Consider the following 56993-nt stretch of genomic DNA (forward strand, 5'->3'; position numbering starts at 1 on the left):
GGGCGGCGCCGTCGTCGAGGTCGCGGCTGCCCGCGGCGAGGCGGGCGGCTCCGCTCGCGGCGTCGCCCGTGACGGCGGCGAGCCGGGCCGCTCCCGCGTTGAGCTCGTCCGCGCCGGCGGCGAGCTCGGTCGCCCCGTCGAGCGCGGTGGCCCCGCCCGTCGCGAGCTGTGCCCCGCCGACCGACCCCATAAGCCCCCCGGCGACCAGGTCGCCCGCCCCCCCCTCCAGGTCGCCGGCGCCGTCGGCGAGGCGCTGCGCCCCGGCCTGCGCCTCGGCGGTGCCGTCGGCGAGGGTCGCGGCGCCGTCGGAGAGCTGCGTCGCGCCGTCGTCGAGGCGGGTCGCGCCGTCGGCGACCTTGCCGTTGTACACGAGCAGGAACGCGACGAGGCCGGCGACCGCGAGGGCGAGCACGGCGAGCGCGACGGACGTGAGGACCGTGTGCGTGCGGGAGGGTCGGGGTGAGGCGTGCTGCGTCATCTGTCGTCCTTCCTCACGCCCCGCGTCGTCGCGGGACGTTCGGCACGAGGGGAGATCGGGAGAAGAGGCGTTCACCTGCCCGGCGCTGCGCCGGGCCGCGCCCGCCATCGTTGGTGGGACGTGGAGTAGCAGGTAAATCTCCGTCGACGCTAGCAACCGTCGCGGCGTCCAGGACACCGAGTACTAGGTAATTCCGTCGTCACAATTCGGTCACGGGGCCGAAGTATCAAGTACTCCGCGCGCCGAGCCGTCGCCCGGGGCAATCGGCAGGCCGTGACGGTGCCACGAGCTCCGAGAGTTCACCCGCCCGTCACGCGACGGCCGGGAGGACGTCGACCCGCCGCCACCGCGCCGCACGACCCTCTGCTCGACCCTGTCGAAGGAGAGCCATGTCATCGATCCCCGAGCGGACCCGGGGGAGCGCGCCGGAGCGCCCCGCCCGCCGCACGCGTCCCGTCGCGCTCGTCGCCGGCGCGACGCTCGCCCTGGGCCTGCCCGTCGCCGCGGCCGTCCCGCCGCCCGCAGGAGCCGCGCCCACGGCGCCCGCGGCGCCCGCGCCGGTCGTCCTGACCGCCCCGGCACCGGACGAGACGTTCCACCGTCTCGCGACGTACCCCGTGTTCCACAACCGCCCCGACGGCGAGGACCCCGCCGCCGAGACGGTCGCCGAGATCTCCGCGGTGAGCGAGGACGGGCGGACCGTCGTCCACACCGACGCCCTCGCGCGCCGCATCGGCTTCCTCGACATCACCGACCCGAGCGCGCCGCGCGGCCTCGGCACGCTGAGCCTCGCCGAGCTCGGGTCCGGCCACGACGAGCCGACGTCGGTCGCGGTCGTCGGCAGCCACGTGCTCGTCGTCGTGGACACGTCGGTGAGCCTCACCGCGCCGAGCGGCCGCCTCGACGTCGTCGACCTCGCGACGCGCGAGCGCGTGCGGTCGCTCGACCTCGGCGGCCAGCCCGACTCGATCGCCGTCACGCCCGACGGCGCGCACGCCGTCGTCGCGATCGAGAACCAGCGCGACGAGGACGCGACGCCCACGGGTGGCGACGAGGGCGACCTCCCCCAGCTCCCGGGCGGGTTCCTGCAGGTCCTCGACCTGCCGGGCGACGACCCGACCGCCTGGTCGACCCGCGCCGTCCCGTTCCTCGACGACGCCGGCTCGCCGCTCCCGGTCGTCGAGGCCGCCGGTCTCGACACCCCGCAGGACCCGGAGCCCGAGTACGTCGCGATCAACCCCGCGGGCACGAAGGTCGCGGTGACGCTCCAGGAGAACAACGGCGTCGCCGTCGTCGACATCGCGTCGGGCGAGGTCGAGACCGTCTTCTCCGCGGGCTCGGTCGCCGTCTCCGGGATCGACGTGGCGAAGGACGGCGTGATCGACCAGTCCGGCTCCATCCCCGCGACGCCGCGCGAGCCGGACGCGATCGCCTGGCTCGACGACGCGCACGTCGCGACCGCGAACGAGGGCGACTGGAAGGGCGGCACGCGCGGCTGGTCGGTGTTCGACGCCGCGTCGGGCGAGGTCGTGTGGGACGCGGGTGCCGAGCTCGAGCGCCTCGCCGTGCGCGTGGGCCTGCACACCGAGGACCGCGCGGGCAAGAAGGGTGTCGAGCCCGAGGGCCTGGCCGTCGCGACGCTCGGCGGGACGCGCTACGCGTTCGTCGGCTCGGAGCGCTCGAACTTCGTCGCGGTGTACGACGTGACCGACGTGACCGCCCCGCGGTTCGTCCAGGTGCTCGCGACGACCAACGGCCCGGAGGGTCTGCTCGTCGTGCCGGAGCGCGACCTGCTCGTCGTCTCCAGCGAGGAGGACGACGCCGCGGCGGGCGTGCGCTCCGCCGTCACCGTGTTCGGGCGCGGCGAGCGGTGGGCCGACGGCGCGGGGTCGCCCCGGTTCCCGAGCGTCGTCTCCGCGGACGCGACCGAGGGCCCCCAGGCCGGCGCCCCGATCGGGTGGGGCGCGCTCGGCGCGCTGAGCGCCGACCCGGCGGATCCCCAGCGCCTGTGGACGGCGACCGACGCGGCGTACGCCACGTCGCAGCTCCTGTCGCTCGACGTGAGCGGCTACGGCGCGGGTTCCCCGGCCGTCATCGACAGGTCCGTCACCCTCACGCGCGACGGCGCCCCCGTGGGCCTCGACGTCGAGGGCGTCGCCGCGCGACCGGAGGGCGGCTTCTGGCTCGGCGTCGAGGGCGCGAAGGGCGCGGACAACGCGGTCGTGCGCGTCGACGCCGCGGGCGCCGTCGTCGAGTCCGTCGCCCTGCCCGAGGACGTCGCCGCGGGCCTCGGCAAGCACGGCATCGAGGGCGTCGCGGTCGTACCGGCCGTCTCGACGGCGCGCGATGCCGCGGGCGAGCAGGTGTGGGTCGCGCTCCAGCGCGGCCTGACCACGGACGATGGCGGCACGGCGGGCACCGCGCGGCTCGGCCGCTACGACGTCGCCACGCGCACGTGGGACTGGTTCGCCTACCCGCTCGAGCGCACCACGACCGACGGTGACTGGATGGGCCTCAGCGAGGTGACCGTCGTCGACCACGACACGCTCGCCGTCGTCGAGCGCGACAAGCTCAACGGCCCCGCCGCCGCGGTGAAGCGCGTCTACGCCGTCGACGTGCCCGACGTCGCCGTCGGGGCCGCGTCCGTGACCCCGGTCGCGGTCACCAAGACGCTCGCGCACGACGTCCTGCCCGACCTGCGGGCGACGCATGGCTGGACGCAGGAGAAGCTCGAGGGCCTGACTGTGGGCGGCGACGGCACCGTGTGGGCGATCACCGACAACGACGGCCTCGACGACGCCACGGGCGAGACCGTGCTCCTGAGCCTCGGGGCGGCGTCCGACGTGTTCGACGGCCACCTCGACGGCGACAGCCCGGGCGGCCCCGGCGAGCCCGGCGAGACGCCCGGCGCGGGCGAGCAGCCGCCCTCGACCCCGCGGCACACGGTCGGCGCCGACGACCTCACCGACGCGAACCACGGCGGCGTCACGCTCACCCCGGCACGCGTCCGCGCGGGCGAGCGGGTCACCGCGACGGCCGAGGGCTTCGCCCCCGGCGAGTGGGTGACGGCGACGCTGTTCTCGACCCCGGCCGACCTCGGCACGCACCGCGCCGACGCGTCCGGCGTGCTCACCGCGACCGTGACCGTCCCCGCCGACGTCGCGGTGGGCGAGCACCGGTTCGCGCTCGTCGGCCAGGTGGACGGCCGCGTGCTGTGGACCGAGCTCGAGGTCCTCGCCCCGGACGGCGCGGTGCCCGGGCCCGACGGCGCGGCGCCCGGTCGACCGGGCGGACTCGCCACGACCGGCACGCACGTCGGCGCGTTCGTCGGCCTCGCGGTCGTGCTCGTCGCCGGCGGCGTGACGATCGTCGTCGCGCGGCGGCGGATGCGCGCGTCGAGGTAGGTCCGCGGTCCTCGGCCTCGCGGGGCGCGCGGGCGGTCGCCCGGGCGGGTCAGTCGCGGTCGTTCGGCATGAGGGCCCACAGGACGAGGTAGGCGATGACCTGGGGGCCGGGGAGCAGGATCGAGACCGCGGCGACGACGCGCACGACGGTCGGGTCCCAGCCGAAGCGGCGGGCGATCCCGGCGCACACGCCGGCGATCATCCGGCCGTGACGGGGCCGGGACAGGGTCGGCCGGAAGGAGGCTGCGGAGGCGTCTGAGGTGCTCATACCTCGACGGTAGGAGCGGGTACGTCGCAGCGGTATCGGGTGGTCCCCCGAACCGACCCTGATCCTGCGGCCCACCACCCTGAGCCGCCGGGTCCCCGCCTCAGCGGGCGAGCGCGGCCTCGAACGCGGCGAGCGCGCGCGGGGACGCGAGGGCGAACGTCACGGAGGTCGGACCGGTCGCCGTCGAGGTGCGGACCGCCTCGACGGCGACGCGCGCGACGTCGTCCACGTCCCAGCCGTAGACGCCCGCGCTGATCGCCGGGAAGGCGACGGTCAGGGCGCCGAGGCCGGCGGCGACGTCGAGCGAGCGCGTGAAGCAGGACGCGAGGAGCGCGGGGTCGGTCTGGCCGCGGTGGCGGTTCGGGCCGACGGTGTGGACCACCCAGCGGGCCGGGAGGTCGTACGCGCCGGTCGCGACGGCGTCGCCCACGGGCAGGCCGTCGGGGAGGGTCGTGCGCCGGAGCTCGCGGCACTCCTCCAGCAGCCGCGGCCCGGCCGCGGCGTGGATCGCCCCGTCCACGCCCCCGCCCCCGAGGAGGGCGGAGTTCGCGGCGTTGACGATCGCGTCGACGCGGAGCGTCGTGATGTCGGCGAGGCGTGCGTCGAGGTCCATGCCCCCATCGTCACGCGAGCACGGGGTTGCTCGCCGCCGAGAACGGGCTTGCTGACGTTCTGACGCCGAGAACGACAGCAACCTCGTTCTCGGCGGAGGAGGGGTCAGTCGCGCGAGACGACGATGCTCGCGCTGTGGCCGCCGAACCCGAACGCGTTGACCAGCGCGTGCCGAGCCGCGGTCGGCTGCGCGGCGCCCCGGACGACGTCGAGGTCGACGGCCGGGTCGAGGGAGTCGAGGTTGAGCGTCGGCGGGACGCGGCCGTCGCGCACGGCGAGCAGCGCGACGAGCACGCCGAGCGACCCGGACGCGCCGAGCAGGTGGCCCGTCGCGCCCTTGGTGCTCGTCACGGGGGGCGGGATGGCGAGCGCGGCGCGCAGCGCGTCCGCCTCGTTGACGTCGCCGACGGGCGTCGACGTCGCGTGCGCGTGGACGAGCCCCACGTCGGCGGGGGACAGTCCCGCCGAGCGCAGCGCGAGCCCGATCGTGCGGGCCTGGTTCTCCGGGTCGCCGCCGACGATGTCGAACGCGTCCGACGTCAGCGCGGCCCCGGAGACGACGCCGTGCACGACCGCGCCGCGCGCCCGGGCGTGCTCCTCGCTCTCGAGCACGAGGAGCGCCGAGCCCTCGCCCATGACGAACCCGTCGCGGTGCACGTCGAACGGGCGCGACGCACGCTCGGGCTGGTCGTTGCGCGTCGACATCGCGCGTGCCGCGGCGAACGCGGCGAGGGAGAACGCGCGGACGCCCGCCTCGACGCCGCCGCACACCACCACGTCCGCCGTGCCGGCCAGGATCATCTCGCGACCCATCGCGATCGCCTCCGAGCCCGCGGCGCACGCGCTGATCGGGGCGCGCGCGCCCGCCTTCGCGCCGAGGTCGATCGACAGCCACGCGGCCGGCCCGTTGGCCATGAGCATCGTGACCGTGTGCGGGGAGACGCGCCGCGGCCCCTGCTCGTCGAGCACGCGCGACTGGTCGAGCGTCGTCGCGATGCCGCCGTTCGCCGAGCCCACCACGACGGCGAGACGCGTCGGGTCGACGTCGGGCGAGCCCGCCGAGGCCCACGCCTCGCGGCCCGCGACGAGCGCGAGCTGCTCCGCACGGTCCGTGCGGCGCACCTCGCGCACGGCGAGCCCCTCGGAGAAGGCGTCGTCGACGCGCGCCGCGATGCGGACGGGCAGGTCGGCCGCCCAGTCGTCCTTGATCGTCCGTACCCCGGACTCGCCGCGCAGCAGCGCGTCCCACGTGTCCGGGGCGGTGAGTCCGACAGGGGTCACCGCCCCGTAGCCGGTGACGACGGCTCGCGTCATGGTGTCCCCCTACCTCGGGCGTCGTCTCGTCGGACGACGGATGTGGTTGATGGGTCCCATTTCAAGACATCCGTACGAGGTTTGTCTTGTCCGACAGTGTGACAGTGCGCACGCTGTCACACCCTGGCAGTAAAGGGCGAGTCCGGTCGTCCGACGACTGCGCCGCCCAGGACCGCGTACGGTCGCCGCACGGACCGACACGAGGGGGAGACGGATGGGACGGGCTGAGCGGACCTGGGGCGCGCTGACGGTCGCGGCGCTGACGCTCGCCGGGTGCGCGGCGGGCGCCGCCGCGCCCGCGGACCCGTCCTCCGCCGCCGCGTCGCCCGGGGCGACGCCGCAACTGCCTCCGACCGAGGGCGTGCTCGACTACCAGCTCGGCGGCGCGTACGACGAGGTCGACCCCGGATCCGGGCCCGTGACGCCCGACGTCGTCGTCCGGGACGCGACCGCCGAGCCCCTGCCCGGCGCGTACTCGGTCTGCTACGTCAACGGGTTCCAGACCCAGCCCGGCGACGCCGACCGGTGGCGCGGCCACGAGGACCTCCTGCTGCACGACGCCGACGGGACGCCCGTCGTCGACCCCGACTGGCCTGACGAGCACGTGCTCGACCCGTCGACCGCAGAGCAGCGCGAGGGCATCCTCGCGATCCTCGGTCCCGTCGTGAGCGGTTGCGCCGAGGACGGGTTCGACGCCGTCGAGATCGACAACCTCGACACGTGGACCCGGTTCGACGCGATCGACGAGGACGGCGCGCACGCGCTCGCGCGCGCGTACGTCGACCTCGCGCACGACGCCGGGCTCGCCGTCGCGCAGAAGAACGCCGCGGAGGTCGCGCCCCTCGCCGCGCGCGACCTCGGGTTCGACCTCGCCGTCACCGAGGAGTGCGCCGTGTTCGACGAGTGCGCCGCGTACACCGCGGTCTACGGCGACCACGTGCTCCAGGTCGAGTACCCCGACGCGCTCGCCGACGCGGGCCTGACCTTCGACGACGTCTGCGCCCGCGACGCCCGCGCCCCGCTCGTCGTCCTGCGCGACCGCGACCTCGTCGCCCCCGACGAGCCGGGCTATCTCTACGAGACCTGTTGACGGCGACCCCGCGCCGGGCCGGCCTCGACGGTCGCGCGCGACCGGACGCCCGTGACACCAGCCGTCGGGGCGTGCGTCACCAGCCGTCGGGCGTGAGCAGCTTGCGGATGCGCTTCTCGCTCACCGGGCCGTCGGTGCCGAGCTGCTGCGCGAACAGCGACACGCGCAGCTCCTCGAGCAGCCACCGGACCTCGGCCAGGTCGGCCGCGCGGAGGGGGTCGGCCGGGCCCTGGGCGTAGGCGGCGCGGGCGCGCTGGTACGCCTCCTCGACGTCGTGCACGCGCCACGCGAGCTCGGCGTCGCGGTTCGGGTTCGTCTGCGCCTTCTCCAGCCGGTACGACGCCGCCCGCAGGTAGCGCGTGAGGTGCGGCAGGCGTCGGGGCGGGGTCTGGGACACGAAGCCGTCGTGGATGAGGCCCGCGGCCTGCTCACGCAGGTCGGTGAGCGTGTTGAGCAGCGCGAGGCTGTTCGACGCGCGGATCTCCGCGTCGAGGTTCCGCGACGCCGTGAGCGCCGCGACCACGTGCCCGACGACCTGGTGCACCTGGTCCTCCAGGTGCGACCGGACGAACTCCCGCGCCGCCGCGTACCTCTCGGCGTCGCGGATCGCCGCCGCGTCGGGCTGATTCCCGTACGGTCCGCTCCCACCGCTCGTCAGTGCGATCACAGCGGCGAGCTGGAGGTCCGCGACCAGCGCGTCCGTGTTCCGGTACGGGCTCGCCGCGAGCGTCAGCGACTGCGTCCCGTTCCACCGGCTCGTGATCCGCCCCGTCTGGAGCGCCGTCTCCGACAGCAGCAGACGCCGCACGCCCCGGGCGTGCTCGCGCGCCTGCGCGGTCGCGTCGGCCAGCACGCGCAGCGCGACGCTCGGCTTGCCCATCGCGTCCTGCTCCTCGACGACCGCCGGGAACCCCCGCACCACGACCCCACCTCCGAGGTCGGTCGACACCGTCGCCGGGATCGCGCCCCCGGGCACGTCGGGCCACGTCGTCAGGCCGGTCTGCTCGGCCACCAGGGCGCCCGTGGTCGGGTCCGCGGGCGGTGCGCCGTCGGTGCTCGGGCTGGCCGCGCCGTCGCCTCGCGCCGTCGACCGTCCGTGGCCGCGCGCGGCCTCGACGCCCTGCGCATCCGACGACGCAGCGCCCGCTCGTCCTGCACCGCGCCCTGGTGAGCCGGCCGCCGTGGGTGACCCTGCGCCGTCGGACGCCGTGCCCTGGCCGCGACGTGTCGGCGAGCCGGACGCCGAGGGGGAGGGGCGGCCGTCGGATGCGAAGGACGTGGCGGGGCTGGCGGGAGCGCCGTGAGGAACGAGCGGCGCGGATGGAGTCCGAGCACCGGCGGCCGCCCCTTCCCCGGACCGAGACTCCGCCTCACGCAGCGCGGCGCCGACCGCGCCCTTCACGGCGGCGCGGACCGCGGCCTGGTTCTGGGCGGCGAGGCGGCGCTGGAGGGCGAGGAGGTCCTTCGACTCGTCGAGCACGACGGACCCGCCGCGGCCGCGGGGGTCCTCGACGCGGAACGTCATGCGCAGGTGCGCGGGCAGGCGCGCCTCCTGCTCGGGGCCCCACGCGTCGTCGGGGATGACGACGTCGCGCAGCGCCCGGACGGCGCGCGTGAACGCGACGTGGAACGGCTCGGCCATGTCGCCCGCGCGGGCCATGTCCTCCCAGGCGGGCGTGTGCTCGCGCAGCCAGGCGACGACGTCGCGCGCGACGTCGGGGGCGGGCACGAGCTGGACGCGGACCGGCTTGGGCAGGGAGCGGATCGTCGCGGTCGCGAGCTCGTCGAGCAGGCCGGGCACCATCCAGTCGAACCCGTCGGGGACGACGCGGTTGAGCACGGAGATCGGCACGTGCACGGTGACGCCGTCCGCCTCGGTCCCGGGCTGGAACTGGTAGGTGAGCGGGAGCGTGAGCTCGCCCTGCGGCCAGGTCTCGGGGAACTGCGACGTGTCGATCTGCTCGGCGTCGGGCACGAGCTGCTCGAGCGTGAACGTGAGCAGGTCGGGGTCGCGGCGCCGTGCCGTCTTCCACCACCGGTCGAAGTGCGCGGCGGACACGACGTCGTCGGGCACGCGCTCGTCGTAGAAGTCGAACAGCACGTCGTCGTCAACGACGAGCCCGCGCTGGCGCGAGCGCGCCTCGAGCTCCTCCGCCTCCTCGAGGAGGCGGCGGTTCTCGTGGAAGAACCGGTGGTGCGTGGTCCACTCGCCCTGCACGAGCGCGTGCCGCACGAACATCTCGCGCGCGGCCTCGGGGTCGACCTTCGCGTACAGCACCTTGCGGTCGGCGACGATCGGCACGCCGTACAGCAGCACCTTCTCCGTCGCGATCGCCGCGCCGCGCTTCGTCGACCAGTGCGGCTCGGAGTACGTGCGCCGCGCGAGGTCGCCCGCGAGGTCCTCGGCCCACTCGGGCTGGATGCGCGCGACGTCCCGTGCCCACAGCCGCGACGTCTCGACGAGCTCGCCCGCCATGATCCACGCCGGCGGCTTCTTGCTGAGCGGCGAGCCGGGGAAGATCGCGAACCGCGCGCCGCGTGCACCGGTGTACTCGTTGCGGGCCTGCTTCTGCGCGCGCCGCAGCGCCTTGGCGCGGGCCTCGCCCTTGAGGTGCGCGACCGACGACGCCTTGACCTCGCCCGTGTCCTGCATCCCGATCTGCGACAGCAGGCCGGACAGGAGCGCCTTGTGGATCGTGTCCCCGTCCCAGGCGCGCTTGTAGGCCTGGCTGTCGGGGGCGGTGGTCGGGTCCGCGGCGGCTGCGCCCGAGGTGCTCGGGCTACCATCCGCGCCGCTCGTTCCTCGCGTCGCTCCCGCCAGGCCCGCCACGCCCTTCGCATCCTCGGGCGCAGCCGCCGCTCGTCCTGGACCTCGCCGCGCGTCGTCACCGGCCACGCCGCGGGTGCGCGGCTTGTACGACATGTCGATGCCGAGGGGCTTGGACATCTCGCGGAGCTGGGCGACGACGTCCTGCCACTCGCGGATGCGCAGGAAGTTGAGGTACTCGGCCTTGCACAGGCGGCGGAACGCCGACGACGAGAGCTCGTGCTGCTGCTCGCGGACGTACTCCCACACGTTGAGGTAGGTGAGGAAGTCGGAGTGCGGGTCGGTGAAGCGCGCGTGCGCCTGGTCGGCCTGCGCGCGGACCTCGGCGGGGCGCTCGCGCGGGTCCTGGATCGACATGACGGCGGCGATGATCGCGACCTCGCGCGCGACGCCGAGCCTCGAGCCCTCCCAGATCATGCGGGCGAGGCGCGGGTCCATGGGGAGCTGCGCGAGGACGCGCCCGACCTCGGTGAGGCGCGTGACGCCGTCGGACGTCGCCAGGGCGCCGAGCTCGGTGAGGAGCTGGACGCCGTCGCGCACGGCGCGCGTGTCCGGGGGCTCGACGAACGGGAAGCGCGCGACCTCGTCGGGGGTCTCGACGACGCCGACGGAGATCATCTGGAGCAGCACGGACGCGAGGGAGGTGCGCAGGATCTCCGGCTCGGTGAACTCGGGCCGGGAGAGGAAGTCGTCCTCGGAGTAGAGGCGCACCGCGATGCCGTCGGCGACGCGGCCGGAGCGGCCGGAGCGCTGGTTCGCGCTCGCCTGCGAGACGGGTTCGATGGGCAGGCGCTGGACCTTCGTCGCCTTGGAGTAGCGCGAGATGCGGGCCGTGCCGGGGTCGACGACGTAGTGGATGCCCGGCACGGTGAGCGACGTCTCGGCGACGTTCGTCGCGAGCACGATGCGCCGCGAGGAGTGCGCCTGGAAGACGCGGTGCTGCTCGGCCGACGACAGCCGCGCGTACAGCGGCAGGATCTCGACGCGTTGCGGGTGCTTCGGGTCGGTGACGCGGTCCTTGAGGTGACCCGTGAGCGCGTCGGCGGCATCGTGGATCTCGCGCTCGCCCGAGAGGAACACGAGGATGTCGCCCGGTCCCTCGCGCATGAGCTCGTCGCACGCGTCGACGATGCCGGTGACGAGGTCCTTCTCCTCGGCGCCTGCGCGCCCCTTCGCCTTCCCGGACCCGGGATCGACGTCCGGGGACAGCGGCCGGTACCGGATCTCGACCGGGTAGGTGCGGCCGGACACCTCGACGACGGGCGCGGCGTCGGGCAGCGCGTCGACCACGTAGTCCGGTGCGCCGCCGAGCTGGGCGAGGTGCGCGGGGGAGAAGTGCTGCGCGAAGCGCTCGGAGTCGATCGTCGCCGACGTGATGATCAGCTTGAGGTCGGGGCGGCGCGGCAGGAGCCGCGCGAGGTAGCCGAGCAGGAAGTCGATGTTGAGGGACCGCTCGTGCGCCTCGTCGACGATGATCGTGTCGTACGCGAGCAGCTCCGGGTCGCGCTGGATCTGCGCGAGCAGGATGCCGTCCGTCATGACCTTGACGAGCGTGTCCTCGCTGGAGGTGTCGGTGAACCGCACCTGGTACCCGACGACGCCGCCCAGCTCCGTGCCGAGCTCCTCCGCGATGCGCTCGGCGACCGTGCGCGCGGCGATCCGGCGTGGCTGCGTGTGCCCGACCTGACCCGTGCGGCCACGGCCGAGCTCGAGCGCGATCTTGGGGAGCTGCGTCGTCTTCCCGGAGCCCGTCTCGCCCGCGACGATGACGACCTGGTGGTCGCGGATCGCGGCGGCGATGTCCGCGCGTCGGGCGCTGACCGGGAGCTGCTCGGGGTAGGTGATGGGCGGGACCGTCACGGTCTCGCGCGCCTGCGCGGCCCGCTCGAGCTGCGCCCGGCTCACCTGCCGCGCGCCCGACGACGCCCGCTCGCCCCGCCCGCGCCGCGGCGCCGACGCGCCGCCCGCCGAGGTGCCCGACGCCGTCCGGTCGCCCCGTCCGCGGCCGCGGCGGTTCCCGCGGCGCCGGCCCTCGCGCGGGGTGCCCTCGGGCGCGCCGTCCCGCTGGGGAGGGCGCGCGTCAGGCTGGTTCGCTGCGGGCTCGGTACTCACGACGGTCCATTCTCTCAACCCGCCGCAACTTCATTGGTCTCGGGGGCGGCGCCGAGCCTGGTGGGATGCTGTCATCTTGCCAGCCTGGCTGGCGGAGGTGGTCGCGACCGCGACGTTGACGATCCGAGGGCTCGGCGACGACGTGCGCGAACGGCTTCGAGCGCGGGCCGCAGTGCACGTGACGGTCGTCGACCCGTGGGTCGACCCCGCACGATGAGCCCCGGCGGGGCGCGGTTCAGCGCGTCCCGTTCCAGACGGCGTCTGGCGCGCATCCCTCGGGGACGTGCAGGCCGTCCGGCGGCTCCCAGTCGGCGGGGACCGAGCCCACGAGCTCGCCGCCGCCGACACCGAACGCGTCGCCGTCGGCGAACGCGCCCGCCCCGGTGACGAGCGTCGTGCCGTCCCAGGCCACGCGGTCGACGCTGAAGACCGGGAGCCACCGGACCCCGTCCGCGTCGGTCACGTAGACGCACCCGTCCTCGACCGTGAGCGTGCCCTCGAGCAGGGCGTCGTTCCCGGCGCCCTCGCTCCGGCCCCACGTCGCGACCTCGTCGACCTCGATGTCACCCGTCCAGAGCGCGGCGCACCCCGTCGTCGCGAGCCACGCCCCCACGGCGACGACCGCCCCGGCGACGGTGCGCCGTCGTGAACGGCGCCGGTCACGGCCCTGCCTCCCCATGGCATCGAGCGTACGGACCCGAGGCTCGCCGGCCTCGCGACGACGGCGATCGTGACCGACCTGAGACGCGCCGTCGCGCGTGCGCTGGTCGCCCGTGACACCGGGGTCGGGTGTCGCGTCGTCAGGCGAGCGCGCGGCGCATGACGACGCGCGGCACGCCGCCGCTGACGCCCGTCGTCGGGGCGGCGCGGACGAACCCGGCGCGCTCGAACAGCGCGACGGTGCCGACGTAGCCGGAGATCACGTCCACGCGCCCACCGCCCGCGTCGACGGGGTAGCCCTCGACCGCGGGTGCACCGTGCGCGGCGGCGTGCTCGACGGCGCCCGCGAGGAGGTCGTGCATGAGCCCGCGGCGGCGGTACCCGGCCCGGACGACGAAGCACACCGCGCTCCACGCGTCGAGGTCGTCGACGAACGGGATCGTCCGGGCGTTCATGAGCCGTCGGTACGTGCTGCGCGGCGCGACGGAGCACCAGCCCGCGACCTCGCCGTCCACGTACGCGAGCACGCCCGGCCCGGGGTCGGTCTCGCACAGGCCGGCCATGAACGCCGGGCGGTCCTCCACGGCGACGCGGCTGTCCCGGTAGGACGTGCACCAGCACGCGCGCACGCCGGCCCGCCGCGGCCCGACCACGGTCGCGACGTCGTCGAAGCGCCCGACGGCGGAGCGCACCTCCACGTCCACGCCACCACGCTAGGCGCGCCCACCCACGCGGGCGAGCACCGCCGTCGGGCACCGCTCCGGCCCGGCACCGGGCCCCGCCGAGAACGACCTTCCGCGCGGTCGAGCACGGGGTCGCTGCCGGAAGGACGGCGACGTCGACAGCAACCCCGTGCTCGGCGGGAGAGGGGCCCGGCCTCAGCCCGGGACGGCCCGCGCGTAGCGCTCGGACAGCAACCGCACGTGGTCCACGAGGCCGGGCGGGTCGGTGACGTGGAAGTCGAGGCCGAGCATGCCGACCCACACCGCCACGACCTCGACGCTGTCGCCGCCGGTGACGAGGAGGCAGCGGCCGTCCGGCAGCGGCTCGACGGTGCCGACCGTCGGGTTGATGCGCCGCAGCACCTCCTCGGCGGGGGCGTCGACCTCGACGCGCGCGTGCACGGCCCAGCCGGTGCGCGCGACCTCGCGCACGACGAGCTCCGTCATGTCGCCCGGGAACTCGACGGGCGTGAACCGTCGCCCGCCCGGCACGCGCAGCACGAGCCAGTCGACGCGGTACGGCGCCCAGCGGCCGGTCGCGGGCTCGCGCGCGACGAGGAACCAGCGCCGTTGCCACGCGACGAGGCGGTACGGCTCGAGCTCGACCGGCTCGTCGCGGTAGTACGCGCGCAGGCCCTGGTGGTCGCGCACGGCGTCGGCCAGGGCGGTGAGCGTGTCCGGGTCGACGACCGGGTCCTCGACGTTCGAGTCGGTGTTCGCCGGGCCCGCGGCGCTCGCGGACCGCAGCGCGGCGACGCGGCGCCGCAGCCGGTCGGGCATGACCTGCTCGAGCTTGGCGAGCGCAGACGCCCCGGACTCCTCGAAGCCGGCGGTGCCGGTCGCGGCCCGCAGCCCGACGGCGACGGCCACGGCCTCGGCGTCGTCGAGCAGGAGCGGGGGGAGGCGCGCGCCGGCTCCCAGCCGGTACCGGCCGCCCGGTCCCCGCACCGCGCCGACGGGGTAGCCCAGCTCGCGCAGCCGGGCGACGTCGTTGCGCACGGTGCGGTCGCTCACGCCGAGCCGTGCGGCGAGCTCGGCGCCGGACCAGTCGGGGCGCGACTGCAGCAGGCCGAGCAGGGCGAGCATGCGGGCCGACGTCGAGGCCATGGGCACCTCCGGAGAAGAGGTCGGAAGTTCGTCGAACCCGCTCAGAATAAAGGAAGGAACCGTGCCGGAACCCTCCGTAGTGTCGTTCACGAGAGCAGGGCAGGACGCCCCGCACGACGAAGGAGGAACCATGAGCACGACGACCCTCGAGCACCGTCCGTTCTCCGTCGACGTCCCCCAGGCCGACCTCGACGACCTGCGCGAGCGGCTCGAGCGGACCCGCTTCGCGCCCGCCGCCCCCGGCGACTCCTGGGAGTACGGCACCCCCGAGTCGTACCTGCGCGACATGGTCCGGCGCTGGACGACGTTCGACTGGCGCGCCGTCGAGGACCGCGTGAACGCGTACCCGGGGTTCCGCACCGAGATCGACGGCCAGCCGATCCACTACCTGCACGTGCGGTCGCAGCACGAGGACGCGACGCCGCTGCTGCTCGCCCACACCTACCCGGGCTCGATCCTCGACTTCCTCGACATGATCGACCCGCTCGTCGACCCCGTCGCGCACGGCGGCCGCCCCGAGGACGCGTTCCACCTCGTCATCCCGTCGATGCCGGGCTTCGGGTTCTCGACGCCCGTCGTCGGTGACACGGACTGGACCATGGCGCGCGTCGCCCGGGCCTACGACACCCTCATGCGCGACCTCGGCTACGACTCGTACGGCATCCACGGCAGCGACGGCGGCGCGATGGTCGGCCGCGAGCTCGCGATCCTCGACCCCGAGGGCTTCCTCGGCGCCCACGTGCTCCAGCTCTTCTCGTTCCCCTCGGGCGCGGAGGGGGAGATGGACGGCTTCGGGGAGAAGGAGTACGCGGCGCTCGGCCACATGCAGTGGTTCCAGTCCGTCGGCGCGTACAACACGATGAACGCGTCCCGGCCGCAGACCGTGGCCGCGGGCCTCGCCGACTCGCCGGTCGCCGTCCTCGCGTACCACGAGCTCTTCGAGAGCTTCGGCAACGGGACGAGCCTCGTGAGCGCCGACCAGGTGCTCGCGCAGGCGACGCTCTACTGGCTCACCAACTCCTACGCGACGGCGGCGCGCTACCACTACGCCGAGCAGCGGTCGGGCGCGGAGCCCGTCGTGAGCCAGGGGCGGATCGGCGTGGCCGTGTTCAAGGACGACTTCCAGACGCTGCGCGCCTTCGCCGAGCGGGACAACGCCCGGATCGAGCACTGGTCCGAGTTCCCGCGCGGCGGCCACTACGCGGCGCTCGAGGTCCCCGAGGACGTCGTCGCCGACCTGCGGGTGTTCTTCGCCTGACGAGCACGGCATCGCGCGCTCTCGACCACGGGGTTGGGGTCGTGAGGGACCCGGTGGGGCCCCCAACCCCCGAGTAGGGCCGGGGGGGGGGGGGGGGGGGGGCTGTCGAAGGGGCCGCGAGGCGCCCCCCCCCCCCCGCCCCCCGCCCCCCCCCCCCCCCGGGCCGGGGGCCCCCCCCCCCCTGCTGGGCCCATGCCCGCCGGGGCCCGCGGGGCCCGCGGGGGGGGCGCGCGCCGGGGGGCCGGGGGCGACGACGCGGCGTCGGTCCGCGGCGACGGCGCGGCGCCGGCTCGTCGTCGGCGTCCTGCTGCCGCTCGCCCTCGTCGCGTGCACGCCGGGCGACGACGCCTCCCCGGTCGCCCCCGCACCCGCGACGACGCGTTCGGACGAGGCGTCCGACGCGGGCCGGACCTCCGGCGCGGGTGACCCGTCCGGCGCGGGCGACGCGTCCGGCGCGCAGGACCCCGCGGAGGAGTCCGAGGGTGCCGCGGAGACGGTGGTCGTGCCGGTGGGGCCGGCGACCGTCGAGGTCGCCGTGCCCCCGCTCCCCCCGGGCGCACCGAGCGGGTCCGGCCCGGCGGCGGCGGTCACGGCCGGTGACGAGGGCGCGTCGGACGTCACGCTCGTCCTCGCCGACGGCCCGGCCCGGATCTCGGTCGAGGGCGGGTCGCTGGTCCGTCACGCCGACGGCACCCTCACCGTCCTGGACGACGCCGGCACCCCCGTCGGCGGCCTCGGCGCGCCGCGCGTGATCGCTCCGCACGCGGACGGCCCCGGCACGGGAGCGCCCGTCGCGTCCGGCACCGACGGCCCGGGCGACGTGACGGACCGCGACGACGACGCGAGCGACGGGACGGACCGCGACGACGGCGCGGACGCCGGGGCGAACGGCGACGGCGGGCCGGAGGACGACCCGTCGGCGACGCCGAGCGTGCGCACCGCGCTCGTCGACGCGCGGCACGCGGAGGTGACGCTCGTGCCGACGGCGGGGACGCCATCGGCGTGGGACGTCGTCGTGCCGCTGGGCACGCAGGCCCTGCGGAGCACCGGCTGGGGTGAGCGCGAGGGCGGCCGGTCGCTCGCCGTCGACCCGACCGCGTGGGCGCGGACCGCCGGGCAGGCGGGCCGGGAGCTCGTGTGGGCGCAGGTCGTGGCCGCCGAGCCGGAGGCCGACTCCCCGACGATGCGCGACCAGCTCGTGTGCCACGCCGTCGGCGCCCCGGGCAAGGCGACGTGGAACCTCGAGCCCTGGCGGCCCGACGTCGGGCTGCTCGACACGATGGCCGCGCGCTGCAACCCGACCTGACGACACCCCAAGCGGCCGAACACGAGGTTGCTGTCGTTCGGGAGCCCAGAACGACAGCAACCCCGTGTTCGACGGTGAGCAACGCCGTGGTCGGCGGGACGGCAACGGCCCGGGCCGCACGACGGCTGGTGGACGTCGTGCCGCCCGGGCCTGACCTCGGCGGCGGTACCGCTCCGCCTGCTGCGCCGAGGACGTTCCGGGGCGGGGGCGGCAGCCGCCCCCGCCGGTCAGGACCGGTCAGCGTGCCTGCGGGCCACCCTTCGAGGCCTTGCGCAGGGACTTCTCGCTGCGCGGCTCGTCGCCGCTCGCGCGCAGGCGCCGGTAGTACTCGCGCGCCTCGTCCTGCCGCTCCTTCTCGATGCCCGTCGCGATCGTCGCCCGCAGGTGCTCGGGGCCGTAGCCCCACGCGTCGACGAGGTCCTGCGCGTGCGGGCGCAGACGGTCCACGAGCCGGTCGAGGTAGCTCGTCACGGTCCGGGCGCGCTGCGCCGACAGGCGCCCGTTGAGCAGGTACCACGCGAGGTGGCGCTCCACGAGACTCAGGCCGAACAGGTCGCGCAGCGTGGTGAGCACCTCGCGCGTCCCCGCGTCCTCGACCGTCTCGAGCGCCTGCGTGAACGCCTCCCAGCGCAGCAGCTCGGCGTGCGCGCGGGCCGCCTCGACGAGCTCGACCTGGTGCGCGTTGAACAGGTTCGTCGCCGTCTCCGGGTCCGCCTTCTGCGCGGGCCGCAGCGCCTGCGCGACGTCCGCGACCATCGTCTCGACCCGGTCGGTGAGCAGCGCGCGCTGCGTCTCGGGGTCGCGCAGGTGACCGGCCGCACGGCGCGGGTCGCCGACGTCCGCGAGCGCCTGCGCGGCGCGCTTGAGCGGCGTGCGGTGCAGCGCCATGTCGCCCGCGCGCTCGACGACGACGCGCGCCATCTGGCCGGGCGTGATGCCCTTGAACTGCTTGCCGTAGTCGGCGAGGAGGCGCTTCGCGACGAGCTGGAGCAGCACCGTGTTGTCGCCCTCGAACGTCGCGTACACGTCGAGGTCCGCGCGCAGGCTCGTGATGCGGTTGGTCGTGAGGAAGCCCGCGCCGCCGCACGCCTCGCGCGTCTCCTGGAGCACGTCGAGCGCGAACCGCGTGCTCGTCGCCTTGAGCGCGGCGGCCGTCGTCTCGAGGTCCTCGCGCTGCTCGGGCGTGTCCTCCTCGCCGGAGAACACGGAGTGGAACAGGTCGAGCAGGCGGTCGTGCGCGAAGTGCGCGGCGTACGCCTCGGCGACAGGGACGATGAGGCGGCGCTTGTGGGTGCCGTAGTCGAGGAGGACGACCTCCTCCGTCGGCGTCGCCCCGGTGAACTGGCGGCGCTCGTTGGCGTACCGGACGGCGATCGCGAGGCCGAGCTTCGCGGCCGTGACGGCGGCGCCGTCGAGCGAGACGCGGCCCTGCACGAGCGAGCCGAGCATCGTGAAGAAGCGGCGGCCCGGGCTCTCGATCGGGCTCGAGTAGGTGCCGTCGGGGGCGACCGAGCCGTAGCGGGCGAGCAGGTCGGTGCGCGGGACCCGCACGTGGTCGAAGTGCAGGCGGCCGTTGTCGATGCCGTTGAGCCCGCCCTTCTGGCCGTCGTCCTCGCCGCCGACGCCGGGCAGGAACGGCAGGCGGCCGAGCTCGTCGCGCTCGCCGTTCGTGTCACGGATCGGCACGTAGAACGCGTGCACGCCGTGGTTGACGTTCTTGGTGATGAGCTGCGCGAACACGACCGCGGCGACGCCGTGCACACCGGCGTTGCCGAGGTAGTCCTTCCACGCCCCGCGGAACGGGGTGTGGATGACGAACTCCTCGGTCTCCGGGTCGTAGGTCGCGGTCGTCGCGATGCTCGCGACGTCGGAGCCGTGCCCGATCTCCGTCATGGCGAACGCGCCGGGGACCGAGAGGTCCATGGCGCCGGGCAGGAGGCGGTCCTGCTGCTCGGGGGTGCCCAGGTGCAGGATCGCCGCGCTGAACAGCCCCCACTGGACGCCGGCCTTGATCTGCAGCGACGGGTCCGCGGCGACGAGCTCCTCGAACCCGGCGAGGTTGCCGCCCGGGTCGTTCGCGCCGCCGAGGTGCTCGGGGAACGCCCGCCACACCTGGCCCTTGCCGACGAGCAGGCGCATCTGCTCGAGCACGCGCTCGCGGTGCTCGCGCATGCTCAGCCCCTCGATGCGCTGGAACGCCTCCTCGCCGGCGGTCGCGCGGGCGCTCGCGCGCAGGTCGGCCCAGCGGCCGAGGAGGAGCGTCGACAGGGACTCGACGTCGACGCGGGCCTCGGACGTCGACGCCGCGTCGCCGGCGCTCGTCGAGCGCTGCGCGAGGGCGGGACGATCGGACGTGGCGGTCATGAGGTCTCCTTGAGGTCTGAGGTGGCGGCCCGGTGCAGCGGGCGGTCGAGGTCGGGTCGGGCGGCGTCGCGGCGCGCCCCGGTCGGCGCGCGGCGGTCGTCGGGGGTGCGGGCGGCCGGGCTGTGGGAGAGGACGCCGACGGGCCCGGCCCACAGCCAGGCGGCGACGCGCTCGGTGAGCTGCTCGCGGTCGGGCACGTCGGGGCGGTCGCGGTGGGCGAGCCACCACTCCCCGGCGCCCCGCACGAAGCCGACCGCGCCCGCCGCCCATGCCGCGGCGTCCGCGGCCGAGACGTCGGTGACGCGCGCGAACGGCTCGGCGACGAGCTCGATCACCGAGTCGAGGAACGCGGCGAGGGGCGCCCGGTTCGCAGCCGCGCCGTTCGTCGCGGGCCCGCTCGCGGCGAGCTGGGCGGCGGGCTCCTCCGTCCCGGCCACGGCGCTCGTGCGCGTGACGAAGTAGTAGACGTTGGGCGAGCTCTCGATCATCTCGAGGTACACGCCCACCATGGCGCGCAGCGCGCGCTTCGGTGTCTCGGCCGCCTCCGCGGCCTGGGTCAGCGCGTCGTGCATCTGGCCCACGACGGCGGCGCCCAGCGCGACCTGCAGGCCCGTCTTGTCGTCGAAGTAGCGGTAGATGATCGACTTCGACGTCCCCGACGCCGCCGCGATCTCGTCCATGGAGACCCCGGGGCCTCCCCGGTGCACGGCCTTGCTCGCTGCCCGGATGAGCTCGGCGCGGCGCGCCGCCCGGTGCTCGTCCCAGCGGGTCGACCGGCCGTCCACCGCTGCGCCCGGTTGCACCCGCCCTCGGGTGACCGGTCGCGCGTCGGCACCTGCGTTCACGTCGTCCTCCGTCTGCGCCCGACCTCGATGTCGTCGGTACCGCGTCGGTACCGTGCCGGGGCAGGGCGACGCCCTGTGACCCGACTCACGAAACTGAGAGTATCAGGTACTGTTGGTATTGGACACCAGCCGGCCCCCTCCCTTCGTCTCCGCGCGCCTCGCGCCGAGCCGCCGGGCCGGACCGACGCAGCGCAGCGAGCACGGACAGGAAGTGAGGCACAGTGGCCAACCGCACCAGCCCCCGCCGGAACCCCGAGCAGGCCCCCGAGACCGGGGCACCGGCCCCGAGCGCCGCGACCGGCGCCCCGCGCGACGCCTGGGTGGTGGGCGGGAACCGGATCCCGTTCGCCCGCGCCGGGAAGAAGTACTCGTCCGCGAGCAACCAGGAGATGTTCACCGCCGCGCTCGAAGGTCTCGTGGCCCGCTTCGGCCTCCAGGGCGAGCGGCTCGGCGAGGTCGTCGGCGGCGCGGTGCTCAAGCACTCGCGCGACTTCAACCTCGTGCGCGAGTCCGTCCTCGGCTCGTCGCTCTCGCCGCAGACCCCCGCGTACGACCTCCAGCAGGCGTGCGCGACGGGCCTCGAGGCGACGATCGCCGTCGCGAACAAGATCCGCCTCGGCCAGGTCGAGTCGGGCGTCGCGGGCGGCTCCGACACCGTGTCCGACGCGCCGATCGCCGTGAGCGAGGGCCTGCGCCGCGCGCTGCTCGAGGCGAGCCACGCCAAGACGCTCGGCCAGCGGGTCAAGGCGTTCGCGAAGGTCCGCCCCGCCGACCTCGCGCCGCTCACGCCCGCCACGGACGAGCCGCGCACCGGCCTGTCCATGGGCGAGCACCAGGCGATCACGACCGCGCGCTGGGACATCTCGCGCGAGGCGCAGGACGAGATCGCGCTCGCGAGCCACGAGCACCTCGCGGCCGCATGGGACGCCGGGTTCTTCGACGACCTCGTCACCCCGTTCCGCGGCCTCGTGCGCGACGACAACCTGCGCACCGACTCCTCGATGGAGAAGCTCGCCGCGCTCAAGCCCGTGTACGGCAAGCGCCTCGACGGCGTGACCCCGACCATGACGGCCGGCAACTCGACGCCGCTCACCGACGGCGCCTCGACGGTGCTGCTCGCGTCGGCCGACTGGGCGCGCGAGCGCGATCTGCCGCTGCTCGCGCGCGTCGTCGACGCCGAGACCGCGGCGGTCGACTTCGTGCACGGCCACGAGGGCCTGCTCATGGCCCCCGCGCACGCCGTCCCGCGCCTGCTCGCGCGCAACGGGCTCGCGCTCGGCGACTTCGACTTCTACGAGATCCACGAGGCGTTCGCGTCGACCGTCCTCACGACCCTCAAGGCCTGGGAGGACGACGAGTACTGCCGCACCGAGCTCGGGCTCGACGGCCCCCTCGGCTCGATCGACCGCACGCGCCTCAACGTCAACGGGTCGTCCCTCGCGGCGGGCCACCCGTTCGCCGCGACCGGCGGGCGTATCGTCGCGACGGCGGCCAAGCTCCTCGCGCAGCGGACCGCCGAGACCGGCGCACCGGCGCGCGCGCTGATCTCGGTGTGCGCGGCGGGCGGCCTCGGCGTCGCCGCGATCCTCGAGTCGGTCCCTGCCACCGACGCCACCGCCTGACGGCCCGACGACCCGAGAGGAACCACCGTGACCGACTCCTACGTCCAGGCCGTCAACTCCGGCTTCACGAAGACGCTCGCGAAGAAGCTCGGCCTGCCCCGCCCGGCCGTGCTGCGCCGCTACCGCGCGGGCGACCCGCTCACCGTCGGGCCCGTGCTCGTCCTCGGCGGCACCCCCGGCGTCCGCGACGACGCCGACCGCGTCGCCGAGGCCCTGCTCGGCTGGGACCTCGACGTGCGCCAGACCCCCGACGACACGACGCGCTGGGGGGCGGTCGTCGTCGTGCTCAGCGGCATCGAGCGCCCCGAGGACGCGTCCGCGCCCGTCATGGCGCTCTCCGCGACGCTGCGCCGCCTCGCGCCGAACGGGCGCGTCGTGATGATCTCGCGCGCCCCCGCCGAGACCGACTCCCCCGAGCTCGCCGCCGCCCGCGAGGGCGTCGACGGGTTCCTGCGGTCCGTCGCCAAGGAGCTGCGCTACGGCGCGACCGGCAACGGCGTCCAGGTGACCGACGACGCCCCGGTCGACAGCCCGAGCGTCCTCGCGACCCTCCGCTTCTTCCTGTCCGCGAGGTCCGCGTTCGTCGACGGCCAGCTCCTGCGCGTCGGGGCGTCCGACGCCGACCCCGCCGTGGACGTCGACCGGCCGCTCGCCGGCAAGGTCGCCGTCGTCACGGGCGCGGCGCGCGGCATCGGGGCGCAGGTGGCGCGCACGCTCGCGCGCGACGGCGCGAAGGTCGTCGTGGTCGACGTGCCCGCGGCGGGCGAGGCGCTCGCCGCGGTCGCGAACGAGATCAGGGGCACGGCGCTGCAGCTCGACGTGACCGCCGACGACGCGGGCGCCCGCATCCTCGAGCACGCCCGCGCCCGGCACGGCGGACTCGACGTCCTCGTGCACAACGCGGGGATCCTGCGCGACAAGCTGCTCGCGAACATGTCCCCGGACAAGTGGGACGCGGTGATCGCGGTGAACCTCGCCGCGCAGCTGCGGATCACGGAGTACCTGCTGGGCGCGAACGGGTTCTCCTCGGAGCCGCGCATCGTGTCGCTCGCGTCGACGAGCGGCATCGCGGGCAACCGCGGGCAGGCGAACTACGCGTTCTCGAAGGCCGGCGTCATCGGGCACACGCGGGCGTTCGCGCGTCTGCTCGCGGCGCCGGGCGGTCCGGGCGGCACGGCGAACGCCGTCGCGCCGGGCTTCATCGAGACGGACATGACGGCGTCGATCCCGTTCGTGCAGCGCGAGGTCGCGCGCCGCGTGGCGTCGCTCCAGCAGGGCGGCCAGCCCGTGGACGTCGCCGAGGCGATCGCGTTCCTCGCGTCGCCCGCGGCCGCGGGCGTCAACGGCCAGGTGCTGCGCGTGTGCGGGCAGAACGTGGTGGGCCGGTGACGGGGCCCGACGCCGCGCGTCCGGCGGACCGCGCCCCCGCGCGCGTCGAGACGCTGCCCGCGGTCCCGGGGCTCGGCGGCCTGTACGTGCGGGGCGTCGCGGCGTCGGGCCGGCTCGCGGCGGCCCACCGCCTGCCGGGCGCGACGCCGCGGCGCGACCTCGCGCTGCCCGACGTCACCTACCGCGTCGCGGGCGTGCCCACGGGAGACGACGCCGCGCCGGGTCACGTGGGGAGCGCGGAGCACCTCGCGCGGTACGCCCGTCTCGTGGGCGAGGCGCCGTCGGACGTGCTGCCCGCCGGGTACCTGCACGTCCTCGGGTTCCCGCTCGCGACCGCGGTCATGGTCCGCCCGGACTTCCCCCTGCCGTTGCTGGGCATGGTGCACCTCGCGAACTCGGCGTCCGTGCTGCGGCCCGTGCGCCTCGGCGACGCGCTGGAGGTGCGGGCGTGGGCCCAGGGTGTGCGGCCGCACCGCCGGGGGGCCCAGGTCGACCTCGTCACGGAGGTCTCGGTCGAGCGCACGGACGCCGAGCGCGCCGCCGGGAGCGGCCTCGCGGCGACGACGCTCGCGTACCGGGGCGTGTCCACGTACCTCGCGAAGGGCGTCACCCTGCCGGGCGACGCGACGCCCGACGACGGCGAGACGGCGCCGGCGCCGTTCTCGCCCCCGCTCCCGACGGCCCGCTGGTCGCTCGGCGCGGGGACGGGCCGCGCGTACGCGGCGGTCTCCGGCGACCGGAACCCCATCCACACGTCCGCCCTCGGCGCCAAGGCGTTCGGGTTCCCGCGCGCGATCGCGCACGGCATGTACACGGCCGCCCGGGCGCTCGCCGAGACGGGCCCGCGGCGCGGCGACACGTACGACTGGACGGTGACGTTCGCCAAGCCCGTGCTCCTGCCGAGCACGGTCGACGTCGCGCTGCGCCCCGCGGCCGAGGTCCCCGCCGCGGCGCGTGACGCCGTCGCGCAGGTCGCGACCGCCGTGCCCGACGGCGCGGGCGAACCGGGCGCCGGGCTCGTCTACCAGGCGTGGGACGGCAGGGGTCGGCTCCACCTCACGGGCCGCGTGACGCCGCGCCCCTGACCGCCCGCCCCGCCCCGGGCCGAACACGGGGTTGGTGTCGTCTTCGTCGGGACAACGACACCAACCCCGTGCTCGCGGCCGTGCAGGCTCGTTCTCGGCGCGCGGCCCCTTCAGGCGGGGCGGGCGAGGCGGGCGAGCAGTCCGTCGCGGACGGCGGGCCACTCGTCGACGAGGACGGAGAAGTAGGCGGTGTCCTGACGCGACCCGTCGGGGGCGACGCGGTGGCTGCGGAGCACACCCTCGGGCACTGCGCCCAGGCGCCGGATCGCGGCGACGGACCGGGAGTTCCGCGCGTCCGCCCGGAGCGCGACGCGCGCCACGCCCAGGTCCTCGAACGCGTGCCGCAGCAGGAGGTACTTGCACGCCGGGTTCGTCGTGCCGCCCCACCACTCGCGCGCGTAGAACGTCGAGCCGAGCTCGACGCGGCCCTGCGACGGCACCCACTCGTAGAGGGACGTCGACCCGCGGACCGCCGGGACGTCGTCGGGCAGCGCTCCGGTCGCCCCGGCCCCGTCCACCCCGACGACGGCGAACGCGAGCCGACCGGGCGCGGCGACGGCGTCGCGGACGTACGCGGTCATCGCCTCCGTGCCGCGGGGCACGGCGCTCGCCATGCCGGCCCAGAGGCCGTCGTCGACGATCGCGCCGAGCGCCGCGGCGTGCCGTTCGGCGAGCGGTTCGAGGCGGACGCCGAAGCCTTCGAGGGTGGTGTCGTGCTGCACCCGCACATCCCACCACACGCGTTGCTGCCGACGGCGTGCGAGCGGGCGGACCCCTGCCTACGGTCGGGCGGTACCGACGAGAGGAGCACCCATGGGACTCGGAGACAAGGCCAAGCACGCCGCCGAGGAGGCGGGCGGCAAGCTCAAGGAGGGCGCGGGCAAGGCCACGGACAACGAGCGCCTCGAGGCCGAGGGAAAGACCGACCAGACGAAGGCCGACCTCAAGCAGGCCGGTGACGACGTCAAGGACGCCTTCGACCGGTAGTCCCGACCGTCGAGCGCTTCGCGAGGGTCCCGCTCCGGCGGGGCCCTCGCGGCGTCTGCGGCCCGGTCGCGCTACGACGCGGCGAGCGGCTGCGCGAGCCCGCCGAGGGCCGGCGCCAGGACGGGGACGACGCGCGGGGCGGTGATCCGCTCGAGCAGGCCCACCTCCACGCCGGGCCACTCGGGCGCGAGGACCGAGAACATCACGGAGTCGGCGCGCGTGCCGTCCGGCGCGGCGCGGTGGCCGCGCATGACGCCCTCCTCGTAGGCGCCGAGGCGGCGCATCGCGCCGAGCGAGCGCTCGTTGCGCGCGTCGACGCGGAACCCCACGCGGTGCACGTCCCACGTCTCGAACGCGTGCCGCATGAGCAGCCACTTCGTCACCGGGTTGACGAGGCTCCCCCACGCCGTGCGGGCGTAGAACGTGCGCCCGATCTCGACCCGCCGGTCCACGAGCGACAGGTCGCGGAACGCGGTGCTGCCGAGCACCGCGCCGGGTCGGCCGTCGGCGTCGACCGCGCGCACGACGAAGCCCGTGAGGTCGGGCGCGGCACGCGTCGCGGCCACGAGCTCGGCCATCCCCGCGACCCCGAACGGCATGGGGACGCTCATGCCTGACCACATCGCCTCGTCGACGAGGCCGGCCAGCGTCTCAGCGTGCTCCGGGGCCAGCGGTTCCAGCCGGAACCCGTGCCCCGAGAGGACGACGTCGTGCAGCACAGCGCATATCAGTGCACACGCGGAACACCGCGCCAAGAGGGTCGAGCGACGCGGTGGACAACGCTCGGCGACGGCCCGGTGAACGCGCTGCGCCGCGGTCCGAGGACGCCGGTCAGACGGCCGGTCCGCAGCCCGCGGCGTCGGCGAGGAAGCCCGCCGCGGCGGTCGCGAAAAGGCCCTCCAGACCGGAGCCCGCGGGCACGGGACGGGGGTCGTCCGCGACGGCCCAGCAGCCGTCGACCACCTCGTACCGCGCCGCCGGGCCCTGCTCGACGTACGCGCGCACCGCCTCGACGAGGCGCACGACGTCCGCCCCGGTCGTCCCGACGCCGACCGACGCGCGGATCGCGCCGGCGTCGTACCCGAGGCGCGCGAGCAGCGGGTGGGCGCAGAACCGGCCGTCGCGCACGCCGATGCCGTGCTCGGCCGAGAGGTAGGCGGCGACGAGGCCGGGGTCGTGCCCCTCGACGGAGAACGTCACGACGCCCACCGGGTCGACGGCGTCGTCCCAGACCCGCACGACGTGCACGCCCGGCACCGCCTCCAAGCCGTCGACGAGCGCCGCGCGGAGCGTCGCCTCGTGCGCGTGCAGGTCGGCCGGGTCGAGCGCGCCGAGCGCGTCGCACGCGGCCGCGAGCGCCGCGGCGCCCACGACGTTCGGCGACCCGGCTTCGTGGCGCGCGGGCGCCGTCTGCCACTGCGTCCCGGTCACGGCGACCTGGCGCACGGCGCCGCCGCCCGCGAGGTATGGCGTGCCCCCGTCGAGCCAGTCGCGGCGCCCAACGAGCGCGCCCGCGCCGAACGGCGCGTACGTCTTGTGTCCGGAGAACGCGACGTAGTCCACGCCCGAGTCCGCGAGGGAGAACCCGCGGTGCGGCACGAGCTGGGCGCCGTCGAGCACGACGCGCGCTCCGGCGTCGTGCGCGATCCGCACGACGTCCGCGACGGGCAGCGACTCGCCCGTGACGTTCGACGCGCCCGTCACCGCGACGAGCGCGTACGGGAAGCGCGCGAGCTCCGTGCGCAGCCCCGACAGCGTCTCCGCGACGGACGCGCCGCCCGCGAGGACGGTCGCGCCACCCGTGCGCTGCCACGGCAGGAGGTTCGCGTGGTGCTCGACGTCGAGGACGAGCACGCGCCCGGGCGTGCCGTCCGCGTTCGCCGGGACGCAACCCGCGAGCAGGTTGAGCGAGTCGGTCGTGTTGCGCGTGACGACGGTGACGTCGTCCTCGCGCGCGCCGACGAACGCACCGATCGTGCGGCGCGACGCCTCGTAGAGCGCCGTCGAGACCTGGGACAGGTAGCCCGCGCCACGGTGCACGCTCGCGTAGAGCGGCAGCACCTCGGTCACGCGGTCCGCGACCGACCGCAGGGCCGGCGCCGACGCGGCGACGTCGAGGTTGGCGTACGGGACTCTGCGGCCGTCGACGAGCGGGACGAGCGTGTCCCCGCCGACGACGGGCAGGAGGGCGGGCGCGTCGGCGAGCGCCGCGAGGTCAGGGGCCGGGGCGTCCGTCGGACACGAGACGTCGGCGAGAGCAGTCATGGCACAGTCCTCCGAGGGCGGTCCGGGGACGGTGATCCCCGCGCTTGCCACGCGCCGGTCGGCGTGCGGCCTGGTCGTCACCCGGGGCACCCCGCCGCGAGAGGAGGGTTGCCGGCCAGCAAACCGGGGTTTCACGCTGGCACTCATGACCTGCGTCCCAGGATGTGCGCGCGGGACGCCGCGTGTCAACCGGTGGTCACGGCGTCTCGGATTGCGGGACGCAGTCGGCGGGTGGCGGGTCCACAGGCCAGCCGCTCTCGTCGACCGCGAACGACTCGAGCACGTCGCCGGTGCGCGCGTCGAGCACCACGACCGAGTCGGCCGGCCACCGCGCCGGGTCGCCCGGCGGCGCCGTGGGCGGGCGCTGGAGGCGCACACCGCGAGCGTGCGCCTCGATCACCGCACCCGTGCGGGTGCTCGCGAGCACGACCTCCGGGTGTGCGTCGGCGTAGGCGTCGCACGCCTCGCCGTTCCCGTCCGAGCTCCACCAGCCCTCGTATCCTCCGACGACGAGGTCAGCGAGATCGATCGGCTCACCTGTCTCCGCGTCGAGGGCAGCGCGGGTGGGGAAGGGCGAGACGAGGTCCTCCTCGGGTTCGACCTGGACCACCCGCGGCCGCTGGGTGGACAGACCGGCGCCGTCCCCCACGACGGCCACCTCGGCCACCGCCCGCGGCACCTCCTCGCCCTCGGGCGCCGTCCACAGCAGGACGACACCCGCCACGACCACTCCGGCGACCGCGGCCGCGGCCACCGCACGTCCTCGCGCGATCCGCACCGATCCCCCAGCCCGCCGGGACCCCCGCCCGGCCGCGGCCACGTTAGCGCGACCGTCCGACGTCGGGCACCCCGGCCTGCGGGCCGCTCCCCGAGACGGGCGTTCCGCGCGTCGGACACGTGGCGTACGATCCCGAGCAACCATCCGGAGCGGCCGAGTGACGTGGCACGTCGACGCCGCAGCAACCCCCCGGTCCGTCGCGAGGCGGCCGGGCGCAGGGTGCTACTGCCACGATCGATGGAGGAGGACTCATGAGCGACCAGTCCCAGCAGACGTCGGCACCCAGGCCGGCACCGCCCGACGCCCGACCCGCCGTCGGCTACGCCGGCGACCTCACCCCGCAGCAGGCGTGGGACCTGCTCGCGAGCGACGAGCGGGCCGTCCTCGTGGACGTCCGCACCGAGGGCGAGTGGCGCACGATCGGCGTTCCCGACGCCACCGACCTCGGCCGCGAGGTCGTGTTCGACGAGTGGGTGACCCCGGCCGGCCCCAACCCCCGGTTCGTGGACCAGCTCGTCGAGGCCGGCCTGACGCCGGGCGAGGAGCGCCCCGTCGTGTTCCTGTGCCGCTCGGGCCAGCGCTCGATCGGCGCCGCGCGTGCCGCGACCGCCGCGGGGCTCGGGCCGTCGTACAACGTGCTCGAGGGCTTCGAGGGCGCGCAGGGCTTCTCGGGCCTGCGCGACGTCGAGGGCTGGAAGGTCCGCGGCCTGCCGACGACGACGTACGACGAGGCGGCGCGGTGAGCGCGTCCCTGCCCGGGAGCGTGCCCGGCGGCTCCGGCCGCAAGCCCCTGCCCGCGACCGCCCGTCCCGCAACGCTCGCCGTGCGCGGCGGCCACGCGCGCACCGACTTCCAGGAGACGTCCGAGGCGCTGTTCCTCACGCAGGGCTACACGTACGACCGCGCGGCCGACGCCGAGGCCGCGTTCAAGGGCGAGCTCGACCGGTTCGTGTACTCGCGCTACGGCAACCCGACCGTGCACACGTTCGAGGAGCGCCTGCGCCTCCTGGAGGGCGCGGGGGCCTGCTACGCGACGGCGTCCGGCATGTCCGCGGTGTTCACGGCGCTCGCCGCGCTCGTGGGCTCCGGGTCGCGCATCGTCGCGGCGCGCGCGCTGTTCGGGTCGAGCCTCGTCATCTTCGACGAGATCTTCGCGAAGTGGGGCGTGCGCACGGACTACGTCGACGGGCACGTGCTGTCGCAGTGGGAGGAGGCGCTCTCCACGCCCGCGGACGTCGTGTTCTTCGAGACGCCGTCCAACCCCATGCAGGACATCGTCGACGCGCGGCGCGTGAGCGAGCTCGCGCACGCCGCCGGCGCAGTCGTGGTGCTCGACAACGTGTTCGCGACGCCGCTGCTGCAGAAGCCGCTGGAGCTCGGGGCGGACGTCGTCGTGTACTCGGCGACCAAGCACATCGACGGCCAGGGCCGCGTGCTCGGCGGGGCGATCCTCGGGACGGAGGAGTTCGTCCACGGGCCCGTGCAGACGTTCGTCCGCAACACCGGCCCGTCGCTCTCGGCGTTCAACGCGTGGGTGCTGCTCAAGGGACTGGAGACGATGCCCGTGCGTGTCGCGGCGCAGAACGCCGCCGCACAGCAGGTCGCGGAGGCGCTGGAGCAGCTCCCCGGAATCGGGCGCGTGCGGTACCCGTTCCTCGGGTCGCACCCGCAGCGCGAGCTCGCGCAGTCGCAGCAGAGCGGCGGCGGGACCGTCGTGACGTTCGACCTCGCCGTGCCCGAGGGCACCGACCCCGAGACGGCGAAGAAGCGCGCGTTCACGTTCCTGGACGCGCTGCAGGTCGTCGACATCTCGAACAACCTCGGCGACGCGAAGTCCCTCGTCACCCACCCGGCCACGACGACGCACCGCAAGCTCGGCCCCGAGGGTCGGGCCGCCGTCGGGATCGCGGAGACGACCGTGCGCCTGTCCGTCGGGCTGGAGGACCCGCTCGACGTCATCGAGGACGTCGAGCGGGCGCTCGACGCCTGACCCTCCCGCCGAGCATGTGCTTGTGGCCCGTCCCGGCGTCGGGACGGGCCACAGGCGCATGGTCGGCTGGCAGAAAGCGCATGCTCGACGGCGGCGGTCGCCCTAGCCTGACGGCGTGACCGCCTACGTCCGCCCGCCGGTCCCCCGCCAGGTGTTCCACGACGCCGACGGGGCGCCGTTCGAGTACGGCGGACGTTGGGACCACCTCGACGGCCCGCCCGAGGACACGTACTCCGTGGACTCCCACCCGGAGCGGTTCGCTCCGGTCGTCGACGTCGCCGACGCGCTCGTGCGGCACCTCGCGGCGACCTACGTCGTCACGGTCGAGGACGTCGACCTGCGCGACGCCGACCTGGCGCCGCACACCGCGGACACACCCGCGCACCCGGTGCTCGCGGGGGCGCACGACGTCGGTCCGGGCGCCGTGCGGGCAGTGCGCCTCACGCCGATGTCCGACGACGCCGCGCCGCTGACCCTCGTCGTCACCGGCTACCCGAGCGTCGTGGTGCGCGCCGGGGTGCTGCACGAGGACAGGTTCCCGTCGTGCGGCTGCGACGCGTGCGACGAGACGGCGGAGGGTGCCGCCGAAGGGCTCGAGGACCTCGTGCTGGGCGTCGCAGGGGGTCTCTTCTCCGAGGGGGTCAGCGGACCGCGGTACCTGCTCGGCGAGTCCTGGGTGCGCTACGCCCTCGAAGGACCCGACGGGCGCCGGGAGTCGGGCGAAGGGCAGCGGAGGCTCGCGCGGGCCGTCGCGGCGGCGGCGCACCGCCGGCTGGCGTCCCTCCCCGGCGGCCGCTGGCAGCCCTGGCCCGTCGCGGACTGACCCCCTCGCGCCGAGCATGCGGTTGTGGCCCGTCCGGGCGCCGGGGCGGGCCACGACCGCATGCTCGGCGGGGCGCCTGCTCGGTCGGCGGGGCGCCTGCTCGCGCGGCGGGACTGGGCACCGCTGTGGACGACGGTTCGACGCTGTGGGACGCACCTCGTAGCCTCCTCGTAGCGCCCGGCCACCGGCGGGGCGCGACGACCGGTCCACCACCACCGACAGGGGTCCTTCGTGCTGCACGTGCACCGCTCCGAGCGTGCCGAGGCGCTCGTGGCGCCGCTCGCCGCCGTGCTCGCCGAGGCCCCGGAGGACCCGTTCACCCCGGACGTGGTCGCGGTCCCGACGCGCGGGGTCGAGCGCTGGCTCGCGCAGCGGCTCTCGCACCACCTGGGCGCGGGCGAGTCGTCGGGCGTCTGCGCCAACGTGGACTTCCGCGGGCCGCGCCGGCTCGTCGAGCAGGTGGTCGCCGACCTCACCGACCTCGACCCCGACGACGACCCGTGGCGCCCCGAGCGGCTCGCCTGGTCGGTGCTCGAGGTGCTCGACGCGCACCTCGCAGAGCCGTGGGCGGCGCCGCTCGCGCGCTACGTCGGCGACCCGGGCGACGAGGTGCGCCGGGCCCGGCGCCTCACGCTCGCGCGCCGGCTCGCGGACCTCCTCGTCGACTACGCGCGCCAGCGCCCCGAGGTCGTGCTCGCGTGGTCGTCGGCGTCCCCGACCGGTCGGGCGTCGGACGCCCCGGACGACCTCGCGTGGCAGCCCGAGCTGTGGCGCCGCCTGGTGGACCGTGTGCCCGCCACCGACCCGGCGCGTCGCGTCGCGGAGGCGGTCGCGGCGCTGCGCGCCGACCCGGACGCCGTCGACCTCCCGTCGCGCCTGTCCGTGTTCGGACCCACGCGCCTGCCCGAGGACGAGCTGCGGGTCCTGCGCGCGCTCGCCGAGCACCGTGACGTCCACGTGTGGCTCGTGCACCCGTCGCCCGCGCTCTGGGCGAGCGTCGCGGACCACGCAGGGCGGACGACGGCGGACGAGGACCGGGCGCGGCGCGCCGACCTGCCGACGCTCGCGCGCCACCCTTTCCTCGCGTCCACGGGGCGCGACGCGGTCGAGCTGCAGCTCCGGCTCGCGGGCAGCGGGGCGCGCGAGCACCACCACGAGGCTGCGGCCGCGCCGGCGACGCTGCTCGGCGCCCTTCAGCGCGCGCTGCGGTCCGACGACCCGGACGCCGCGCACGTGCTCGACCCGGGCGACCGGTCCGTGCAGGTTCTCGCGTGCCACGGCCGGGCGCGGCAGGTCGAGGTGCTGCGCGAGACGCTCGTCGGGCTGTTCTCCGCCGACCCGACGCTCGAGGCGCGCGACGTCATCGTGCTGTGCCCCGACGTCGAGACGTTCGCCCCGCTCGTCACCGCGACGTTCGGCGCCGTGCCCGAGCTCGGCGACGACGCCCACCCCGGCCAGCGCCTGCGCGTCAGCCTCGCCGACCGCGGCGCGGGCACGACGAACCCGGTGCTCGCGCTGCTCGCGATGCTCCTGCGCCTCGCCGACGGCCGCGTCACCGCGTCCGAGGTGCTCGACCTCGCGGCGAGCAGCCCGGTGCGACGCCGGTTCCGCTTCTCCGACGACGACGTCGACCGCCTGCGCGGGTGGGCCGTCGAGGCGGGGGTGCACTGGGGTGAGGACGGCGAGCGCCGGACCCGCTTCGGCATCGACGGCCACGTGCGCCAGGGCACGTGGGACGCGGCGCTGGACCGCATCCTGCTCGGCGCGGCGATGGCCGACGAGGACGCGCGGTTCGTGGGCCCGGCGCTGCCGCTCGACGACGTCGGGTCGACGGACGTGGACCTCGCGGGCCGCCTCGCGGAGCTCGTCGCGCGGCTCACGGAGATCCTGCGCGGTCTCGACGGCGTGCACCCGCTCGCGCACTGGCTCGACACGCTCGACCGCGCGGTCACGCTCCTCGCCGAGGCGCCGCCGACGGAGGCGTGGCAGGTGGGCTCGGCCAGGCGCGTGCTGGGCGACGTCCGCGCGGCGGGCGCAGCGCACGGCGGGGTCGCGCTGCGGCTCGCGGACGTGCGCGCGCTCCTCGACGACCGCCTGTCCGGGCGCCCGACGCGCGCCGGTTTCCGCACGGGTGCGCTCACCGTGTGCTCGCTCGAGCCGATGCGCTCCGTGCCCCACCGGGTCGTGTGCCTCCTCGGCCTGGACGACGGCGTGTTCCCCCGGACGGCGGCGCCCGCGGGTGACGACCTGCTCGCCCGGCACCCCGAGATCGGCGAGCGCGACGCGCGCAGCGAGGACCGGCAGATCTTCCTCGACGCGGTCGCGGCGGCCGGCGACCACCTCGTCGTCGTGCACACGGGCGCCGACGAGCGCACCGGCGCGCCCCGCCCGCCCGCCGTGCCCGTCGCGGAGCTGCTCGACGCGCTCGACCGCCTGGCCACGACGCCCGACGGCCGTCCCGCGCGCGAGCACGTCGTCGTGCAGCACCCGCTGCAGACCGTGGACGAGCGCAACTTCACGCCGGGCGCGCTCGGGGTGCCCGGGGCGTTCAGCCACGACGACGCCGCGTTCGCCGGTGCGGTCGCGGCGCGCCGCGAGCGCCGGGCCGTCGGGGCGCTGGTCGCGGCCCCGCTCGCCCTTCCCGGGGCGGCCGGTGGCGCGGAGGGCGTCGGGGCCGGATCGGGGGGGTCGGACGTCGAGCTCGACGACCTCGTCCGTCTGCTCGAGAACGCGCCGCGCTGGTTCGCGCAGCACACGCTCGACGTGGGCCTCGTTCTCGACGAGGAGGACGTCGAGGACCGGCTGCCGCTCGCGCTCACCGGGCTCGCGGGCTGGGGCGTCGGCGACCGCGTGCTGCGGGCCGCGCTCGCGGGCGTCGACCCGAACCGGGCGATGCAGGCGGAGTGGCGTCGCGGGCAGGTGCCGCCGCGCGAGCTCGGGCGGTCCGCCCTGCAGGACGTGGTCCGTTCGGTGGGCCCGCTCCGGGTCGCGGCCGTGGAGGCCGCGCGCGAGGCCGACGTCGCCGCGGGCCGCCCGGTGAGCCAGGACGTGCTGAGCTCGGCCGAGACGGTCGACGTGCGCGCGGCGCTGCCCGGCGGTCGCACCCTCGTGGGGAGCGTGCCCGGGGTGCACGGCGCGCGGGTCGTGCGCACCGAGTACTCGCGGCTCGGGCCCAAGCACCGTCTGCGCGCGTGGGTCCAGGCGCTCGCGCTCACGGCGAGCGACCCGGGCCGGCGGTGGGACGCCGTCGCGATCGGTCGGTCGCCGCGCGGGCCGGGCGTCGCGTGGTCGACGCTCACCCCGCCCGACCGCGACACCGCGGCCACGATCCTCGCCGACCTGGTGGCGCTGCGTGACGAGGCGGCGCGCGAGCCGCTGCCGCTGCTGCCGGAGGTGTCGCTGCGCTACACCGAGGAGCGGCGCACGTCCGACGCGCGCGACGCCCTGATGCGCGCGGGCTGGGCGTGGAACAAGGGTTTCGAGCGCAAGGACCCGTACGTCGTGCTCGCGTGGGGGCAGAACCCGTCCCTGGAGGACGTCGCGGGCCGCGCCACGACGGCCGACCTGGGCCGCTACCCGGACGACCCGACCCGCCTCGGCGCGCTGGCGCGCCGGGTCTGGGAGCCCCTGCTGGAGAACGAGCTGCGAGGTGCCCGGTGAACGGCGCGACGTCCCGGACCACGACGCAGGGCGCCCTCGCGCCGGAGGGCACGGCGAGGGGTCCTGCGGGAGGCGCGTCCGGGACGGGCGGCGCGCCCCGACGCTTCGACCCGTTCGGCGACCTGCCGGCCGGGACGGTCGTGCTCGAGGCGAGCGCGGGCACGGGCAAGACCCACACGATCGCGACGCTGACGACGCGCTACGTCGCCGAGGGCGTGGCCGCGCTGCCCGAGATCATGCTCGTCACGTTCGGCCGCGCCGCGACGTCGGAGCTGCGCGACCGCGTCCGCGAGCGTCTCGTCGCGACGGAGCGCGCGCTGCGCGGCCCCTCCCCCGCGGACCACCCGGACGCGCTGGTCGCGTTCCTCGCGGCGGCGGACGACGCCGAGCTCGCCCGCCGGCGCGAGCGCCTGCGCGTCGCGCTGTCCCAGCTCGACGCGGCGACGATCACGACGACGCACGGGTTCTGCCAGCAGATGCTCACGGCGCTGGGGACGGCGGCGGACGTCGACCTGGCGACGAGCTTCCTGCCCGACGTCGCGGACCTCGTCGAGGAGGTCACGGACGACCTGTACGTGCGGCGGTTCGCCGACGAGCGCGAGCCGATCCTCTCGCCGCGCGACGTGCGCGACGTCGCCCGCGCGGCGGTGAGCGACCACGGGGCGGTCGTCGCGCCGTCGGACGCCGCACCGGGGTCGGTGGCTGCGGCGCGGTACGAGGTCGCGGTCGCGGCGCGGCGCGAGGTCGAGGCGCGCAAGCGCGCGATGCACCTGCTCGACTACGACGACCTGCTCGTGCTCCTGCGCCGCGCGCTCACGGACCCCGAGCACGGCGAGACGGCGGCGCAGCGCGTCCGGTCCCGGTTCCGCGTGGTCATGGTGGACGAGTTCCAGGACACCGACCCGGAGCAGTGGGAGATCCTGCGCACCGCGTTCCACGGGCACCGCACGCTCGTGCTCATCGGCGACCCGAAGCAGGCGATCTACGCGTTCCGCGGCGCCGACGTGGTGACGTACCTGCGCGCGGTCGAGGACGCGGGCGACACGGCGACGCTCAGCACGAGCTGGCGCAGCGACCGGCCGCTCCTCGCGGGCCTGCACGCGCTGCTCGGCGAGACGGCGCTCGGCGACCCGCGCATCGTCGTGCGCCCGGTCGAGGCGGCGCACCCGGAGGCGCGCTTCTCCGGCGGCGCGCCCGTGCGGCTGCGGCAGGTCACCCGGCGGGCGTACCGCCTCGGCGGCTCGTCGGCCCCTTCCGCCCCGGACGCGCGCACGCTGCTCGCGAAGGACGTGGCGGCGGACGTCGCGGGCCGGCTCGGGACGGCGGACGGCGGCGGCGACCGCGTGCGCGACGACGCGGGCGGAGGGTCGGCGCGCTGGCGGCCCCTGGAGCCGCGCGACGTCGCGGTGCTCACGCGCACGAACGCGCAGGCGGAGGCGGTGCGCACGGCGCTCGTCGCGCTCGGGGTCCCGGCGGTGGTGTCGGGGCCGTCGAGCGTGTTCGGCTCGGCCGCCGCGCAGGACTGGCTCACCCTGCTCGCGGCGCTCGAGCAGCCGGGGCTGCACCGGCGCGCGACGGCGCTCGCGCTCACGCCGTTCGTCGGGTGGGACGCGCAGCGGCTCGCGACCGCGGGCGACGCCGACCACGACGAGCTCGGCGACACGGTCCGCGCGTGGGCGCGCCTGCTCGCCGACCGGGGCGTCGCCGCGGTCGCGGAGGTCGCGGCCCGGCGCGGTGCCACGGCCCGTGTCATGGCGCGCGACGACGGCGAGCGCTACCTCACCGACCTGCGGCACGTCACGCAGGCCCTGCACGAGGCCGCGGTCACCGAGGGCCTCGGCCCGGCCGCGCTCACGGCGTGGCTGCGCGCGCGGATCGCCGAGGTCGGCACGGTGTTCACGGACGAGCGCACCCGGCGCCTCGAGACGGACTCCGCGGCCGTGCAGGTCGTCACCGTGCACGCGGCCAAGGGGCTCGAGTTCGGGGTCGTCTACGTCCCGTTCGGCTGGGAGCGGTTCGAGTCGGACGACCAGGAGCTGTTCGCGTTCCACGACGACCACGGGCAGCGCGTGCTGCACCTCGGCGGCGTCGGGTCGCCCGGGTTCGTGGACGCCAAGGCGCGCTGGCGCGACGAGGAGCTCGGCGAGGACCTGCGGCTCCTCTACGTCGCCCTCACGCGCGCCCGGCACCAGGTGGTCGTCCACTGGACCCCGACCAAGCGCAGCACCGGCTCCGGCCCGCTCACGCGACTCCTGCTCGCCGACCGCATGCTCGGCGGCGAGCCGGGGCGGCACGCGCGGCCGGACGCGATGCGCGACGACGCCGTGCGCTCCGCGTTCGAGGCGGTCGCCGCGCGCTCGGGCGGGACGGTCGTCGTCGAGCAGGTGGACGCGCGGCCGAAGGGCGAGCGCTGGTCTCCCGGGTCGCGCGCGACCGCGAGCCTCGTGCGCGCGACGGCCGCGCACCTGCCGGACCGGGAGTGGCGGCGCGCGTCGTACTCGGCGCTCACGGCGGCGGCGCACCACGCGTCGGTCGGCGGGGTCGAGAGCGAGCCCGAGGACCCGGGCGTGCAGGACGAGCCGGAGGAGACGCCGGACGACGACGGCTCCGGCGTGGTCGCGGCGACCGCGGGCGCGCGCCCGGGGGCCGACGTCCCCTCCCCGTACGAGGGCCAGCCGGGCGGCACCGCGTTCGGCACCCTCGTGCACGAGATCCTCGAGTACGTCGACACGGCCGCGGACGACCTCGACGCCGAGGTGCGCGCCCGGTGCGCCCAGGCGGCGACGGTGCGCGTGCCGGGGGTCGAGCCCGCCTCGCTCGCGACGGCGCTCGGCCAGTCGCTGCGCACGCCGCTCGGGCCGGTCGCGGGCGGGCTCACGCTCGCCGACGTCCACCCCCGCGACCGCCTCCCCGAGCTCGAGTTCGAGCTCCCCCTCGCCGGGGGCGACGAGACGGTGGGCGTCCGGCCCTCGACGCTGCGCGACCTCGCCGAGGTGCTGCGCGCGCACCTGCCCGCCGACGACGCGTTCGCCCGCTACCCGGACCTCCTCGCGGCGCTCGCGGACGAGTCGGACGACACCGCGGGGGCGGGCGGCGTCCCGCTGCGCGGCTACCTCACGGGGTCGATCGACGCGGTCCTGCGCGTTCCCGCGCCCGGTCCCGACGGCGGCCCCGACCCGAGCGGCCGGCGTCGCTACCTCGTCGTCGACTACAAGACGAACCGCGTGGGACCGCCCGGGGTGCCGCTCACGGTGGGCGACTACCACCCCGACGCGACGCGCGACGCGATGCTCGCGTCGCACTACCCGCTCCAGCTCGTGCTGTACCTCGTCGCGCTCCACCGCTACCTGCGGTGGCGCGTGCGCGACTACGACCCGGACCGCGACCTCGCGGGCGGCGCGTACCTGTTCGTGCGCGGCATGGCGGGACCCGACACCCCGCGCGGCCCCGACGGCGCCCCGTACGGCGTCGTGGCCTGGACACCGCCGCCCGGCCTCGTCGTCGCCCTGTCCACGCTGCTCGACGGAGGTCGCGCATGACCACCACAGCCCCCAGCGCGACCGCTCCCGTCCCGCCCTCCGCCGCCCCCTCCGTCGTGGACCAGGGCGACCCGCGCCTCGCCGTGGGGATCCCCGCGAGGCTCGTGCCGTTCAACGCCGCGCGCGTCGTCTCGGCCGCGGACCTGCGCGTCGCGCTGCGCCTCGGCCGGCTCACGGGCGAGCACGACGACAGGGTGCTCCTCGCCGTCGCGCTCGCGGTGCGCGCGGTGCGCAGCGGGTCGGTGTGCGTGCGTCTCGACGACCTCGGGTCGCTCGAGCTGCCCGAGGACGAGGAGGCGGCGCGCGCCGACGCCGCGGACCTGCCGTGGCCGGACCTCGCCCCGTGGACGGACGCGGTCGCACGCAGCCCCCTCGTCGCGGTCGGGGTCGACGGGCCTGCGGACCGTCCCGCCCGCTGGGTGGGCGGCGCGCTGTACCTCGACCGGTACTGGCGCGACGAGCTCGCGGTGCGCCACGACGTCGACGGCCGCCTCGCCGCAGCCGACCTGCCCGTGGACGCGGACCGTCTCGACGCCGCCCTCGCGCGTCTCTTCCCCGCGGCGGACGACACCCGCCAGCGCCTCGCCGCCGCGCACGCCGCGACGCGACGGCTCACCGTCCTGACGGGCGGCCCCGGCACCGGCAAGACGACGACCGTCGCGCGGCTCCTCGCCGTGCTGCACGACGCCGCCCCTGCTCCCCGGACCGCCGGGGACGGCGCGACCGGCAGCCCTGGCGCGTCGGGCGGCCCCGGAGGGACCGGCGCGGCAGACGGGACCGGCGCGGGAGCGGGCCCCGCCGTCGTAGGCGGCCCCGGTGCCACGGGGCTGCGCGTCGCGCTCGCCGCCCCGACGGGCAAGGCCGCCGCGCGCCTGCAGGAGGCGGTGCGCGAGGTCGTCGCCGGCTTCGCGGACCCGGCCGACCGCGAGCGCGTCGGCACACCGGTCGCGACGACGCTGCACCGGCTGCTCGGCTACCGGCCGGGCAGCACCACGCGGTTCCGCCACGACGCGCAGCACCACCTGCCGCACGACGTCGTCGTGGTGGACGAGACGTCGATGGTCGCGCTGCCGCTCATGGCGCGCCTGCTGGAGGCGCTGCGCCCGGACGCGCGGCTCGTGCTCGTGGGCGACCCGGACCAGCTCGCGTCGGTCGAGGCGGGCGCGGTCCTCGGGGACCTCGTGCACCGCGTGCCCGTCGTCCCGCCCGCGGCCGCACCCGCGGTCGTGGCGGCGGCCGACGTCGCGCTCGCGGACTCGCCGCCGCCGGGCGACGGGGAGATCGACGACCGCGCGGTGCTCGGCAACGGCGTCGTACGGCTGCGCACGGTCCACCGCCAGGACCGCGACTCGGAGATCCTGCCGCTCGCCGCCGCGATCCGCTCCGGCGAGGCGGACGCGTCGCTCGCGCTCCTGCGCGCCGGTCACGGGTCCGTCGAGTTCCTCGAGACGCCGGACGACGAGCCGGGCGACGCCGTGCTCGCCGCGGTGCGCGCGGACGCCGTCGCGGCGGGAAGGCTGCTCGTCGAGGCGGCACGCGCCGGGGACGCGTCCGCCGCGCTCGCCGCGCTGGCCCGGCACCGTGTCATGGTCGCGCACCGGCGCGGTCCCGCGGGCCGGGGTCGTTGGGCCGCGCAGGTCGAGGCGTGGGTCGAGGAGGCGACGGGGCACCACGCGACCGAGTCCCCGTGGGTCGCGGGCCGTCCGCTGCTCGTCACGACGAACGACGCCGAGGTGGGCCTCTACAACGGCGACACGGGCGTGCTCGTCGCGGACGCGGACGGCACCGGCGTCGTCGCCGTGTTCGGCGACCCGCGCGCGCCGCTGCGCGTGCGCACCCACCGGCTGCCGCCCGTGGAGACCGTGCACGCGATGACCGTCCACCGTGCGCAGGGCAGCCAGTTCGACCGGGTGACGCTCGTCCTGCCGCCCGCGACGTCGCCGCTGCTCACGCGCGAGCTGCTCTACACCGCGGTGACGCGCGCGCAGTCGTTCGTGCGGGTCGTCGGCTCGGAGGAGGCCGTGCGCACCGCGGTCACGAGCCCGGTCCACCGCGCGAGCGGGCTGCGGACGCCGCTGCTCGGCGGTCCGTCGTCCGCACGCTCCGCCTGATCGCGTCGGCGCACCCCTTCACCCGCGTCCACGGCACGCGCGCGACCCGGGCGACGGATGCGATCACGACGCCCGTGGTCCGGTGGGGCACGCGTGCACTCCTGTCGGGAGCGATCCCGGACGCCGCGTGCGTCGTCGTCCACCGTGGACCCCCGGGGGGATCCGTCGGTCCGCGCCGTCCACGCCGCCCCGGGGGAATGAGGCGTGCCCGTCGCCGGTTGGCACCAGGGTGAGCACCCACACCCCTCGCCTGTCCGTCCTCGACCTCGTGCCCGTCCGCTCCGGCCAGACCAGCACCCAGGCGGTGCGGGCGTCGCTCGACCTCGTCCGCCTCTCCGACCGCCTCGGGTTCGAGCGCTACTGGTTCGCGGAGCACCACAACATGCCCGCGGTCGCGGCCTCGACGCCGCCCGTGATGATCGCCGCGGCGGCGTCCGTGACGGACCGGATCCGCGTCGGCTCGGGCGGCGTGATGCTGCCCAACCACGCACCGCTCGTCGTGGCGGAGCAGTTCGCGGCGCTCGAGGCGATCGCGCCCGGGCGCATCGACCTCGGCATCGGCCGCGCCCCCGGCTCCGACCCCGTGGTCACCCAGCTCCTGCTGGTCACCGGCCCGACGGCCGACGTGGACCGCTTCCCGCAGCACGTGACGGACATCCTCGCGCTCATGAGCCCGCAGGGCGCGACCCTGCGGCTCACGAGCGGCCAGGTCTACGACGTGCACGCGACGCCCGCGGCGGAGGGCGCCCCGACGGTGTGGCTCCTCGGGTCGAGCGACTACTCGGCGCGCCTCGCGGCCGAGCTCGGGCTCCCCTACGTGTTCGCGAACCACTTCTCGGGCCAGGGCGTCGACGAGATCCTCGCCCTCTACCGCGAGGGGTACCGCCCGAGCGAGGCGTTCCCCGAGCCGCGCACGTTCCTCACGCTCAACGCGGTCGTCGCCGAGACGGAGGACGAGGCGCGCGCCCGCGCGCTCCCGCAGGCCCGCATGATGGCGCGCCTGCGCACGGGCCAGCCCCTCACCGCGCTCGAGACCGTGGAGGAGGCGCAGGCCGCACCGCTCGACGGCATGGCCGGGCAGATGGTCGAGGACGGCCTGCGCCGCTGGGCCGTCGGGACGCCCGACGCCGCGGCCGCGGAGGTCCGCCGGCTCGCCGAGCGGCACGGGGTCGAGGAGGTCATGCTCGTGCCCGTCGCGGCATCGCGCGCGGACGAGGCGCTCGACTCGACGCCGGGGCGGGCGCGCACGCTCGAGCTCCTGGCCGAGGAGCTCGCGGGCGACCTCGCCGCCTGACGCGAGGCCGCCGTCGGGCAGGGCGGTCCGACCGGCCGGACCTGGCCCCGGCCGCCCACCCCCGGTCGGCAGGACCCACTCTCGGTCGGCAGGACCCACCCGTGGTCGGCAGGGCCCCCGTGGTCGGTGCGACGGGGTAGCGTCGCGCGCATGACGACGAAGTTCGACGACGCGTCCTGGCACTCCGAGGGCGAGGGGTACCCGCCCGAGGCCGGCCCGGAGGCGGGCGCGACGCACATCGGCATGTTCCTCGCGTGGGCGGTGCTCGCCGGGCACGTCTCCGACGGGCTCGCCGAGGACGCGGCCGACGACGTCGCGGCGCTGCGCGAGCGCACGACGACGCCGGGCGCGTTCGTGCTCGACCTGTGCGACGGCAAGCTCCTCGCCGAGGACCTCGACGAGGCGGGCGCGGCGTTCGCGAGCGCGTACTACGCGGGGGACGTGGACGAGGGCGGCCTGTACCTCGAGGACTACGTCGACGCGGTGAGCCCGGGCGACGGCGAGCCCGAGGACGTGTACCGCGTCCCCGACACGTGGGAGACGTACGACCTCGTGGGGCCGCTCGTCGACGCGCGCTTCTCCCAGTGGGACGACGAGGGCCGCCCGTCCGTGCTGCGGCACCGCGCCGGATGACGACGGTCCCGGAGCCCGTCACGCGCCTGGCCGCGGTCCTGCGCGCGGACAACCCCGGGCCCATGACGCTCGACGGCACGCGGTCATACGTGCTGCGCGCGCCCGGTTCGGCGTCGTGCGTCGTGGTGGACCCGGGCCCGGACGACGCCGCGCACCTGGACGCGCTGGCCGCGGCGGGGCCGGTGGAGCTCGTGCTCGTCACGCACCGTCACGCCGATCACACGGCGGGCTCGCCCAGGCTGCGGGCGCGCACGGGCGCGCCGGTGCGCGCCGCCGACCCCGACCACTGCCACGGTGGTGCCCCGCTGCGCGGCGGCGAGACGATCCGCGCCGCGGGTCTACGGATCGACGTGCTCGCCACGCCGGGCCACACCGCCGACTCGGTCTGCCTGGTCCTGCCCGACGACGACCCGGGCGGCACGGTGCTCACCGGCGACACCGTGCTCGGCACGGGCACGACGGTCATCGCCGAGCCCGACGGGTCGCTCGGGGACTACCTCGCGAGCCTCGACGCGCTGGAGGCCGTCGCGACCCGGGCGGTGCCCGGGCCGGCGACCGGTCTGCCCGGGCACGGACCGGTGGTCGACGACCTCGGGCAGCGCGTGCGCGCCTACCGCGCGCACCGGCACGAGCGCCTCGCCCAGGTCCGGGCGGCGCTCGCCGGCCTCGGGCTCGACCCGGCCGCGCCCGACGCGGTGGACCGGGTCGTCGCGCACGTCTACGCCGACGTCGACCCGTCGGTCCGCGGCGCGGCCCGGCAGTCCGTCACGGCCCAGCTCGCCCACCTCGCGGCCACCGACGGTCGCCCGGGCACGGGCCCCGCGGACGACCGCTGAGTGTCGGTGGCCGCGGGCAGCATGGCGGGATGACCACTCCACGACTCGGCATCGCGTACGTCCCGACCCACGCCCCCGAGACCCTGCGGCGGCTCGCCACGACCGCCGAGGAGGCGGGGCTCGACGACCTGTGGGTGTGGGAGGACTGCTTCAAGCAGTCGGGCCTCGCCTCCGCGGCCGCGGCGCTCGCGTGGACCGACCGCCTGCGGGTCGGCATCGGGCTCATGCCCGCCCCGCTGCGCAGCACGGCCGTCACGGCGATGGAGGTCGCGACGCTCGCCCGCACGTTCCCCGGGCGGCTCGTCCCGGGCGTCGGGCACGGCGTCCAGGACTGGATGGGTCAGGCCGGGGTGCGCGTCGCGTCGCCGCTGACGCTCCTCCGCGAGCACACCACCGCGCTGCGCCGCCTTCTCGCGGGCGAGGAGGTCACGACGTCGGGCCGGTACGTGACGCTCGACCGCGTGCGTCTCGACTGGCCGCCCACCGAGCCGGTGCCGCTGTGGCTCGGCGGCGTCGGCCCGCGGTCGCTCGCGCTCGCGGGCGAGCTGGGCGACGGCCTCATCCTCGCGAACGCGCTCACCCCGGACGACGTGCGCGGCGCGGTCGAGGCGGCCCGCGACGGCGGCGCCGGGGAGGGCTTCGACGTGCACGCGACGCTCATCGCCGCGACGGGCCCCCACGCGCAGGACCGCGTGGACCGCGAGGTCCCGCTGTGGGGGCGTGAGCCGGGTCAGGGCGTCGGCGCCGCGGGAGACGCGCAGGCGCTCGCGACGGCGGTCGGGGCGCTCGCCGACGCCGGGGCGACGGCCGTGGCGATCCAGCCGACAGCGGACGAGCCCGACGTCGAGGGCTTCGTGCGGTTCCTCGGGCGGGAGGTCGCGCCGCTGCTCAGCGCCCGCTGACGCGCGACGCGCGGGCGTCGGGCGAGGCGTCGTCGCGACGCTCGCGCAGCGCGTGGACCAGGGCGACGACCGCGCACACGAGCGCGACCGCACCGACCGCGAGCGCGAGGCGACCCGGGAACGCGGCGTAGAGGTCGGACACCTCCCGCACGGGGAGGCCCCACTCGACCGCGGTCTGGCGCACCTCGCCGGCGATCACGCCGAGGCGGCCCGGCACGCGGGCGGCGACGGCGGAGACCCAGGCGAGGAGCTCCAGGACGGCCGAGGCAGCGGAGTGGGCACCGTTCGCGAGGGGGAACACCCGCCCACCCTACCGGGACCGGACAGCGCGGGCATATCCGACAGCCCGGTCACATGGCCTCAGGTCAAGGGCTTGGCGAAGCACAGGGCGACGGGGTTGTCCTCGTCGTACGGCGGGAAGGTCCGCACCGCCCGGTAACCGAGCGAGCGGTACAACGCGATCGCGCCGGGCTGGCGGATGCCGGTCTCCAGCAGGAGCGTCGCTGCCCCGCGCTCGCGCGCGACCCCCTCGAGCCCCGTGACGAGCGCTCGCCCCGTGCCCGTGCGGCGGGCCCGCTCCCGCACGAAGACCTTCTTCACCTCGAGAGCGTCCGCAGGCGCCCCCGGGGCGGGACGCTGCAACGACGCGCACCCGAGCGGGTCGCCGTCGCGGTACGCGACGAGGGTCGCGACGACGTGCTCGCCCGTGTAGGCGTCGAGCGCGTCGAACCCGCCCGCGCTCTCGAGGCCGGCGAACAGCTCGGGGTAGAGCACGGCCGACGACGTCTCGTGCATCTCACGGCGCAGCGCGGCCGCGTCGGGGTCGTCCCACGCGACGGCGCGCAGCTCGACGTCCGTGCGCGGGAGGTCCGGGGCCGCCGCGGGCGCGAGGTCCGGTGCCGGCGCCGCGGGCGCGTCGGTGGGCAGGTCGAGCACGAAGCAGCGCGAGAGCGGGTCGCCCGCGTAGTGTCCGTACGACTCGGTGGGCACGTAGCCGAGCGAGAGGTACAGGTCGATCGACTCGGGCTGGAGCGTCCCCGTCTCGAGGACGACGCGCTCCAGGCCTGCCGCCATCGCGTGCCGGTGCGCGGCCCGCATCGCGGTGCGCGCGTGCCCACGTCCACGGTGCGACGGTTCGACCCAGAGCCGCTTCACCTCACCGGTCCGCGGCGGGTGGACGCCGCCGCGCCCGTCGGGCTCCCCCGAGACGTCGCGCAGCGCGACGAAGGCGACCGGATCGCCCGCGTCGCGAACCACGAGGTTCGCGACGGCCGTCTCCACCACGAACTCGCCCGCGTCCGGCGAGCCGTAGCGCGCGGCGATCTCGGCCTGCTGCCGCGCGCGCATCCGCTCGGCCGCCGGGTCGTCCCCGGAGACCGCGGTCACGGTGACGCCCGGCGTCGGCCGCGCGACGTCGTCGGGCAGGACGTGCGCCGAGGTCACGCCCGGACGAGCGAGCCCAGGACGGACGTGAAGAATCCGAGACCGTCGGTCCCGGCGCGGGGCCCCGCCTCGCTCGCGGGGCCGAAGCCCGCCTCGACGGCGTGCTCGGGGTGCGGCATGAGGCCCACGACGTTGCCCGCGGCGTTGGTGATGCCCGCGATGCCGCGGCGCGACCCGTTCGGGTTCCAGCCCTCGTAGCGGAAGACGACCCGGCCCTCGGCCTCGAGCTCGTCGAGGGTCCGGTCGTCCGCGACGAACTGGCCGTCCTGGTTCTTCAACGGGACCGTGATGCGCTGGCCGGCCGCGTAGTCGCGCGTCCACGCCGTGTCCGCGTTCTCGACCACGAGGACCTGCTCACGGCACACGAAGTGCAGGTGGTCGTTCTTGACCATCGACCCCGGGAGCAGGTGCGCCTCGGTGAGGATCTGGAAGCCGTTGCAGATGCCGAGGACCGGCATGCCACCCTTCGCCGCGTCGACGATCGACTCCATGACCGGCGCGAAGCGGCTGATCGCGCCCGCGCGCAGGTAGTCGCCGTACGAGAAGCCGCCGGGCAGGACGACGGCGTCCACGCCGTGCAGGTCCGCGTCCGCGTGCCACAGCGACACTGCCTCGCCGCCCGCGAGGCGCACCGCGCGCGCCGCGTCGCGGTCGTCGAGGGTGCCGGGGAACGTGACGACGCCGACCTTGGCCGTCGCGAGAGCCGAGGCGGTCATCAGGCGAGGCCCTGGGACGTGACGGTCGCGGCGGCGTCGGCCTCGATGTCGGCGACGCGCACGACGTCCTCGATCACCGGGTTCGACAGGAGCGTGACCGCGGCCTGCTCGGCGGCGGCGAGGACCTCCGGCGTGACCTCGCCGTCGACCTCGAGCTCGAACCGCTTGCCCTGGCGGACCGACGTGAACTGGGTGAACCCGAGGCGCGGCAGCGCCCCGACGACGGCCTTGCCCTGCGGGTCCAGGATCTCGGGCTTGGGCATGACCTCGACGACGACGCGTCCCACGGGGGCTCCTTGGCGAGAGTGTTCGGGAGGGCCGGGGCTCCGGGATCCCGGCCCACGTCACGGGCGTCGAGGACGCCCGGTGCGACGGGACGAGCGGGAGCCGACGGCGGGATTCCGCGCCCAGTCTACCGGGCGCGCGCACCCTTCTCGTCGGCCGTCCGCGGCCTGGGCGCGCGCTCAGCCGGCGGCGGCGCGCGGCGGGTCCGGCGGCTCGACGGGGATGTTGCCGAGGAGGACGTGCTTGCGCCACGCCCGCGCGACGTGGGACCGCCGGAACACGAACCCCGTTCCGAGGCTGACCGCGCACCAGACCGCCGCGTACCAGGGCTCCGGCCGGGTCACGTCGTTCGAGAAGAGGACGTGAGACAGGACGGGCCACCCGTAGAAGACGGCCAGCGCGGTCCCCAGGCTGCCCAGGGTCACGCGCCAGGGGTAGAGCGGCCCGTGGATGTCGTCCGCGACCCACCACCAGTACCGCGCGGGGAGGCGGACGTCGAACGCGCGGTAGAGCAGCCAGCGCCCGAACGGGGGGTGCTCGCGCCACCGCAGCGCCCATCCGGCGCGCACGAGGCCCCACGCCTCGCGGGCGCCGATCCCGGCGTGCGCGTCGTCGGCGCCCGACGCGTCGTCGAGGTCGAGGAGGAGCGCGAGCGCCTCCTCGCCGTGGCGGTCGCGCCATCGTCGCGGGTAGGCGTGCAGCCAGAACCGCGCGGACCGCTCGTACCGGCTCGCCCGGCCGGCGGTCATGCTCCGGTCCCCGCGAGGCCCGCGCCGGACGCCTCCGGTCCGCGACCGTCGAGGGACCGCCGCGCGCGCTCCGCGAGCTCGGCGAGGCGCAGCGTCTCGGCACGGGCGGCGCGACGCCCGGTGTCGGTGGCCCTGTAGTAGCGCCGCAGCCGACCCTCCACGACCTCCTCGCCCGCCGCCTCCACCAGCCCGGCCGCGACCAGACGGTCGAGGTTGCCGTACAGGGTGCCCGCTCCGAGGCGGGTCCGGCCTTCGGACAGCTCGCGCACGGTCTTGATCACGGCGTAGCCGTGCAGCGCCTCGCCGCTGAGGGCGAGCAGGACGAGATAGGCCTGCTCGGTCATGCGGAAGGCCGAGGAACGGGTCATGGACGATATATATCGAGTGACGAGTTATAAGGCAAGCCCTCGACCGTGTCGGCAGGTCGGGCTAGAGTCGAACACGTGTTCGAGACGCACGCTCGGCACGGTGCGAGGGCGGGGTCCTGCCCCTTCCCCGCCCTCGCACGAATCCGGCCCGAGGCGCAGGGAGGTCCCGCGTGCCAGCACCGCTCGTCCCCGTCCCGGCGGACCGTCCGAGGACGCGCCCGTCGCCGCAGACCGTCGCGCGCGTGCTCGTGCGCGACGCGACGTGCGTGTTCCCGGGGTGCCGCGTCCCGGCGTTCCGGTGCGACCTCGACCACGTCGTCGCGCCGCGGCCGGGAGCGGACGACGACGTGTGGGAGGCCGCGCAGGAGGCGGGCAACCTCGTCGCGCTGTGCCGGCACCACCGCGTGGTGCGCGCCCGCGACGGCTGGCGCCCGGCCCTGCTCGCCGACGGCGCGGTCCGGTGGACGGCGCCCAGCGGGCACACGTACGTCCGCCCGGGCGCCGCGCGGAGCGCGTGACGCTCAGCCGAGGGGCGAGCCCGTGAGCCGCTCGTACGCCTCGAGGTAGCGCGCGCGGGTCCGGGCGACGACGTCGGCCGGCAGCGACGGCGGCGGGGTGTCCGACGCGCGGTCCCACCCGGAGGCGGGCGACGTGAGCCAGTCGCGCACGTACTGCTTGTCGAAGCTCGGCTGCGCACGGCCCGGCTCCCACTGGTCGGCGGGCCAGAACCGCGACGAGTCCGGCGTCAGCACCTCGTCGCCGAGGACCGTCTCGCCGGTCGTGGGGTCGACGCCGAACTCGAGCTTCGTGTCCGCGAGGATCACGCCGCGCTCGCGCGCGACCTGCTCCGCGCGCGCGTAGACCGCGAGCGTGAGGTCGCGCAGGCGCGTCGCGTCCTCGGTCCCGATCTGCTCCGCGACCGCCTCGAACGACACGTTCTCGTCGTGCTCGCCCACCGCCGCCTTCGTCGCGGGCGTGAAGATCGGCTCGGGCAGGCGCGACCCGTCCACGAGACCGTCCGGCAGCGGGACGCCGCAGACCTCGCCCCCGGCGCGGTACTCGACCAGCCCGGACCCCGTGAGGTAGCCCCGCGCCACGCACTCGACGGGGAACATGTCGAGGCGGCGGCAGATCATCGCGCGCCCCGCGACGACGTCCGGGACCAACCCGTCACCGTGCTCCGCCGAGACCTCGGTCGACACGACGTGGTTCGGCACGATGTCCGCGAGCTGCTCGAACCACCACAGGCTGAGCTGCGTGAGGACGACCCCCTTGTCCGGGATACCGGGCGAGAGCACGTGGTCGTACGCGCTGACGCGGTCGCTCGCGACGACGAGCACCACGTCGCCGAGCGGGTGCACGCCGCCGAGCGCGGGCAGGTCCGGCTCGTAGAGGTCGCGCACCTTGCCGGAGTACACGTGCCTCCAGCCGGGCAGGTCGAGCGCCGCCGTGTCGAGGGCGTCGGCCTCGCCGAGCGAGAGGGCCGAGGCGGGGTCGAGAGGGGTGTCCGTCACGGCGCCTAGTGTCGCACCGACGCCGCGCCCCCGGCTCGCGCGTCCGCCCTGGTGCGGGGACTCGCGCACCCACCTGACCGTCGGCGCGGGGGCGGCCGCGGTGGCCGACCCGAGCCCCGTCGTCGAACGGCGCGCACCCGGGCGACGCCCGCCACGCCACGTCGCGGGCGAGGTCGGCAGTCCCTCGCGAGGTCGGCACGTGCTCGCGAGGTCGGCAGCCCGGACCGCCGATCATGGACGAATCTGCCGACGTCAGCACGCTCGGACCGGGCACCGCGCACAGGAACGACGCAGGGCGTCGGCCGGCTGCCGCGGGGGGTGCGCTCGGGCTGACATCCGGTCCGACGAGCAGAAGGCCGCGGGTGCGGCACGTGCGCACGACCGACCTCGCCGACCGAGTTCTCGTCGTGAACCCCGGCGGGTACGTCGACGAGTCCACGAGACGCGAGTCGCCGACGCCCGGGACGCCGGCATGCCGGTCTCGTTCACCCTCTCGCCTGACACGCCGGCACTCTGCCGCCGGTGCCCGTCCGGCTCCTGGCTCTACCGACCGCCCCCGGGGCCTCCGCGACACGGCGGACCACAGGCACCGACCCGGTGGGAATCCCTCGATGGCGATCGCGGCTGCGGAGTCTCACCAGAGGTCGGCCGAGACCCCCCTCACACCTGACCAGCACATGCCCGCGCTGAGACGTGGGCAGGACCGCCACCAAGGTCCCGGTCGGCGCGCACCCGCAGTCAGCCCGCGAGCGTGACCTCGCCCGCGGCGGCCTTGGCGGCGATGTCGCTGCGGTGGTGCGAGCCGGGGAGCACGATGCGGTCGACCGCGGCGTAGGCCCGGCGGCGCGCCTCGGCGAGGTCGGCGCCGCGCGCCACGACCGACAGCACGCGACCGCCCGCGGCGACGAGGCCGCCGTCGCCCGTGCGCGCGGTGCCCGCGTGGAGCACGTGCACGCCCTCGACCTCCTCGGCCGCGTCGATGCCCGTGATCGGGTCGCCGGACCGGACGGCGCCCGGGTAGCCGTGCGCGGCCACGACGACGGTGACCGACGCGTCGTCGTGCCAGCGCAGCGCGCCGAGCTCGGCGAGGCGGCCCTGCGCCGCCGCGAGCATGACGGCGGACAGCGGCGTCGCGAGGCGCGTGAGCACCGACTGCGTCTCGGGGTCCCCGAACCGCGCGTTGAACTCGACGACGCGCGTCCCGCGGCTCGTCAGCGCGAGCCCGACGTACAGCACGCCGACGAACGGGGTGCCGCGGCGCGCCATCTCGTCGATCGTCGGCTGCGCGACGCGCGTCACGACCTCGTCGACGAGGCCCTCGGGCGCCCACGGCAGCGGGGAGTAGGCGCCCATGCCGCCCGTGTTCGGGCCGGCGTCGGCGTCGAACGCGCGCTTGAAGTCCTGCGCGGGCGCGAGCGGGACGACGGTCGCGCCGTCGCTCACGCAGAAGAGCGAGACCTCGGGCCCGTCGAGGTACTCCTCGACGACGACGCGCGGGTCCTCGGGCGTGCCGTCCGCCGCGCGGCGCGGCGTCGCGAAGCACGCCGCGGCGTGCTCGAGCGCGGCCTGGCGGTCCTCGGTGACGACGACGCCCTTGCCCGCGGCGAGGCCGTCGTCCTTGATGACGTAGGGGGCGCCGAACGCGTCGACCGCCGCGGCGACCTGGTCGACCTCGGTGCACACGTGCGCGAGCGCCGTCGGCACGGACGCGGCCGCCATGACGTCCTTCGCGAACGCCTTCGAGCCCTCGAGGCGCGCCGCCTCGGCGCTCGGGCCGAACACCGGGATCCCGGCCTCGCGAACGGCGTCACCGACGCCCGCGACGAGCGGGGCCTCCGGGCCGACGACCACGAGGTCGACGCCGAGGCCGGTCGCGAGGGCGGCGACCGCGACGCCGTCGTTCTGGTCGACCGCGTGGAGCGTCGCGAGCTCCCCGATCCCGGGGTTGCCCGGCGCGGCGTGCAGCTCGTGCGGCTCCGCGCCGGTGCGGTCGGCCTCGTGCGCGAGGGCGTGGACGATGGCGTGCTCGCGGGCACCGGTCCCGACGACGAGGATCTTCACGGGCGTCGAGTCTACCGACGCACCCCTCTCCCCCGGTCGGCGTCTCACGGCTCCCGCGGCCCGGCCCGGCATCGGCCTGGGCCGGACGCGACGGCGCCCCACCGGTCCGGGACCGGTGGGGCGCGGACGTCGCGCGGCGGGAGGGCCTCAGTGGATGAGGTCGTGCCGCGGGATGATCGCGTCGCGGCTCGGGCCCACCCCGATGGCCGACATCCGCGTGCCCGACATCTCCTCCAGCGCGTGCACGTAGCGCTGCGCGTTGACGGGCAGGTCCTCGAACGTGCGGGCGCCGGAGATGTCCTCCACCCAGCCGTCGAGCTCCTCGTAGATCGGCTTCGCGTGGTGGAACGCCGTCTGGTCGAGCGGCATCTCGTCGTAGCGGACGCCGTCGACGTCGTACGCGACGCAGACCGGGATCTTCTCGAAGCCCGTGAGGATGTCGAGCTTGGTGAGCACCATGTCCGTGATGCCGTTGACGCGGGTCGCGTAGCGCGCGATGACCGAGTCGTACCAGCCGCAGCGGCGCGCGCGGCCCGTCGTCACGCCGTACTCGCCGCCCTGCTTGAGCAGGTACTCGCCGTTCGCGTCGAACAGCTCGGTCGGGAACGGGCCCTCGCCCACGCGCGTCGTGTACGCCTTGATGACGCCGATGACGGAGGTGACGCGCGTCGGCCCGACGCCGGAGCCCGTGAGCGCGCCGCCCGCCGTCGCGTTGGACGACGTGACGAACGGGTAGGTGCCGTGGTCGACGTCGAGCATCGTCGCCTGGCCGCCCTCGAACAGGACGTTCTTGCCCGCGTCGAGGGCCTTGTTCAGCTCGAGCGCCGTGTCCGCGACCATCGGCTTGAGCCGGTCCGCGTACTGCAGGAGCTCGGACACGGTCTCGTCGACCGTGATCGCGCGGCGGTTGTACACCTTCACCAGCAGGTGGTTCTTCTGGTCGAGCGCACCCTCGATCTTCTCCGCGAGGATCTTCTCGTCGAACAGGTCCCAGATGCGGATGCCGACGCGGTTGATCTTGTCCGCGTACGCCGGCCCGATCCCGCGGCCCGTGGTGCCGATGCGGCGCTTGCCGAGGAACCGCTCGCTCACCTTGTCGATCGTGCGGTGGTAGCCGGCGATGACGTGCGCCGACCCCGACACGAGGAGGCGCGAGACGTCGACGCCGCGCGAGATCAGGTCGTCGAGCTCCTGGAACAGCACCTCGATGTCCACGACGACGCCGTTCGCGATGACCGGCGTGACGCCCGGCGACAGGATGCCCGACGGCAGCAGGTGGAGCGCGTACTTCTCGTCGCCGATGACGACCGTGTGGCCGGCGTTGTTGCCGCCGTTGAACTTGACCACGTAGTCGACCCGGGAGCCGAGGAGGTCGGTCGCCTTGCCCTTGCCCTCATCGCCCCACTGGGCACCGACGAGCACCACGCCTGGCATGGAATCCCCACTTTCGCACTGCCTGTTCCTCGGGCCGGTCATGGTCGTGGGCGCACCGGCGTCCGGAGCGGAGCGGGCAGGTCGTGCCCGACGGCGCTGGGCCCGCGGGCCCGAGGCGTCACCCGGGCGGCAGTCACCCGGGGACCGGCGCCGAGTTTACCGGCCATTGACCTTCGGGGCGTCCGGGGTCCACGGCGCGCCCGCGTCCGTCCCACGACCGGTCCCGGCGCGCCGGTGCCGCGCGACCCGGGGGCGGGCAGAATGGCCCCATGAGCGACACGCACGCGAACCTCCTCGACGGCCCCGCCCCCGTCCGGCTCCCGGACGACTTCGCGCACGTGCGCGACGCGATCGCCGCCGACGGCGACCCGTACGAGATCGCCGCCCGCACGCCCGCGAGCCCGCTCGCGTGGGCGCACCTCGCGGAGGACTACCTGCACGAGAACGGCTCGCGCGGCGCCGTGACGGCGTACGCGTTCGCGCGCACCGGCTACCACCGCGGCCTGGACGCGCTGCGCCGCGCCGGCTGGCGCGGGCAGGGCCCGATCCCGGCCGACCACGTGCCCAACCAGGGCTTCCTGCGTGCGCTGCTCGCGCTCGCGGAGTGCGCCGCCTACCTCGGGGAGGTCGAGGAGGCCGAGCGTTGCGAGCAGTTCCTGCGCGACTCTGGGACGTCGGCCGACGAGGTCCGAGCGCTGCGGTGACCGGCGTCACGGCGGTCTGCGGGCCGTCCCGCGCGCCCTGGCGGCGGGCGACGGCGACCGCATGCAGGGGTCTGCGGCGACGTCTAGAGTCGACAGCATGATCGAGATCGCCACGTCCCCCGCGACGACGACCCTCGTCATCGCCGGAGACCTCGATCTCGCCGAGCGTGACCAGTTCCCGGAGATCGCCGCGCGGGTGGTCGGTCTGCGTCGTCAGCTCCTCGTGATCGACATGTGCCGCGTGACGTTCATGGACTCCACGGGGGCCGCGTTCCTCATCTCGCTCGCCGACTCGGGCCGCAAGCGCGGCGGAGCGACGGTGCTGCGCGGCTGCGACGACCGCGACCTGTTCGTCCTCGAGGTGTGCGGCGCGCTCGAGCTCTTCCGCATCGACGCCGACCACCGCTGCGAGCCCGCGACGCCGCCGTCGGGCTTCGCCAAGGTCGAGCCGCCCGCCTGACCCCGGCTACCGGCTCGTCGGGCGCAGCGTCGCCCACACGAGCTTGCCCGTCGTCGTGGGGCGCCAGCCCCAGTCGGCCAGCCGCTCGACGATCTGCATGCCGAACCCGCCCATGCGGTTCGGGTGCCCGTCCGTAGGTACCGGCGGGGCCGGGTTCGAGTCCTCGACCTCGACGCGGATGCCGTCGCCGGTGTCGAAGAGGCGCAGCGCGAGGTGCCCCCACCCGTGCAGCACGCCGTTCGCCACGAGCTCGGACACGACGAGCTCCGCGTTCGCGCTGTCGCGCACGCCCCACGCCTGGCACGTGCGCACGACGGCGTGCCGCGCGCGCCCGATCGACGCGGGCTCGCTCGGCAGGAGCCACCGGCGGCTGCGCGGGCTGAGCACCACGGCCGTCGCGTCGCGCTGCGGGTCGGGGATGCGCACGACGACGAGCGCGACGTCGTCCTCCGGCGCGTCGGCCAGGCGGGACAGCAGCTCCTCGCCCACGCCCGCGGCGTCGACCGCGGTGACGGCCTCGGACGCCGCGACGAGCGACTCCAGGCCCACGCGCAGGGCGCGGTCGCGGCGCTCGATGAGGCCGTCGGTGTAGAACACGAGCGTGTCGCCCGGCGCGAGCGAGACCGTCCCCGTCGAGCGGCTGCGGCCGCCGAAGCCGACGAGCGCCCCGCCGGCGTCGTCGAGCTGCGTGACCGTGCCGCCGCGCAGCAGGAGCGGCGGCAGGTGGCCCGCGCGCGAGTACTCGATGCGCCACGCGTCGCCGGGCCGTTCGGCGTCCGGCTGCGTGAGCGCCGCGTAGACGAGGCTCGCGGAGCGCGGGATGCGCATGCCCTGCACGAGCTGGTCGACGCGCTCGAGCACGGGGCCGGGCGTCGTCAGCTCGTACGCGTACGACCGCACGACCGACCGCAGCTGGCCCATCGCGGCCGCGGCCTCGACGTCGTGGCCCACGACGTCGCCGATGACGAGCCCGACGACGTCGGGCGCGATCTGCAGGACGTCGTACCAGTCGCCGCCCACCTGCGCGTGCTCAGAGTTCGGCGCGTAGTACGTCCAGACGTCGAGGCCCGTGACGTCGGCCTGCTCGGGGAGCATCGCGCGCTGCAGCGTCTCGGCGAGCCGGTGCTCGCGCGCGTAGAGCCGCACGTTGTCGATCGCGGTGCCCGCGCGGCGCGCGATGACCTGCAGGAGCGTCCGCACGCCCTCGCGCGCCTCCGCGTCGGTGCCGAGCCCCGGCGGCGGCGCGTCGGGGGCGTCGCCGGTGACGAGCAGGCCGAGGATGCGCCGACGGCCCGGCACGGCCGAGACCGTCACGGCGCCGGGCCGTTGCGGCAGCCCCGAGAGCCGGTGGTGCAGGTCGCGCTGGAGCCACCCCGAGGCGGACCACTGCGGGTACGTCGCGGACAGGTCGAGCGTCACGGGGCCCTCGATGCGCCCGTCGAGCACGTCCTGGACGCGGTCGGGCACGTCGACGAGGCGCACGCGCGGCACCGAGCCGGTGACGGCGGCCGAGTCGCCGAGCGCGTCCGTCGTCGGCATGCCGGGCACCGCGGGGAGCACGCCGGGCGTGTACCGGCCGTGACGCTGACCGCGCCCGCTCGGCGGGGCGGCGGTGTCGACGCCCTCGGCGAACCGGAGGCCGTCGTCGTTGAGGTAGAAGCCCGCCCAGTCGACGACGTAGCCCGCGAGGAGCTGCGTGATGTCGCGCAGCGCGTACGGCTGGTCGAGGTCGGCGAGGAGGTCGGAGCTGCGCGACACGACGTCGAGCACGGCGCGCTCGCGCCGTTCGAGCGCGAGCGACGCGACCTGGTCGGCGTAGCGCTCGAGATGCTCCGAGACGTCGACCTGCACCCCGACCCAGTGCGTGACCGCGCCGTCAGGGCCCCGCAGCGGCGAGAGCGACAGCTGCGTCCACACCGGTGCGCCGTCGCGGCGCAGGGCGCGGACCGTGTGGGTGATCTCGCGCTCCTCGACGATCGCGGCGCGCAGCGCCTGCGCCTCGACCGGTTCGGTGAGCAGCGACTCGAGCACGTGCGGGCTGCGGCCCACGACGTCGGCCGCGGCGAACCCGGTCTGCCGCTCGAACGCGGCGTTGACCCAGACGATCGGCATCTCCTGGGAACGGGGACCCGTGACGAACATCGCGACGCCGGCGCCCTCCATGGCACGCGTGCACAGCTCCTGGGCGTGCGCAGGCAGGTCCGTGCCGAGCCCCGGCGAGCTGCCCATCGTCACCTCCGGCGGTCCGAGCGGTGGTCGTCTGGATACGGACGCCACGGTCGCGTTACTGTCCCGACTGGACATTCAACCGTAGATTGGTGCTTCCCGAGACCGGAACCGGTCGGGATCACGCAGGAGAGGAGCGCCGGTGCGCGAAGGTACACCCTCGGCCGCCGACCGTCCGGTCGGCGTCGCCGGCGACCCCGCCGTGGCGGGCGACCCCGCGAGCGTGCACGTCATCGTCGGGACGACGCGCGCGCGCATCGTCCTGTCGGGCGAGATCGACGCCGACCTCGGCGCCGACCTGCAGGAGGCGACCGCCGCGGCGGAGGACTCCGGCCTGCCCGTCGAGATCGACGCGCACCACGTGACGTTCATGGACTCCTCGGGCGTCGCGTTCCTCGCACGCCTCGCGTCGCGCGGCCCGCACCGCGTGCGCGTGCTGCGCGCGCCGCCGACCGTGCGGTTCCTCCTCGAGGTCACGCGGATCGGCGAGCTGCTCGACATCGTCGACGTCGACCCCGGGTTCGACCTCGACGAGACGCCCGGCAACGGGTCGGGCGCGTCCGACTGACGCCGCGCCCGCGGCGGCCCCGGCCCACGGTCCGCGACCGCCCGGGGCCCGGCGCTCGGGCCACGGCCCGGCGCACGGCCCCCGGGCGGACGGCACCGGGGGCGTGGGGGGGGCCGGGGGGGGGGGGGGCCCCGGCCCCCCCGGGGGGGGGGGGGGGGGGGGCGGGGGGGGGGCGGGGGGGGGG

46 protein-coding genes, 1 pseudogene and 1 riboswitch are annotated in these 56993 nt (G+C 76.0%); of the genes and pseudogenes, 23 read left to right on the forward strand and 24 right to left on the reverse strand.

From position 1 onward, the window contains the following. Positions 1 to 478: pseudogene (locus GYH36_RS08305) on the reverse strand (hypothetical protein); the annotation flags it as partial. A gap of 389 nt (positions 479 to 867) precedes the next feature. Between GYH36_RS08305 and GYH36_RS08310 the strand changes: the two are divergent. Continuing rightward, on the forward strand, positions 868 to 3882 hold the full coding sequence (locus GYH36_RS08310) for an esterase-like activity of phytase family protein (protein WP_162289608.1): 3015 nt from the start codon (positions 868 to 870) through the stop codon (positions 3880 to 3882). Between the two features lie 49 nt (positions 3883 to 3931). Here the strand turns inward: GYH36_RS08310 and GYH36_RS08315 are convergent, their stop codons facing one another. The 3 genes from GYH36_RS08315 to GYH36_RS08325 form a co-directional block, all read right to left on the reverse strand. Continuing rightward, complete coding sequence (locus GYH36_RS08315) at positions 3932 to 4150, reverse strand: PspC domain-containing protein (protein ID WP_024841370.1); 219 nt, start codon at positions 4148 to 4150, stop codon at positions 3932 to 3934. 100 nt (positions 4151 to 4250) lie between these two features. Next, positions 4251 to 4763, reverse strand: coding sequence for an O-acetyl-ADP-ribose deacetylase (locus GYH36_RS08320; protein WP_162289609.1), 513 nt, complete (start codon positions 4761 to 4763; stop codon positions 4251 to 4253). A 104-nt stretch (positions 4764 to 4867) separates the two neighbouring features. Next, positions 4868 to 6076, reverse strand: coding sequence for a beta-ketoacyl-[acyl-carrier-protein] synthase family protein (locus tag GYH36_RS08325; protein WP_162289610.1), 1209 nt, complete (start codon positions 6074 to 6076; stop codon positions 4868 to 4870). Positions 6077 to 6290: 214 nt separating this feature from the next. Between GYH36_RS08325 and GYH36_RS08330 the strand changes: the two genes are divergently transcribed. Further along, positions 6291 to 7166 carry an endo alpha-1,4 polygalactosaminidase gene (locus tag GYH36_RS08330; RefSeq protein WP_162289611.1) on the forward strand — a complete coding sequence of 292 codons (876 nt, stop codon included), beginning with the start codon at positions 6291 to 6293 and terminating at the stop codon, positions 7164 to 7166. A gap of 76 nt (positions 7167 to 7242) precedes the next feature. Here GYH36_RS08330 and hrpA read toward each other — a convergent pair whose 3' ends face one another. Continuing rightward, entirely contained in the window at positions 7243 to 12105 is a 4863-nt protein-coding gene (hrpA, locus tag GYH36_RS08335) for an ATP-dependent RNA helicase HrpA (RefSeq protein ID WP_162289612.1), read from the reverse strand. Positions 12106 to 12202: 97 nt separating this feature from the next. On the opposite strand from hrpA, the gene GYH36_RS20515 reads away from it, so the two are divergent. Then, positions 12203 to 12322 carry a FitA-like ribbon-helix-helix domain-containing protein gene (locus GYH36_RS20515; RefSeq protein WP_512698706.1) on the forward strand — a complete coding sequence of 40 codons (120 nt, stop codon included), beginning with the start codon at positions 12203 to 12205 and terminating at the stop codon, positions 12320 to 12322. Positions 12323 to 12340: 18 nt separating this feature from the next. Here the strand turns inward: GYH36_RS20515 and GYH36_RS08340 are convergent, their stop codons facing one another. From GYH36_RS08340 to GYH36_RS08350, 3 genes are all read right to left on the reverse strand, one after another. Then, entirely contained in the window at positions 12341 to 12784 is a 444-nt protein-coding gene (locus tag GYH36_RS08340; protein WP_162289613.1) for a hypothetical protein, read from the reverse strand. A gap of 121 nt (positions 12785 to 12905) precedes the next feature. Then, positions 12906 to 13469 carry a GNAT family N-acetyltransferase gene (locus tag GYH36_RS08345; protein ID WP_162289614.1) on the reverse strand — a complete coding sequence of 188 codons (564 nt, stop codon included), beginning with the start codon at positions 13467 to 13469 and terminating at the stop codon, positions 12906 to 12908. 174 nt (positions 13470 to 13643) lie between these two features. Further along, complete coding sequence (locus GYH36_RS08350) at positions 13644 to 14594, reverse strand: helix-turn-helix transcriptional regulator (protein WP_162289615.1); 951 nt, start codon at positions 14592 to 14594, stop codon at positions 13644 to 13646. Between the two features lie 130 nt (positions 14595 to 14724). On the opposite strand from GYH36_RS08350, the gene GYH36_RS08355 reads away from it, so the two are divergent. Together GYH36_RS08355 and GYH36_RS20320 are read left to right on the forward strand one after the other, a co-directional pair. Then, positions 14725 to 15852 carry an epoxide hydrolase family protein gene (locus GYH36_RS08355; RefSeq protein ID WP_024841362.1) on the forward strand — a complete coding sequence of 376 codons (1128 nt, stop codon included), beginning with the start codon at positions 14725 to 14727 and terminating at the stop codon, positions 15850 to 15852. 502 nt (positions 15853 to 16354) lie between these two features. After that, positions 16355 to 17158, forward strand: a complete 804-nt coding sequence (locus GYH36_RS20320; RefSeq protein WP_203231698.1) for a DUF2599 domain-containing protein — start codon at positions 16355 to 16357, stop codon at positions 17156 to 17158. Between the two features lie 237 nt (positions 17159 to 17395). Here GYH36_RS20320 and GYH36_RS08365 read toward each other — a convergent pair whose 3' ends face one another. After that, positions 17396 to 19522 (reverse strand): acyl-CoA dehydrogenase family protein, encoded by a 2127-nt coding sequence (locus GYH36_RS08365; RefSeq protein ID WP_162289616.1) that lies wholly within the window; start codon positions 19520 to 19522, stop codon positions 17396 to 17398. After that, on the reverse strand, positions 19519 to 20325 hold the full coding sequence (locus tag GYH36_RS08370; RefSeq protein WP_162289617.1) for a TetR/AcrR family transcriptional regulator: 807 nt from the start codon (positions 20323 to 20325) through the stop codon (positions 19519 to 19521). The genes GYH36_RS08365 and GYH36_RS08370 overlap by 4 nt, the downstream gene beginning before the upstream one ends. Positions 20326 to 20588: 263 nt before the next feature. Here GYH36_RS08370 and GYH36_RS08375 point away from each other — a divergent pair, with 263 nt between their 5' ends. Genes GYH36_RS08375 through GYH36_RS08385 form a run of 3 tightly spaced genes read left to right on the forward strand, consistent with a single transcriptional unit; the run spans position 20589 to position 24463 of the window. Further along, positions 20589 to 21989, forward strand: a complete 1401-nt coding sequence (locus GYH36_RS08375) for an acetyl-CoA C-acetyltransferase (protein ID WP_162289618.1) — start codon at positions 20589 to 20591, stop codon at positions 21987 to 21989. 27 nt (positions 21990 to 22016) lie between these two features. Beyond that, positions 22017 to 23378: a 3-oxoacyl-ACP reductase gene (locus tag GYH36_RS08380; RefSeq protein WP_162289619.1), complete on the forward strand. Its 1362-nt coding sequence runs from the start codon at positions 22017 to 22019 to the stop codon at positions 23376 to 23378. Further along, entirely contained in the window at positions 23375 to 24463 is a 1089-nt protein-coding gene (locus tag GYH36_RS08385; RefSeq protein ID WP_162289620.1) for a MaoC/PaaZ C-terminal domain-containing protein, read from the forward strand. Before GYH36_RS08380 ends, GYH36_RS08385 begins: the two co-directional genes overlap by 4 nt. A gap of 110 nt (positions 24464 to 24573) precedes the next feature. Here GYH36_RS08385 and GYH36_RS08390 read toward each other — a convergent pair whose 3' ends face one another. Continuing rightward, positions 24574 to 25185 (reverse strand): GNAT family N-acetyltransferase, encoded by a 612-nt coding sequence (locus GYH36_RS08390; RefSeq protein WP_024839069.1) that lies wholly within the window; start codon positions 25183 to 25185, stop codon positions 24574 to 24576. 91 nt (positions 25186 to 25276) lie between these two features. Here GYH36_RS08390 and GYH36_RS08395 point away from each other — a divergent pair, with 91 nt between their 5' ends. Then, positions 25277 to 25450, forward strand: a complete 174-nt coding sequence (locus GYH36_RS08395; protein WP_034603127.1) for a CsbD family protein — start codon at positions 25277 to 25279, stop codon at positions 25448 to 25450. A gap of 71 nt (positions 25451 to 25521) precedes the next feature. Here the strand turns inward: GYH36_RS08395 and GYH36_RS08400 are convergent, their stop codons facing one another. From GYH36_RS08400 to GYH36_RS08410, 3 genes are all read right to left on the reverse strand, one after another. Next, entirely contained in the window at positions 25522 to 26169 is a 648-nt protein-coding gene (locus tag GYH36_RS08400) for a GNAT family N-acetyltransferase (RefSeq protein ID WP_162289621.1), read from the reverse strand. A 112-nt stretch (positions 26170 to 26281) separates the two neighbouring features. Then, positions 26282 to 27715 carry an aminotransferase class V-fold PLP-dependent enzyme gene (locus tag GYH36_RS08405; protein ID WP_162289622.1) on the reverse strand — a complete coding sequence of 478 codons (1434 nt, stop codon included), beginning with the start codon at positions 27713 to 27715 and terminating at the stop codon, positions 26282 to 26284. A 35-nt stretch (positions 27716 to 27750) separates the two neighbouring features. Beyond that, positions 27751 to 27866: riboswitch (SAM riboswitch) on the reverse strand. Positions 27867 to 27911: 45 nt separating this feature from the next. Next, on the reverse strand, positions 27912 to 28469 hold the full coding sequence (locus GYH36_RS08410; protein WP_162289623.1) for a hypothetical protein: 558 nt from the start codon (positions 28467 to 28469) through the stop codon (positions 27912 to 27914). Between the two features lie 275 nt (positions 28470 to 28744). Between GYH36_RS08410 and GYH36_RS08415 the strand changes: the two genes are divergently transcribed. The 10 genes from GYH36_RS08415 (at position 28745) to GYH36_RS08460 (ending at position 44281) form a co-directional block, all read left to right on the forward strand. After that, the gene (locus GYH36_RS08415) at positions 28745 to 29236 is read left to right on the forward strand and encodes a rhodanese-like domain-containing protein (RefSeq protein WP_115941860.1); all 492 of its coding nucleotides are present in this window, start codon (positions 28745 to 28747) and stop codon (positions 29234 to 29236) included. Next, a complete protein-coding gene (locus GYH36_RS08420; protein ID WP_162289624.1) occupies positions 29233 to 30483 on the forward strand; it encodes an O-succinylhomoserine sulfhydrylase in 1251 nt (416 codons plus the stop codon). The genes GYH36_RS08415 and GYH36_RS08420 overlap by 4 nt, the downstream gene beginning before the upstream one ends. A 115-nt stretch (positions 30484 to 30598) precedes the next feature. Next, positions 30599 to 31306 (forward strand): DUF6226 family protein, encoded by a 708-nt coding sequence (locus GYH36_RS08425; RefSeq protein ID WP_162289625.1) that lies wholly within the window; start codon positions 30599 to 30601, stop codon positions 31304 to 31306. A 231-nt stretch (positions 31307 to 31537) separates the two neighbouring features. After that, the gene (gene recC, locus GYH36_RS08430) at positions 31538 to 34966 is read left to right on the forward strand and encodes an exodeoxyribonuclease V subunit gamma (protein WP_162289626.1); all 3429 of its coding nucleotides are present in this window, start codon (positions 31538 to 31540) and stop codon (positions 34964 to 34966) included. Next, positions 34963 to 38505: a UvrD-helicase domain-containing protein gene (locus tag GYH36_RS08435; protein ID WP_162289627.1), complete on the forward strand. Its 3543-nt coding sequence runs from the start codon at positions 34963 to 34965 to the stop codon at positions 38503 to 38505. The genes recC and GYH36_RS08435 overlap by 4 nt, the downstream gene beginning before the upstream one ends. Next, positions 38502 to 40616 carry an exodeoxyribonuclease V subunit alpha gene (gene recD, locus GYH36_RS08440; protein ID WP_162289628.1) on the forward strand — a complete coding sequence of 705 codons (2115 nt, stop codon included), beginning with the start codon at positions 38502 to 38504 and terminating at the stop codon, positions 40614 to 40616. The genes GYH36_RS08435 and recD overlap by 4 nt, the downstream gene beginning before the upstream one ends. A gap of 229 nt (positions 40617 to 40845) precedes the next feature. After that, entirely contained in the window at positions 40846 to 41910 is a 1065-nt protein-coding gene (locus GYH36_RS08445) for an LLM class flavin-dependent oxidoreductase (protein WP_162289629.1), read from the forward strand. A 150-nt stretch (positions 41911 to 42060) separates the two neighbouring features. After that, a complete protein-coding gene (locus GYH36_RS08450) occupies positions 42061 to 42543 on the forward strand; it encodes a DUF7832 domain-containing protein (protein WP_024839080.1) in 483 nt (160 codons plus the stop codon). Then, the gene (locus tag GYH36_RS08455) at positions 42540 to 43379 is read left to right on the forward strand and encodes an MBL fold metallo-hydrolase (RefSeq protein ID WP_162289630.1); all 840 of its coding nucleotides are present in this window, start codon (positions 42540 to 42542) and stop codon (positions 43377 to 43379) included. Before GYH36_RS08450 ends, GYH36_RS08455 begins: the two co-directional genes overlap by 4 nt. 29 nt (positions 43380 to 43408) lie before the next feature. Continuing rightward, positions 43409 to 44281, forward strand: a complete 873-nt coding sequence (locus GYH36_RS08460; protein ID WP_024839082.1) for an LLM class flavin-dependent oxidoreductase — start codon at positions 43409 to 43411, stop codon at positions 44279 to 44281. Here GYH36_RS08460 and GYH36_RS08465 read toward each other — a convergent pair. The 6 genes from GYH36_RS08465 to GYH36_RS08490 form a co-directional block, all read right to left on the reverse strand. After that, positions 44268 to 44582 carry a hypothetical protein gene (locus tag GYH36_RS08465; RefSeq protein WP_024839083.1) on the reverse strand — a complete coding sequence of 105 codons (315 nt, stop codon included), beginning with the start codon at positions 44580 to 44582 and terminating at the stop codon, positions 44268 to 44270. The genes GYH36_RS08460 and GYH36_RS08465 overlap by 14 nt on opposite strands. 59 nt (positions 44583 to 44641) lie before the next feature. Further along, entirely contained in the window at positions 44642 to 45724 is a 1083-nt protein-coding gene (locus GYH36_RS08470) for a GNAT family N-acetyltransferase (RefSeq protein ID WP_162289631.1), read from the reverse strand. Beyond that, positions 45721 to 46440 carry a phosphoribosylformylglycinamidine synthase subunit PurQ gene (gene purQ / locus GYH36_RS08475; protein WP_024839085.1) on the reverse strand — a complete coding sequence of 240 codons (720 nt, stop codon included), beginning with the start codon at positions 46438 to 46440 and terminating at the stop codon, positions 45721 to 45723. The genes GYH36_RS08470 and purQ overlap by 4 nt, the downstream gene beginning before the upstream one ends. Next, positions 46440 to 46727 (reverse strand): phosphoribosylformylglycinamidine synthase subunit PurS, encoded by a 288-nt coding sequence (gene purS / locus GYH36_RS08480; protein ID WP_024839086.1) that lies wholly within the window; start codon positions 46725 to 46727, stop codon positions 46440 to 46442. Before purS ends, purQ begins: the two co-directional genes overlap by 1 nt. Before the next feature lie 177 nt (positions 46728 to 46904). Beyond that, a complete protein-coding gene (locus tag GYH36_RS08485) occupies positions 46905 to 47474 on the reverse strand; it encodes a hypothetical protein (protein WP_115941851.1) in 570 nt (189 codons plus the stop codon). Continuing rightward, the gene (locus GYH36_RS08490; protein WP_246209285.1) at positions 47471 to 47842 is read right to left on the reverse strand and encodes a PadR family transcriptional regulator; all 372 of its coding nucleotides are present in this window, start codon (positions 47840 to 47842) and stop codon (positions 47471 to 47473) included. The genes GYH36_RS08485 and GYH36_RS08490 overlap by 4 nt, the downstream gene beginning before the upstream one ends. 170 nt (positions 47843 to 48012) lie before the next feature. On the opposite strand from GYH36_RS08490, the gene GYH36_RS08495 reads away from it, so the two are divergent. Further along, positions 48013 to 48360: an HNH endonuclease signature motif containing protein gene (locus GYH36_RS08495; protein WP_155097969.1), complete on the forward strand. Its 348-nt coding sequence runs from the start codon at positions 48013 to 48015 to the stop codon at positions 48358 to 48360. A gap of 3 nt (positions 48361 to 48363) precedes the next feature. Here GYH36_RS08495 and GYH36_RS08500 read toward each other — a convergent pair whose 3' ends face one another. From GYH36_RS08500 to GYH36_RS08510, 3 genes are all read right to left on the reverse strand, one after another. Beyond that, a complete protein-coding gene (locus GYH36_RS08500; RefSeq protein ID WP_162289636.1) occupies positions 48364 to 49278 on the reverse strand; it encodes a phosphoribosylaminoimidazolesuccinocarboxamide synthase in 915 nt (304 codons plus the stop codon). 816 nt (positions 49279 to 50094) lie between these two features. Then, positions 50095 to 51417, reverse strand: a complete 1323-nt coding sequence (purD, locus tag GYH36_RS08505; RefSeq protein WP_162289632.1) for a phosphoribosylamine--glycine ligase — start codon at positions 51415 to 51417, stop codon at positions 50095 to 50097. 147 nt (positions 51418 to 51564) lie between these two features. Beyond that, on the reverse strand, positions 51565 to 52851 hold the full coding sequence (locus GYH36_RS08510) for an adenylosuccinate synthase (RefSeq protein ID WP_162289633.1): 1287 nt from the start codon (positions 52849 to 52851) through the stop codon (positions 51565 to 51567). 269 nt (positions 52852 to 53120) lie between these two features. On the opposite strand from GYH36_RS08510, the gene GYH36_RS08515 reads away from it, so the two are divergent. Both GYH36_RS08515 and GYH36_RS08520 read left to right on the forward strand, forming a co-directional pair. Then, positions 53121 to 53555 (forward strand): DUF3151 domain-containing protein, encoded by a 435-nt coding sequence (locus GYH36_RS08515; protein ID WP_024839093.1) that lies wholly within the window; start codon positions 53121 to 53123, stop codon positions 53553 to 53555. Positions 53556 to 53652: 97 nt separating this feature from the next. Then, positions 53653 to 54015: an STAS domain-containing protein gene (locus GYH36_RS08520; protein WP_024839094.1), complete on the forward strand. Its 363-nt coding sequence runs from the start codon at positions 53653 to 53655 to the stop codon at positions 54013 to 54015. A 6-nt stretch (positions 54016 to 54021) separates the two neighbouring features. Here the strand turns inward: GYH36_RS08520 and GYH36_RS08525 are convergent, their stop codons facing one another. Next, positions 54022 to 56244: a SpoIIE family protein phosphatase gene (locus tag GYH36_RS08525; RefSeq protein WP_115943505.1), complete on the reverse strand. Its 2223-nt coding sequence runs from the start codon at positions 56242 to 56244 to the stop codon at positions 54022 to 54024. Positions 56245 to 56383: 139 nt separating this feature from the next. Here GYH36_RS08525 and GYH36_RS08530 point away from each other — a divergent pair, with 139 nt between their 5' ends. After that, the gene (locus tag GYH36_RS08530) at positions 56384 to 56809 is read left to right on the forward strand and encodes an STAS domain-containing protein (protein WP_024839095.1); all 426 of its coding nucleotides are present in this window, start codon (positions 56384 to 56386) and stop codon (positions 56807 to 56809) included. Positions 56810 to 56993: the final 184 nt, after the last annotated feature.

Origin of the sequence: Cellulosimicrobium composti (assembly GCF_010287905.1) — a bacterium.
GTDB lineage: Bacteria > Actinomycetota > Actinomycetes > Actinomycetales > Cellulomonadaceae > Cellulosimicrobium > Cellulosimicrobium composti.

Bases quoted from the DNA above. Each gene is read 5' to 3' on its own strand.
- GYH36_RS08310 (WP_162289608.1), top strand. From the start codon at position 868: ATGTCATCGATCCCCGAGCGGACCCGGGGGAGCGCGCCGGAGCGCCCC.
- GYH36_RS08315 (WP_024841370.1), bottom strand. From the start codon at position 4,150: ATGAGCACCTCAGACGCCTCCGCAGCCTCCTTCCGGCCGACCCTGTCC.
- GYH36_RS08320 (WP_162289609.1), bottom strand. From the start codon at position 4,763: ATGGACCTCGACGCACGCCTCGCCGACATCACGACGCTCCGCGTCGAC.
- GYH36_RS08325 (WP_162289610.1), bottom strand. From the start codon at position 6,076: ATGACGCGAGCCGTCGTCACCGGCTACGGGGCGGTGACCCCTGTCGGA.
- GYH36_RS08330 (WP_162289611.1), top strand. From the start codon at position 6,291: ATGGGACGGGCTGAGCGGACCTGGGGCGCGCTGACGGTCGCGGCGCTG.
- GYH36_RS08340 (WP_162289613.1), bottom strand. From the start codon at position 12,784: ATGGGGAGGCAGGGCCGTGACCGGCGCCGTTCACGACGGCGCACCGTC.
- GYH36_RS08350 (WP_162289615.1), bottom strand. From the start codon at position 14,594: ATGGCCTCGACGTCGGCCCGCATGCTCGCCCTGCTCGGCCTGCTGCAG.
- GYH36_RS08355 (WP_024841362.1), top strand. From the start codon at position 14,725: ATGAGCACGACGACCCTCGAGCACCGTCCGTTCTCCGTCGACGTCCCC.
- GYH36_RS08365 (WP_162289616.1), bottom strand. From the start codon at position 19,522: ATGACCGCCACGTCCGATCGTCCCGCCCTCGCGCAGCGCTCGACGAGC.
- GYH36_RS08395 (WP_034603127.1), top strand. From the start codon at position 25,277: ATGGGACTCGGAGACAAGGCCAAGCACGCCGCCGAGGAGGCGGGCGGC.
- GYH36_RS08405 (WP_162289622.1), bottom strand. From the start codon at position 27,715: ATGACTGCTCTCGCCGACGTCTCGTGTCCGACGGACGCCCCGGCCCCT.
- GYH36_RS08415 (WP_115941860.1), top strand. From the start codon at position 28,745: ATGAGCGACCAGTCCCAGCAGACGTCGGCACCCAGGCCGGCACCGCCC.
- recD (WP_162289628.1), top strand. From the start codon at position 38,502: ATGACCACCACAGCCCCCAGCGCGACCGCTCCCGTCCCGCCCTCCGCC.
- GYH36_RS08450 (WP_024839080.1), top strand. From the start codon at position 42,061: ATGACGACGAAGTTCGACGACGCGTCCTGGCACTCCGAGGGCGAGGGG.
- GYH36_RS08455 (WP_162289630.1), top strand. From the start codon at position 42,540: ATGACGACGGTCCCGGAGCCCGTCACGCGCCTGGCCGCGGTCCTGCGC.
- GYH36_RS08460 (WP_024839082.1), top strand. From the start codon at position 43,409: ATGACCACTCCACGACTCGGCATCGCGTACGTCCCGACCCACGCCCCC.
- purQ (WP_024839085.1), bottom strand. From the start codon at position 46,440: ATGACCGCCTCGGCTCTCGCGACGGCCAAGGTCGGCGTCGTCACGTTC.
- GYH36_RS08485 (WP_115941851.1), bottom strand. From the start codon at position 47,474: ATGACCGCCGGCCGGGCGAGCCGGTACGAGCGGTCCGCGCGGTTCTGG.
- GYH36_RS08490 (WP_246209285.1), bottom strand. From the start codon at position 47,842: ATGACCCGTTCCTCGGCCTTCCGCATGACCGAGCAGGCCTATCTCGTC.
- GYH36_RS08510 (WP_162289633.1), bottom strand. From the start codon at position 52,851: ATGCCAGGCGTGGTGCTCGTCGGTGCCCAGTGGGGCGATGAGGGCAAG.
- GYH36_RS08515 (WP_024839093.1), top strand. From the start codon at position 53,121: ATGAGCGACACGCACGCGAACCTCCTCGACGGCCCCGCCCCCGTCCGG.
- GYH36_RS08520 (WP_024839094.1), top strand. From the start codon at position 53,653: ATGATCGAGATCGCCACGTCCCCCGCGACGACGACCCTCGTCATCGCC.
- GYH36_RS08525 (WP_115943505.1), bottom strand. From the start codon at position 56,244: ATGGGCAGCTCGCCGGGGCTCGGCACGGACCTGCCTGCGCACGCCCAG.